Here is a 55,496-nt window from a genome sequence, read left to right as displayed (position 1 = left end):
TACGGATTTCAACACGGCGCGCCTGACGCCCAGCGGAAACGTGCACGGCATGCCGGTCGCCTGCCTGTGCGGCTTCGGGCCGGACGCGCTCGTGAACCTGGGCGGCGCGGGCCCCGCGCTGCGGACCCGCGACCTGCGCATGATCGGCATCCGCAGCGTGGACCGCGAGGAGCGCCTGTTCGTCCACGAGCAGGGCCTGGACGTCTACGACATGCGCATGATCGACGAGATCGGGATGCGGGCGGTGATGCAGGCGGCGCTGGCGGACCTGCCGCGGGACGCCCACGTCCACGTCAGCTTCGACGTGGATTTCCTCGACCCGTCCTACGCGCCCGGCGTGGGCACCACGGTGCAGGGCGGCCCCACCTGGCGCGAGGCCCAGCTGTGCATGGAGATGCTGGCCGACACCGGCCAGGTCGCCTCGCTGGACATCGTCGAGCTGAATCCGGCGCTGGACGTGCGCAACGGCACCGCCGAGGCGGCGGTGCAGATGGTCGAAAGCCTGTTCGGCAAGAGCACCCTGGTGCGGGAGAAGCCGCCGACATCCTGATCCCGCCCGCGGGGCGCACGGCCGCCCCGCGGGCCTTCTTCCATGCCTTTTCATCCCCTTCCATAAAAAAGACAGGAGACATACCCATGAAGAACCTGAAGACGCTGGCCGCGGCGCTGATGCTGGCCTGCGGCCTGGGGGCCGGCGGCCCGGCGCAGGCCGAAACCCTGCGCGTCGGCCTGGAGGCCGCCTATCCGCCCTTCAGCGCGCCCAGCGCCAAGGGCGGCTACGTCGGCTTCGACATCGACATCGCCAACGCCCTGTGCAGGCAGATGCAGGTCGAATGCGAGTTCATCGCGCAGGACTGGGACGGCATCATCCCGGCCCTGATGGCGCGCAAGTTCGACGCCATCATCTCGTCCATGGCGGTCACGAAGGAGCGCGCCGAGCAGGTCGATTTCACCGGCCGCTACTACCGCACCTCGATGTCGGTGGCCGTGCCGCGCGATGCCGAGGCCGGCAGCCTGGATGCGGCGGCCTTCAAGGGCAAGGTGGTCGGGGCCCAGTCCTCCAGCACCCCCGGCATGTACGCCGAGGACGTCTACGGCAAGGCCGGCGCCGAAGTGCGCCTGTACCCGACGGCCGACGAGGCGGGCAGCGACCTGGCCAGCGGCCGCCTGGACGCGCTGGTGCACGACAAGTATCCCCTGATCGAATGGATGCGCAAGCGCAGCCATGACTGCTGCAGGCTGCTGGGCGATCTGCCGGGCACCATGGACGACATCGCCATCGCGGTGCGCAAGGGCGACGACGCCCTGCGCACCCGCCTGGACGAGGCCATCCTGGCGATCCGCGCCGACGGCTCCTATCAGCGGATCTCGCAGCGCTACTTCGGCCTCGACATCTACTGACCCCCCGGCAGGCGGCGCGCGCCGCCTTTTGCATGATCCACACGGAGCGGCCCGGCCAGGGCCGATGCTTCCATGCTCGATTTATTGCAATTGCTGTCCTGGGGCGAGAGCGGATGGGGCGACGCCCTGCTGGCCGGCACCCTGGTCACGATCCTGCTGGCGCTGTGCTGCGTGCCCTTCGGCTTCCCGCTGGGCCTGCTGGTGGCGCTGGGCAGCCAGTCGCGGCATGCCGCCGCGCGCCTGTCGGCCACGGTGTTCTCGACCGTGTTCCGCGGCCTGCCCGAACTGCTGACGCTGTTCCTGGTGTACTACGGCAGCCAGATCGCAGCCGAAAGGCTGATGCGCCATTTCGGCTACGAGGGCGGCATCGTCGTCAACGCCTTCGTCGCCGGCGTGGTGGCCTTCAGCCTGGTGCTGGCCGCCTTTTCCAGCGAAGTCTGGCTGGGCGCTTTCAAGGCCATTCCGGCGGGCCAGGGCGAGGCGGCGCGGGCGCTGGGCCTGTCGCGCTGGACCACGCTGCGGCGGGTGACGTTTCCCCAGCTGATGCGGGTGGCCTTGCCGGGCCTGACCAACAACTGGCTCACCCTGCTGAAGGACACTTCGCTGGTCTCGACCATCTCGCTGGCGGACATCATGCGCCAGACCAGCCAGGCCGTCACGGCGACGCGCGAGCCCGTGCTGTTCTACAGCGCGGCCTGCGTGCTCTACCTGATCCTCTCGGCGGCCTCGGGCCTGCTCTTCTCCCGCGCCGAGCACCACTTCTCGCGCCACCTGCACAGGGCCTGACCGCCATGGAATCCGTCACGAGCCTCCTACCCCGTCTCCTCGATCCCGCCCTGCTGGAAACCTACGGCGCGCGCATGCTCGGGGGTTTCTGGATCACGCTCAAGCTGGTGGCGCTGTCCTTCGCGCTGGGGTGGCTGCTGGGCTGGCTGCTGGTGCTGGGGCGGCTGTCGCGCCATCGCCTGGTCCGCGGACTGAGCCGCGGCTACGTCTATTTCTTCCGCGGTTCGCCGCTGCTCGCGCAACTGTTCCTGCTGTACTACGGCATGAGCGCCTTTCGCGGCTTCTGGCAGGCGATCGACCTGTGGTGGTTCTTCCGCGATCCCTGGTGGTGCGCGCTGCTGGCCTTCAGCCTGAACACGGCGGCCTATCAGGCCGAGATCTTCCGCGGCAGCCTGCTGGCCATTCCCGCGGGGCAGAAGGAAGCCTGCCGGGCGCTCGGCCTGGGGCCCGCGCAGTCCTTCCTGCGCGTGATCCTGCCGCAGTCCATGCGCATCGCCATCGGGCCGCTGGGCAACGAAATGATCCTGCTGGTCAAGGCCAGCGCGATCGCCTCCCTGGTCACCGTCTACGACGTGATGGGCGTCACCAAGCTGGCCTATTCCAGGACCTTCGATTTCGAGATCTATCTCTGGGCCGCGGCGCTGTACCTGCTCATCGTCGAGGTGTTGCGGCGCACGCTGCGGATCATGGAGGGACGCCTGTCCCGCCACCTGGGCCGCTGAGCCCCGACTAAGGACCGAATCGCCATGAATGCTCCCCTCCAGCACCGCTATCTGCAACATCCCCGGGCCGAGGACGCGCCCGCCGTCATCGACGCCCCCCGGGCCGAGGACGCGCCCGCCGTCATCGACATCCGGGGCCTGAACAAATGGTACGGCGACTACCACGCCCTGCGGGACATCGACCTGCGCGTCCGCCAGGGCGACCGGGTCGTCCTGTGCGGGCCCTCGGGCTCGGGCAAGTCCTCGCTGATCCGCTGCATCAACCGGCTGGAAGAAGCCCAGCACGGCCGCATCGAGGTCCTGGGCGCCGACATCATGGGGGCCGCGTCCCAGGCGGCGCCGGTCCTGCGGGACGTCGGCATGGTGTTCCAGCACTTCAATCTGTTCCCCCACCTGACGGTGATGGACAACTGCACCCTGGCACCCCTGTCGGTGCGCGGACTGCGGCGCCGGGAGGCGCAGGAGCGCGCCTGCCATTTCCTGGACAAGGTCGGCATGCGGGCGCACCTGCACAAGTACCCGGCCCAGCTTTCCGGCGGCCAGCAGCAGCGCGTGGCGATCGCCCGCGCGCTGTGCATGGAGCCGAAGATCATCCTGTTCGACGAGCCCACGGCCGCCCTCGATCCCGAGATGGTGAAGGAGGTGCTGGACGTGATGGTGCAGCTGGCCGACAGCGGCGTGACGATGCTGTGCGTGACGCACGAGATGGGCTTCGCGCGCCAGGTGGCCGGCCGCGTGCTGTTCCTGGACGAGGGCCGCATCGTCGAGGACGGCGATCCGGCCGCGTTCTTCACCCGCCCGCGCAGCGATCGGGCGCGGGCCTTCCTGCGGCAGATCCTGGCGTGAGGGCCCGCGCCATGAAAAAAGCTCCCGAAGGAGCTTTTTTCATGGGTGGGGGACGACCATCCGATGCGTCATCAGTACACCCCTTGGGCCAGCATGGCGTCGGCCACCTTCACGAAGCCGGCGATGTTGGCGCCGTTCAGGTAGTTGACGGACTTGTCCTGGCTGCCGTAGCGCACGCAGTTTTCGTGGATGTCGCGCATGATGGCGTGCAGCTTGGCGTCGACTTCCTCGCGGGTCCAGTGCAGGCGCTGGGCGTTCTGGCTCATTTCCAGGCCCGACACGGCCACGCCGCCGGCATTGCTCGCCTTGCCGGGCGCGTACAGCACGCCGGCCGCGATGAAGGCTTCGGCCGCCTCGATGGTGGAGGGCATGTTGGCGCCTTCGGCCACGCAGCGCACGCCGTTGGCGATCAGGGTGCGGGCGTCTTCGATCTCGAGTTCGTTCTGCGTCGCGCAGGGCAGGGCCACGTCCACGGGCACGTGCCAGGGGCGCTTGCCGGCTTCGTAGGTCAGGCCGAACTGCCGGGCGTATTCCTCGACGCGGCCGCGCTTTTCGTTCTTCAGCTCGATCAGGGCCGCCAGCTTTTCCGCCGTGAAGCCCGCCGGATCCACCACGCAGCCGTGGGAGTCGGACACCGTGACGACCTTGGCGCCCAGCTGCAGGCATTTCTCGATGGTGTATTGCGCCACGTTGCCCGAGCCCGAGACCGAGACCGTGTAGCCTTCGAGCGACTGGCCGGCGTGCCGGAGCATTTCTTCCGCGAAATAGACCGTGCCGTAGCCGGTGGCCTCGGGGCGGATCAGGCTGCCGCCGAAGGTCAGGCCCTTGCCGGTGAAGACGCAGCCGCTCTGGTTGGACAGCTTCTTCATCATGCCGGCCATGAAGCCGACCTCGCGCGCGCCCACGCCGATGTCGCCGGCCGGCACGTCCGTGTCCGGACCCAGGTGGCGGTGCAGCTCGATCATCAGGGCCTGGCAGAAGCGCATGACCTCGGCGTCGGACTTGCCCTTGGGATCGAAGTCGGAGCCGCCCTTGCCGCCGCCCATGGGCAGGGTGGTCAGCGCGTTCTTGAAGGTCTGCTCGAAGGCCAGGAACTTCAGGATGGAGAGATTCACCGACGGGTGGAACCGCATGCCGCCCTTGTAGGGGCCGATGGCCGAACTGTGCTGGATGCGGAAGCCCCGGTTGACCTGGATCCGGCCGGCGTCGTCCATCCAGCTGATGCGGAACTGCAGGGCGCGCTCGGGTTCGACGAGCCGCTCGAGCAGGGCCTGGCTGGCGTAGCGCGGATTCTGCTGGATGAAGGGCCACAGGCTGTGCATGACTTCTTTCACGGCCTGCATGAATTCGGGTTGGTGCGGGTCCCGTGACTGGACCCGGGTTAGGAACTGATCGACGGAAGGAAGTGTCATCAAAAGTGCTCGCTTGTGCTTATTTCTTCATCATGTCAAAAAATTCGGCGTTGTTTTTGGTGGCCCGGATTTTGTCCAGGATGAATTCCATGGCGTCAACGTCATCCATGTCGTGGATGAACTTGCGCAGTACCCAGATCTTCTGTAGAAGCTCGGGCTTGATCAGGAGCTCTTCGCGACGCGTGCCGGATTTGTTCAGGTTGATGGCCGGGTAGATGCGTTTCTCGGCCAGTCGGCGCTCCAGGTGCACCTCGGAATTGCCGGTGCCCTTGAATTCTTCGTAGATCACCTCGTCCATGCGGCTGCCGGTTTCGATCAGGGCCGTGCCGATGATCGTCAGGGAGCCGCCTTCCTCCAGGTTGCGCGCCGCGCCGAAGAAGCGCTTGGGGCGCTGCAGGGCGTTGGCGTCCACCCCGCCGGTCAGGACCTTGCCGGAGGCCGGCACCACGGTGTTGTAGGCGCGCGCCAGGCGGGTGATCGAATCCAGCAGGATGACCACGTCCTTCTTCATTTCGACCAGGCGCTTGGCCTTTTCGATGACCATTTCGGCGACCTGGACGTGGCGCGTGGCCGGCTCGTCGAAGGTGGAGGCCACGACCTCGCCGCGCACGGTGCGCTGCATTTCGGTGACTTCCTCGGGGCGCTCGTCCACCAGCAGCACGATCATCACGGCGTCGGGGTAGTTGTCCGTGATGGCATGCGCGATGTGCTGCATGATCACGGTCTTGCCGGACTTCGGGCTGGCGACGATCAGCGCGCGCTGGCCCTTGCCGATGGGCGCGAAGATGTCCATGATGCGCCCGGTGATGTTTTCCTTGCTCTTGATGTCGCGCTCGAGCACCAGCGGCTCGTCGGGGTGCAGCGGCGTCAGGTTCTCGAACATGATCCGGTGCTTGATGGCTTCCGGGACCGTGCCGTTGACCTTGTCCACCTTGACCAGGGCGAAGTAGCGTTCGCCGTCCTTGGGCGTGCGGACTTCGCCTTCGATGGAGTCGCCGGTGTGCAGGTTGAAGCGCCGGATCTGCGAGGGCGAGATGTAGATGTCGTCGGTGCTGGCCAGATAGGACGTTTCCGGCGAGCGCAGGAAACCGAAGCCGTCGGGCAGGACTTCCAGGACCCCGTCGCCGAAGATCTGCTCGCCCTGCTTGGCCCGCCGTTTCATGATCGCAAACATCAGTTCCTGTTTGCGCAGCCGATTGGCGTTTTCGATCTCGAGACCGGCGGCCATTTCGAGCAGCTGCGAAACGTGCAGCGCTTTGAGTTCGTTCAGGTGCATGGGAAAGAGGGGAGAGGGAAGGAAAGTGGAGGTCGTCGGATGGCTGGCGAACCCGGGACCGGGTTCGCGCGCGGAATCAAAGCGGATGGAGGGGGAAGGTCAGAGGGCTTCGTCGAGGAATGCCTGGAGCTGCGCGCGGGACAGGGCGCCGACCTTGGTGGCGGCGACCTTGCCGTCCTTGAACAGCATCAGGGTGGGGATGCCGCGGATGCCGTACTTGGCCGCGCTGTCGGGGTTTTCGTCGACGTTCAGCTTGGCGATGGTGACGCGGCCCTTGTACTGGGCGGCGGCTTCGTCGAGCAGGGGGGCGACCATTTTGCAGGGGCCACACCATTCGGCCCAGTAGTCGACCAGAACGGGCAGGCTGGATTGGAGCACGTCGCCCGAAAAGGACGCGTCGCTGACGTGCTTGATGGAGTCACTCATGTCGTGTGCGCGGATGCGAGGATAAGAGAAGACGGCGGACCGGAATGAAACCGCCCGGAGGAAGGGCGCGTCGGTCCAATGGCGATAAGCATACCATTAATTCTCCGTAAAATAGGCGTCTTTTGAACCACACAGACGGACGGAAAACATTGAGCACCGCACGCTACGACGAGTCGTCGATCCGCGTCCTCAAGGGCCTGGAGCCCGTGCGCCAGCGGCCCGGGATGTACACGCGCACCGACAATCCGCTGCACATCGTCCAGGAAGTCGTGGACAACGCCGCCGACGAGGCGCTGGCCGGGTACGCCCGCGAAATCGCCGTCGTGCTGCACGCCGACGGCAGCCTGACGGTCGAGGACGACGGGCGCGGCATTCCGGTGGGCGAGCACCCCGAGGAACACGCGCCCGTGGTCGAGCTGGTCTTCACCCGGCTGCACGCGGGCGGCAAGTTCAGCAAGGCCGACGGCGGCGCCTACGCCTTTTCCGGCGGCCTGCACGGCGTGGGGGTGTCGGTCACCAACGCCCTGTCCACGCGGCTGGAAGTCACCGTCTGGCGCGACGGCGGCGAATGGCGCATCGTCTTCGCCGACGGGAACGTGATCGAGCCGCTCGCCCGAGTGGGCAGCGTCGGGCGGCGGCGCTCCGGCACCCGCGTGCGGGTCTGGCCGGATGCGCGCTACTTCGACCAGGCCCAGGTGCCGCTGGGCGACCTGGAGCACGCGCTGCGCAGCAAGGCGGTGCTGCTGCCGGGCACGCGGGTGACGCTGACGCTGGAAAAATCCGGCCAGCGGCGCGAATGGCATTACGAATCGGGCCTGCGCGGCTACCTGGGCGAAGCCCTGGGCGGCGCGCCGACCCTGGCGCCGCCCTTCGAGGGCGCGCAGTACGCGGGGCCGGACGACGAGCAGTACGCGCCGGGCGAGGGCGCCCAGTGGGTCGTGGCCTGGACCGAGGACGGCCCGGTGGTGCGTGAGTCCTACGTCAACCTGATCGCCACGCCGGCCGGCGGCACCCACGAATCGGGCCTGCGCGAAGGCCTGTTCAACGCCGTCAAGTCCTTCGCCGAGCTGCACAACCTGCTGCCCAAGGGCATCCGCCTGCTGCCCGAGGACGTGTACGCGCGCGCCAGCTTCATCCTGTCGGCCAAGATCCTGGATCCGCAGTTCCAGGGCCAGATCAAGGAGCGCCTGAACAGCCGCGACGCGGTGCGCCTGGTGGGCGGGTTCCTGCGCAACGCGCTGGAGCTCTGGCTGCACGCCAATGTGGAATACGGCCGCAGGATCGCCGAGCTGGCCATCGGCCAGGCGCAGGCCCGTTCACGCGCCGCGCGCAAGGTCGAGAAGCGCAAGGGTTCGGGGGTGGCCGTGCTGCCGGGCAAGCTCACCGACTGCGAATCGACGGACGTGAACCGCACCGAGGTCTTCCTGGTCGAGGGCGATTCGGCGGGCGGCTCGGCCAAGATGGGCCGCGACAAGGAATTCCAGGCCATCCTGCCGCTGCGCGGCAAGATCCTGAACGCCTGGGAAGTCGAGCGCGACCGGCTGTTCGCCAACCAGGAGATCCACGACATCTCCGTGGCCATCGGCGTCGATCCGCATGGGCCCGGCCAGGAGGCCGACCTCTCGGGCCTGCGCTACGGCCGCATCTGCATCCTGTCGGACGCGGACGTGGACGGCGCGCACATCCAGGTGCTGCTGCTGACCCTGTTCCTGCGCCATTTCCCGCGCCTGATCGAGGCCGGGCACGTCTACATCGCCCGTCCGCCGCTGTTTCGCGTGGACGTGCCGGCGGCCGGCAAGCGCCCGGCGCGCAAGCTCTACTGCCTGGACCAGGCGGAGCTGGACGCGGTGCTGGACAAGCTGCGCGGCGAGGGCCTGCGCGAAGGCGGCTGGCGCATCAGCCGCTTCAAGGGCCTGGGCGAGATGAACGCCGAGCAGCTCTGGGACACGACGCTGAACCCGGATACCCGCCGCCTGGCGCGGGTGCGCCACGGCGACGAGGGCCTGACCGCCTCGGCGCGCATGTTCGACATGCTGATGGCGCGCGGCGAGGCCGCGCAGCGGCGCGGCTGGCTGGAAGAAAAAGGCAATCTGGCCGACGTGGACGTTTGAGGAACGGGAATGGATCTGGATCTGAATCGGAGTGAATCGAACGGCGGGGACGACGACGGCCTGGTGCTGGCGTGCTACGCCGAGCAGGCCTACCTGGACTACGCCGTGTCGGTGGTGCGCGGCCGCGCGCTGCCGGAGGTGTCCGACGGCCAGAAGCCGGTGCAGCGGCGCATCCTGTACGCCATGGACGCCATGGGCCTGGGGCCGCAGGCGCGGCCCGTGAAGTCCGCCCGCGTGGTGGGCGACGTGCTGGGCAAATACCATCCGCACGGCGACCAGGCGGCCTACGACGCCATGGTGCGCATGGCGCAGGACTTCGCCCTGCGCTATCCGCTGATCGACGGGCAGGGCAACTTCGGCTCGCGCGACGGCGACAACGCCGCCGCCATGCGCTACACCGAGGCCCGCCTGACGCCGTTCTCCCGGCTGCTGCTCGACGAGCTGGACGAGGGCACGGTCGATTTCGCGGCCAACTACGACGGCAGCCAGCAGGAGCCCGTGTGCCTGCCGGCGCGCCTGCCCGTCGTGCTGCTGAACGGCGCCTCGGGCATCGCGGTGGGCATGGCCACGGAGATCCCCTCGCACAACCTGCGCGAGGTCGCCGACGCCTGCGTGGCCCTGCTGCGCAAGCCGGGCCTGCCCGACGAAGACCTGTACGCCCGCGTGCCGGGGCCGGACTTTCCCGGCGGCGGCCAGATCATCACGCCGCCCGGGGACATCGCCCAGATCTACGCCAGCGGCCGCGGCACGCTGAAGGCCCGCGCGCGCTGGCACTTCGAGGACATGGCGCGCGGCCAGTGGCAGCTGGTGGTCACCGAACTGCCGCCCGGCGCCTCGGCCCAGAAGATCCTGGAGACCATCGAGGACCTGACCAATCCCAAGCCGCGCGCCGGCAAGAAGTCCCTGTCGGCCGAGCAGCAGCAGACCAAGGCGCTGGTGCTGGGCATGCTGGATTCGGTACGCGACGAATCCGGCAAGCAGGACCCCGTGCGGCTGGTCTTCGAGCCCAAGACCAGCCGCATCGACCGCGACGAGTTCGTCAACATGCTGCTGGTGCGCACCGGCCTGGAAGGCAACGTGCCGGTGAACCTGGTGTGCATCGACACCGACGGGCGCCCGGGCCAGCGCAGCCTGCGCCAGATCCTGGAGTCCTGGCTGGCCTTCCGCGCCGGGACGGTCACGCGGCGCACCCGCCACCGCCTGGACAAGGTGCTGGACCGCATCCACATCCTGGAAGGCCGCAGCATCGTCTACCTGAACGTGGACGAGGTCATCCGCACCATCCGCGAGGCGGACGATCCCCGCGCGGCGCTGATGGAGCGCTTCCGCCTCACCGAGCGCCAGGCCGACGACATCCTGGAAATGCGCCTGCGCCAGCTGGCCCGGCTGGAAGGCATCCGCATCGAGCAGGAACTGGCGCAGAAGCGCGCGGACCAACTGGCGCTGCAGGAGCTGCTGGACGATCCCGCCGCCTTCAAGCGCCTGATGATCCGCGAGATCGAGGCCGACGCCAAGCAGTACGGCGACGACCGCCGCACGCTGATCGAGCCGGCCGAGCGCGCCGTCCTGGAAACCCAGGTGGTGGACGAACCCGTCACGGTGGTGGTGTCCCAGAAGGGCTGGCTGCGCGCCCGTCAGGGGCACGGCCACGATCCGGCGCAGTTCGGCTTCAAGACCGGCGATTCGCTCTACGACGCCATCGAATGCCGCAGCACGCACGAGCTCATGGCCCTGTCCAGCACCGGCCGCTCCTACAGCATCGCGGTGGCCAGCCTGCCGTCGGCGCGCGGCGACGGGCAGCCGGTGACCTCGATGATCGGCCTGGAGCCGGGCAGCCGCATCGTCCACATGCTGGCGGGCGCGCCCGACCGGCGGGTGCTGCTGGGCGCGGCGTCCGGCTACGGCTTCCTGGCGCGGATCGGCGACCTGTCCACCCGCCAGCACGCCGGCAAGCAGTTCATCACGCTGGACAAGGGCGACACGCTGCTCAAGCCGCTGCTGTTGCGTCCGGACGACACGGCCGTGGCCCTGCTCAGCCGCAAGGGCAAGTTCCTGGTGGTGGCGCTCGACGAGCTCAAGACCCTGGCGAGCGGCGGGCGCGGCACCATCCTGATGGGACTGGACGAGGACGACCGCATCGCCCAGTGGGCCGGCGTGGGCGCCTCGGGCGTGGTGCTGCGCGGCATCTACCGGGCGCGCGACACGGAGCTGGTCCTGACGCCCGAGGAACTCGCCCAGTACGCCGGCCGGCGGGCGCGCAAGGGCCGCCTGCTGGACGTCAAGATCAAGCAGCCCAGCCTCTGGCCGGGAGCGGGGGGCGGGGCGGGGGACTAGAATAGGGTTCCTGCACTGCAACACGCCGATGGAATCCACATCATGAGCTTCAAGGTCACGGTGCTGCCGGCCAACCGGGCATTCACGGTCGAGCCGGGGCAGACGGTCCTGGATGCCGCCCTGGCGGCCGGCATCGTCCTGCCCTACAGCTGCCGCAACGGCACCTGCTCCACCTGCGAGGGGCGGGTGGTCTCGGGCGAATACGACGCGGGGCCGGCGCCGGCCCGCATCCTGGACGCGGCCGACCTGGCCCGGGGGCATACCCTGCTGTGCCAGGCGCGCCCGTCCTCCGACCTGGTGATCGAGGCCCGCGAGGTCCGCATGGCCGACGACATCGTGGTGCGCAAGATGCCCGTGCGGGTGCTGTCCCTGGAGCCCCTGGCGCCCGACGTGATGGAGATCACCCTGCAGCTGCCCTCGGCCGAGGCCTTCCGCTTCCAGCCCGGCCAGTACCTGGAATTCATCCTCAAGGACGGCAGCCGGCGCAGCTATTCCATGGCCTGCGCCCGGGCCGACGACCACCGGGTGCGCCTGCACGTGCGCCACATGCCCGGCGGCCTGTTCACCAGCCGGGTCTTCGGCGCGGGCGCCGAGCCGCTCAAGCCGCGCGAGATCCTGCGCATCGAAGGCCCGCTGGGTTCGTTCTTCCTGGATCCCGACGACCCGCGGCCGATCGTCTTCCTCGCCAGCGGCACGGGCTTCGCCCCCATCCAGGCCATGATCGAAGGCATGCTGGAGCGCGGCGACACGCGCCCGGCGACGCTGTACTGGGGCGGACGCCGCCCCGCCGACCTGTACCGGCGGGACCTGGCGCTCGCATGGCGCGAGCGCCTGCCGGGCTTCCGCTTCGTGCCGGTCCTGTCCGAGGCCGCGCCCGGCGACGGCTGGACGGGGCGCACGGGCTGGGTGCACCAGGCGGTCATGGACGACCTGCCCGACCTGTCCGGCCACCAGGTCTATGCCTGCGGCGCGCCCGCCATGGTCGAGGCCGCGCGCCGCGATTTCGTGCAGCAGTGCGGGCTGCCGCCCGAGGCCTTCCACGCCGACGCCTTCACCTCGGCGGCGGACCTGGCGAGGGTCGAAGCATGAGGGGCGCCTTTCATCCTGGAGCGGTCCTGCGATGAAAAATACCCCCCACGCTGCGCCTGCGGCTTGCTGTCCACCTCGTGGCCTGCATGCCGCTCGGATTCGCCAGGCGCAGGACAGTCCTCAAGGACTGCCCTGTGTCCGGGCTCATCCCCCCAGGGGGGGCGCCTTTCATCTTGGAGCGGTCCTGCGATGAAAGTCGCCGTCTTCGGCGCGGGCATCATCGGGGTGTCCAGCGCGTGGTGGCTGGCGCGCGCCGGCCACGAGGTCGAGGTCGTCGAGCGCCGGCCGGGCGCGGCCCTGGAGACCAGCCGGGCCAACGGCGGGCAGATCTCCGTCTGCTACGCCGAGCCCTGGGCCAGCGCGCACACGCTGCGCAAGGTGCTGCGCTGGCTCGGGCGCGCCGACGCGCCGCTGCGCGTGTCGCCGCGCCTCGATCCGCGCCAGTGGCTGTGGTGCGCGCGCTTCCTCAACGAATGCCGCGGGCCGCGCTTCGCGGCGAACCTGCGCGCCATGGTGGCCCTGGCGCAGTACAGCCGCGCCACGCTGCGCGGACTGCGCGCGGAACTGGGCATCGAATACGACCACCTCGAACGCGGCATCCTCGCCTTCTACCGCGATCCGCGCGAATTCGAGTACGCCCGCGCCAGCGCCGCGCGCATGCGCGAACTGGGCGTGGACCGGCGCATCGTCGACGCGGCCGAGGTCCTGCGCATCGAACCGGCCCTGGCGGCGTCGCGGGATCCGATCGTCGGCGGCGACTTCACGGCGGACGACGAGTCGGGCGACGTGCACCTGTTCACCCGCGCCCTGGCCGAACGGGCGCGGGACGCGGGCGTCGTCTTCCGCTACGGCACCCGGGTGAACCGGCTGGTGCCCGTGGACGGGCGCATCTCCGTGGCCGAACTGATCGAGCCCGACGGCTATTTCCGGCCCCTGCAGGCCGACGCCTACGTGCTGGCCCTGGGCAGCTTCACGCCCGAGCTGACGGCGCCGCTGGGCCTGTCCTGCCCGGTCTGGCCGGCCAAGGGCTATTCCGCGACCTTCCGCCTGCGCGACCCGGCGGCCGCACCCATGGTGAGCCTGGTCGACCAGGAAGCCAAGATCGTCTTCTCGCGCCTGGGCGACCGTCTGCGCATGGCGGGCACGGCCGAGATCGGCGGCTATTCCCGCGCCCTCGATACCGGACGTTGCAATCGGCTGGTCGAGCACGCCCGCGCCCTGTTCCCAAGCGCCCTCGATTTTGCTAATGTTCAGTTCTGGTCCGGCCTGCGGCCCACGACGCCTTCCAACGTCCCCCTCATCGGCCGTACCCGCATACGCAATCTCTACCTGAACACGGGCCATGGCAGCCTCGGCTGGACCATGGGGGCGGGTTCCGGCAGGGTGCTGGCCGACCTGGTGTCCGGCAGGACGCCGGATATCGACTTTCCCTTTTTGGATTGAAACATCATGAATTTTCCTTCCGGCTCCGGCATCTTGCGCCCGGGGATGCGCGCTGTCTGGCTGCTCGCGGCCGCTGTTGCGACCGCGCCCGCCTGGGCGGCGACCGAAGTGCCGGTCTGGCACACCCTCAAGGGCCACAACGCCGAGACCTTCCAGGATCTGGTCAAGGCCTACAACCGCAGCCAGTCCGACGTGAAGGTCGTGGTGCGCGCCTTCGACACGCCCGAGGCGCTCGACCAGGCGCTGGGCGCCGCCGCCCAGTCCAAGAGCCTGCCCGCCCTGGCGCAGATCGGCGACAGCCACACGCTGGAAGACATCGCCCAGCGCAGCTACGTGCAGCCGTTCCACGCGCTGCAGAAGTCCTCGGCGCTGAAGAACACGCGCTGGTTCGTGTCCCCGGACAACGCCTTCATCCATGACGCCAAGGGGCAGCTCATGGCCTTCCCGTACATGCTGGAAATCCCCGTCATGTACTACAACCAGGACGCCTTCAAGAAGGCCAAGCTGACGCCCGCCGTGCCGCAGCGCACCTGGATGGAGCTGCAGGGCCAGCTCGTCACCCTGGCCAACAACGGCTCGCGCAAGTGCCCGCTCACCTCCGACCTGCCGGTGTCGATCAACCTGGAAAACCTGGCGGCGGTCAACAACCAGCTCTACGCCAGCGCCGACAACGGCCTGAAGGCCAAGGGCCTGCCCAGCTTCTCCTTCGATTCCACCTACGTGCGCCACCTGGCGCTGATGATCAGCTGGGTGCGCTCCGAGATCATGGTGCGCCCGGACGCCGGCATGCGCTCCGTCAGCCGCTTCGCCCAGGGCGAATGCGCCGTGCTGATGTCCAGCTCCGGCCACATCGGCGAATTCCTCGGCCAGCGCAAGCTGCGTTACGCGGTGTCCGGCCTGCCGTACTACCCCGAAGTCACGCGCACCCCCGGCAACCCCTTCGTCAGCGGCGCGGGCCTGTGGGTCATGAAGACCGCCAAGCCCGTCACCGATGCCACGGCCGCCTTCCTGGGCTGGCTGTCGCAGCCCGAGCAGGCGGCGCGCTGGTACCAGCAGACCGGCTTCCTGCCGCTGACCCAGGCCGCGTTCGACGCCACGCCCGCCAGCTACTACGCCAACCTCGGCCAGTGGCGCGATCTGGTGGCCGTCTACAGCGGCAAGTCCGTCCTGACGGCCCAGGGCTTCCGCATCCACAACTATCCGGCCATCCGTTCGCGCTTCCAGCAGATCCTGGATTCCGCCCTGAGCGGCCAGCAGCCTGCCGTCACCGCCCTGAAGACGGCGGCGCTGGAGGCCAACAACCTGGTGCGCCAGCGCTGATCGCGGCGCCGGCGCGGGGCCTGGCTTCGGCGTGATCGCCGGGGCCGGTCCGGGCCCGGCTCCGGCCTTCGGCTCCGGTTTCGATTCTGGTTCCGGCTTCGGCGATCCCGGCTCCGGCATGACTGCCGGGGCCGCCGAAGTTCCCGCTTTCTGACGTCCTCCGCCCCCGGAGGCCGCGCCGATTTCACGGCACGGTCCCGGGGGCGGACCTTTTCGTCCGTTCGTATTTCCCAGTCTGGCGGCCCGCGTCGGAGCACGCCACCATGGACACCGTGATTCACGACCGCGGTGTCGCCGGAGGGAAACCATGATCAGGATGAGGCGTGTCAGGATGGGGCGTGCGGGGCTGCTGCTGGCGGGGCTGGCCGGGCTGGGGGGCTGCGCCGCCCCGGCGGACGGCGCCTGGTGGCGCGATCTGGCGGGGCTGGCGAATCCGCCCGGCGTCTACCGCTTCGACTGGCGCATCGCGGGCGATCCGGCGCTTGCACCGCTGCAGGTCTTCGACGACGGGCGCGAGACCTGGCTGCAGTATCCGGCGGACCAGCCGGCCCCCGCCGTGTTCGAGCGCACCGCCCGGGGCGACCGGCTGCTGCGGCCCCGGCGCGAGCGGGACTACCTGGTCCTGAGCGGCGTGCCCGAGCGCATCGTGCTGCGCGGTGGCCTGTCGTGGGCCGAGGCCTGGCGCGGCGCGGGGGCGGCGCCGGAGGCCGCTCCGGCCGTGTCCGCGCCAGAGGGCGCCTCGTCCATGCCCGCGCCGGTGGGCTCCGAGCCGGTTTTCGCGGCGCATGCCGGCGGCGCGGGAACGGACCGGATACGGGGCTCGGTGCAGGATCCGATGCCGGGTTCGATGCCGGGCTCGATGAAGGAGCGGACACGCGAGCAGGCGCCGGACCGGATGCAGGCGCAGATACGGGACCCGATGCGGGGCCGGACGGCCGGGTCGCCGGTGGCGCATCTGCCGATGCCCACGCCGCGCCCCGCGCCGCCGCCATTCCCGCTGCCGCCCGTGCCGCCCGTGCCGCCGAATCCGCCCGCGCCGCCCGCGCCGCCTGCGGGGCCGGTCCTGGCCGGGGGTGCCTCGTCCGGGGACGCGGGCGCCGCGCCGGCCGTGGCCGCATCCGCCGCCCGGGCGCCGGCCAGGGGGTCCGCCGTGTCTTTCGAGGTCACGCCGGCCGACGGCAACGTCCGGCGGGCGCTGGGGCGCTGGGCGCATGCCGCGGGCTGGACCTTCGAGCCGGAGCACTGGGACGTCGATGCCGACATTCCCCTGGCGGGCTCCGCCGTCTTTGGCGATTCGTTCCGCGCGGCCGTGCGCGGCCTGCTGTCCGCCACCGAGCTCGGCGACCGCCCGGTCCAGCCCTGCTTCTACGCCAACCGGGTCCTGCGCGTGGTGCCGCTGGCGCAGCGCTGCGACCGCACGCGGGCGCCGGGAGCCGAGTCATGACGACATCCCGCCGGTTCGGGCCGGCCCTCCTGTGCCTGTGCCTGGGGCTGTCCGGCTGCGCCTTCTCCGAACGCCTGCGCCAGGCGGCGGACGATTTCCGCCAGGCGGGCGACACCGCGTCCGGGGAACATGGCCGGTTTTCCCGCGCCGCCGTCGATGCCGACGCGCGCCGCGCCGCCCAGGACATCGAGCGGCCCTGGGTGGCCGGGCGGGCGCAGCCGCTGGCCCGCGAGCTGACGCTGCCCGCGCCCCTGCGCGCCCGCGTGCGCACCACCCTGCTGTTCGCCGACGGCACCGACGACCTGCGCCGCATCGCGCGGCGCATCGCCGCCGTCACCGGCATCCCGGTCCACGTGCGTCCCGACGCCCTGCTGCCGTCCGGGTTCTTCCTGCCGCGGCTGGCGGGCGAGGCGGGGCAGGGCGCCGCGGCCGCCGATCCGCCCGAGCCCTTCGATCTGGCCGACGGCCCGGCGCCCCTGCCGCAGACCCTGGATCGCCTGTGCGCGCATCTGGGGGTGCGCTGGCGCTACGAGCGGGACCGCATCGAATTCTTCCGCACCGACACCCGCGTCTTCGACGTCCAGGCGCTCACGCTCGACGCGCGCGTGCAGGCCTCGCTGGGGCAGGGGCGGGATGCGTCCGAAGGCGGCTTCGTCAGCGCCTCGGGCACCCGCCTGAGCGGCGGCGACCAGGACGTGATGAAGACCATCCGCGCACGGATCGAGCCGTTCCTGTCCCGGGCCGGCGTGCTGGTGGCCGAGCCGGGCGCCGGGGCGTCCGTCGTGGTCACCGACACGCCCGACGTGCTGGACCGCATCGCCCGCTACCTGGATCGGGAAAACCGGGCCCTGACGCGGCGCGTGCGCCTGATCTTCGAGGAGCTGACCGTGGCCCTGAGCGAGCAGGCCCAGGCCGGCATCGACTGGAACCTGGTCTTCTCCGGCGCCCGCCTGGCCGCCGGGCTGGCGGTGCCGGCCCTGGGCGGCGGCACCGGCGGACAGCTGGGGGTGGACATCGTCCGGGGGCCGTTTTCGGGCAGCGAAGCCGTCATCCGCGCCCTGGGCGAATCCGTCCAGCTCGTGCGGCGCAGCAGCGTGCCCATCCTGGGCCTGAACCGGCGGCCGGTCTCGCACGCCGTGCGGACGACGTTCTCGTACATCGACCGCATCGAGACCACGCCGGTCTCCGGCGCCACCGGCCTGGCGGTGCCGGCCGTGTCCGTCAACCAGAAGGCCGAGACCGTCGGCTCCCTGCTGACCCTGGTGCCCGACGCCCAGGAAGACGGCCGGATCCTGCTGTCGCTGGCCTACGACAACACCGTGGCCCAGCCCCTCAAGACCGTCACCTTTGGCGACAAGGACCATCCCTTGCATCTGCAGCAGCTCACCATCGAAGGCAACGGCACGGTGCAGCAGCTGGCCTTGCAGCCGGGCCAGCCGCTGGTGGTGTCGGGCTTCGACCGGCAGACCGCCGAATCCGCCGAACGCCGCCTGAATCCGGGCGTGCCGGCGCTGCTCGGCGGCGGCAACCAGCTCAGCACCCAGCGGCTGACCACGGTGCTGATCATCACCGCCCAGGTCGAGGAAGGACTCTGACATGGCGCGCACCGCTCGTCTCGTCTGGGTGGACCGGGTGCCGCTGGCCTTCGGGCTGGACTGGGTGCCGCTGCTGGGCGATCCGGAGGCCGCCCGCGCGCAGGCGCGCCGCCAGGGGGCTTCCCACCGGGTGGTGTCGGGCGATCCGCCCGCCGCGCTGGGCCTGGCGCGCGGCCTGCCCGCCGGCCTGGCCTGCTGGTCGGCGGCGGACCTGTTGGCGCGCCGCCATCCGCGCGGCACCGTGGCCTGCGTGCTGCCGCTCGACGACGGCACCTGCCACGTGCTGGCCGCGCACGAGGGCGTCGCCCTGGCGCGGGCCGACCGCGCCTATCCCGACGCGGATCTGGCCGGCGAGGCGATCGAGGCCCTGCGCCAGGCGCATCCGAAACTGCAACTGCTCGCGGCGCATGCCGGCGCGGGCGCGGGGGCGCCCGGGCTGCTGGAGGCGCTGGCGGGCGAAGCGGCGGGCCGGCGTCCCCTGGAACCGGTGCGGCGGCGCGGCCGGCGGCTGGCGCTGCTCGTCCTGGCGGCGGGCCTGGGAGCGGCCGGCTGGCTGCGCTGGGGCGGCCCCGCGGATGCGGCCGCGGCGCCCGATCCCGATGCGCGGGCCGACTGGCACGCGGCGCTGGAGCGCACGCTGGCCAGCCGCCCGCTCCATGGCGAGGCCGGCACCCGGGCGCTGCTGGACGCCCTGTACCGCCAGCCGGCGCGGCTCGGCGGCTGGTCCCTGCACGAACTGCGCTGTCAGCCCCGGCCGGACGGCGCGCTCTGGCAGTGCGTGGGCGAATACCGCCGCCAGGGGCGCCTGGCCGACAACCGCGCCCTGCTGCGGGCCGCTCCCGCCGACTGGCGGCTGGATTTCCCCTCGCTGGACATCGCCCGCGCCGCCTGGACCCTGTCCCTGCCGGGCCGGCGCCCCGAACCGCGCAGCCTGCCGCGCGCCGGCCTGCTGGCGCGCGACTGGGCCAGCGCCCTCCAGGCGGTGCTGCCGGCCTTCCCCGTGCTGCGGCTGGACGCGGGCCGCCCGCTGACGGTGCCGGCGCCACGCGACGCCCAGGGCCGGGAGCCGCCCCTGCCCGAGGATTTCCCCCGGCTGTCCGTGCGCGCCTTGCGGGTCGAAGGCCCCTTGCGTTCGGGCGCGCTGCTGGTGCCGCTGGCCCGGGCCGTTTCCTGGCACAAGGCCGCCCTGACTCTGGCGCCCGGTGCCCGGCCCGACGTGCGCGCCAGCCGTCTGATGCTGCATCTCGAAGGAACCGTCTATGAAAACCGGTCGTGAATTCGCGCGCGGGATGAGCAGGTCCCGAACGGGGCCGTACCGGGCGGCCGTGGGGCTGTGGCTGGCGCTGGCATGGGGCATGCCGCCGCCGGCCGGAGCGCAGCCGCTGGCGGGCGCGGGGCCGGCCGCCGAACCGTCCGTGGCCGATCCCGCGCCGGAGGACCCCCAGTCCCGCTGGGAAACCCAGTCGGTGCGCGAACTGATGCAGCAGGACTTGCGGGATGCGCTGCGCGCCGCCTCCGGCGCCGCCGCGGGGCGGCCGGACGGCGGCGCCGGCCCGGACCCGGGCGCGGGCGTGCGGCCCGTGCTGGAACCCCGCCTGGTGGCCCTGTACGGGGTCGGCCAGGCCCTGATGGCCGAAGTCCAGGTGGGCCGCCGGGCCTATCTCTACGTGCGCGGCCAGGCCTGGCCGGCCGGCCATGTCGGGGATCGCGGCGTCTACCAGCTGCGCGGCATGAACGGTGCCTGCGTCCAGCTCGAACGCGGCGAGGACCGCCATTCCCTGTGTCTGCGCATGCTGCTGGGCGAGGTGCGGCCATGAAGCCCTGGTCCTCCGCCCTGGCGCTGGCCGAGCCCCAGCCGCCCTTCGATCCGGCCCGTGCCGGCGTGATCGACCACCCCGGCCAGCTGTCGATGCTGCGGCCGGCGCTGCGGCGCGTGCTGGCGCGCGACCTGGGCGTCCAGGCGCTCGCGGACCGCATCTGCCCGGTGGAGCGGGCCGACGGCAGCGTCACCTTGCTGGCGCGGGCGGAATACGTCGGCAGCGACCAGGCCGATGCGCTGGAGCGGCGCCTGCGGGCGGCCGGGCGCCTCCTGTCCGAGCCGGCCCGCTATGTGCTGCCGGCGGCCCTGCTGCTGGCCCTGTCGCGCGAGGGCGGCGCGGCGGCGCTGGCGCAGGGCGGAGACCGCACGCCGACCGCCCTGGCCGGGGTATTCCAGGATCTGGTCGAATGGGGCGTGCGCCAGGGGGCGACGGACCTGCACCTGAACATCCACCGCGACGCGGCGGAATCCGAAGTCCGCTATACCGTGGCCGGCCGCTACGTCGCGCCGGAGCGCTTCCGCCACATGCCCACCGGGCTGCTGCGCGACGTGCTGGCCGTGGCCTGGATGGACATCCAGGGCGGCAACGGCGCGGTCTTCGATCCGCTGCTGGAGCAGCAGGGCAGCCTGCTGCGCCGCGTGGACGGCCGGGCCTACACCTTGCGCTGGGCCTCGCTGGCCGCCGACCGCGGCCCCAGCGTCTGCCTGCGTTTCCTGTCGCGCGACGCCGGGCCCGGCCCCGCCACGCTGGCCGCGCTCGGCTACCGGGCCGACCAGGTGGCCTGCTTCGAGCGGGTGCTGAAATCCGAAGGCGGGGCGCTGGTGTTCGCGGGTACCGTGGGCTCGGGCAAATCGACCACGCTGGCGACCCTGATCCGCGGCCTGCCGGCGCACCGCAAGATCATCACCCTGGAGGAGCCGGTGGAATACCGGATCGACCGCGCGGTGCAGAACACCATCGGCCGCGACCTGGACCAGCAGGCGCATGGCCGCTACGCCGCCAAGCTGCGCACCCTGAAGCGTTCGGCCATGACCGACGTGCTGCTCGGCGAGATCCGCGATGCCGAGAGCGGCCTGGCCTTCATGGACCTGGCGGGCTCCGGCGTCAACGTCTACACCACCGTGCACGCGCCCTCGGCGCGCGCCATCGTCGACCGCCTGGCTTCCGATTTCATCGCCGTGCCGCGCGATTTCCTCGCCATGCCCGGCATCCTGAAACTGCTCGTCTACCAGGCGCTGCTGCCGCGGCTGTGCGCGGACTGCGCGGTGCCGGCCGGCGCGGCCGAACTCGTGCGGCAGGAGCCGGGCGGCGACGCCGCGTACTGGCGCCGCTGGCTCGGCTGGATCGGGCTGGCCTGGGACGTCGATCCCGCGGCGCTGCGCCTGCGCAACCCGGACGGCTGCGCGCGCTGCCGCCGCGCCGCGCTGCCGGAGCTCTTCGGCTACGAAGGCCGGACCGTGGCCGCCGAATGCCTGGAGCCCGGCCTGCCGGGCGCCGCCGGCGGCAGCGGCCACGTGCCCGATCCGCACGCCAGCGCCATGGCGCACGCCATGGAAAAGGCCGCCGCCGGCCTGGTGGATCCGCGCGACGTCGAAGTGCGCTTCATGGCCTTCGAGACCCTGCTGCTGCGCCAGGGGCGGCTGCCGGCCGGCTGCGCCGCGCCGCCCCGGCCGGGAGCGCGCCGATGATGCGGGTGCGGGCGATGCTGGCGCGGCTGCGCCTGCGGCTGGATGCCTGGCGCTTCGCCGGCGGACGCGCGGATTATTTCGACTACCTCCAGGCGGTGCTGCTGGGTGCCCAGGGCCGCCTGACGGTGCGCGAACTCTTCGACCGGGATGCCGCGCGCCATGGCCCCGGCACGGTGCGCGGGCGCCTGTCGCGCACCTGGGCGCGGGCCTGCGAGGCGAGCGGCGGCGATCTGCACGCCACCTGGCTGGGCTGCTTCCCCGCGGACGAACTGGCCCTGGTGCGGACGGCCCAGGCCTATGGCAATGCGCGGCTGCTGGCGTGCTTCCAGGCCCTGGCCGGCCACCTGGCGCTGCTGATCCAGGCGCGGCGCATGCTCTGGGCCACGCTGGGCTCGGCCGCCGCGGCCCTGCTGACGGCCAGCCTGCTGCTGCTCGCCTTGCCGCGCTGGACGGTGCCGGCCCTGCGGCAGGCCTTCCAGGGCCTGCCGCCCGCCTACCTGGGCGACTGGTCGCGCGCGCTGTTCGCCGGCGCGGACTGGCTGCGCACCTGGGGCGGCTGGCTGCCGGCCGCGCTCTGCGTGCTGCTGGCGGCGGCCCTGTATTCCCTGCCGCGCTGGCGCGGGCCGCTGCGCCGCCGCCTGGACCGCCACGGGCCCTGGCGCCTGTACCGCCAGGTCCAGGCGCTGCGCCTGCTGGCGCTGATTTCGATCCTGCTTCAGCCCGGCGCGGGCGGTTCGACCCAGCTGCGGCCGGTGGTCCTGCTGTTCCTGGAAGACGCCGGCCCCTGGCTGGGCGCGCATCTGGCGCGCATCGCCGACCGCATCGACCAGGGGCTGGCCGGCGCGGCGGCCTTCGACACCGGGCTGCTGGACCGCGACCTGTACTGGTATCTGGAGGACATGGCCGCCGCGCGCGGGCTGCAGTCCGCATTGCAGGCCGCCCATGGGCGCATGGCCGGCCGCTGGCTGGACCGCGTGCGCACCCAGGCCCTGGCGCTGCGCTGGACGGCGCTGCTGCTCGGGGTGGCGGTCGTGCTGGGCATCGGCCTGTGGCACTACGCCGCGCTCGACGAGCTGCGGCGCGGCTGGATGATGTTTCATGCCGGCTCCTGAGGGCCGGCCCGTTTCACCCGGCTCCGGGAGCGGGTTTTTTTCCATCCGGCTCCGAGGGCCGGTTCTTTCCACCCGGCTCCCAAGAGCCGGTTCTTTCCATCCGGCTCCCGAGAGCCGGGTCATTCAAAAGCCGGACGTCCGGCAAAGGGGGGCTTCATGCATACATTGGCACATGGGCGCGCCGCGCGCCGGCGCGGGGAACAGGCGGGGTTCTCCCTGGTGGAGGTCTCGATCGTCACCGCCATCGTGCTGCTGATCGCGGTCATCGGCATTCCCGCGATCGGCGGCTACGTGATGGAGAACAAGGTGCCCAAGGTCGGCCAGGAACTGGCGCGCTTCATCATGCACGTGCGCGTCAATGCCGGCACCTCGGGCGATGCGCCCTACGAGGACATCGGCACGGCCAACCTGGCGGCCATGGCGGCCGATTCCTCCGTGCTGACCGTGGCGAGCGACGGCACGGTGCTGCACGGCCTGGGCGGCGGCGGCGCGGTCGAGATCGAATCGGCGGATGCCGGCGCGGCGTTCCTGCTGCGCCTGAAGCAGGTCAACCACGTGGCCTGCCCTTCGATCGCGTCGGTGCTGCAGCGCGTGGCCGACCGCATCACGGTGGAAGCCGGCGGCGGCACCGCCCGCACGGTCAAGGACGAGACCACGGCCTATAACGCATTGACGGCGGAGTCGGCCTGCGCCAAGGGGGACGTCAACCAGTTCGTGTTCCATGTCAGCTGACGGAGCGCGCGGGGGCGGGGGCCGCGCCCGGGCGATCGTCTGGCCGTTCGTCTGGCCGATTGCCCGGTCGATCGCCAGGCAGATCACCTGGCAGATCACCTGGCAGATCACCTGGCAGATCACCTGGCCGGCCGCCTGGAGGCGCCGCCGGTTCCCCGCCCGGTTGCATGCCGGATTGCGCCCCCGCGTGCGCGCCCACCCCCAGCGGGGTTCGCTGCTGCTGGAATTCATGGCCGTCGCGGCCCTGAGCCTGGTGCTGGCGCTCTGGGCCAGCCACGAATGGGCGCAGCGCGCCCGGACGCTGCAGGCCCGCTCCCTGGCCGTCTGGATGGAAGCCGCCCGCGGCGCGGCCGAGTCCTTCCTGGCGCGCCACGCGGCCGAGCTGGCAGATGCCGGCACCGTCGACGCCCTGGCCGGCCAGGGCTACGCCGACTGGACGGCGCCGCGCTGGGACGAATTGCGCTCGGCCGGGCTGCTGGCCGCGGGCTGGCAGGCCGCGGGACCCTTGCGCCGGACCCTGGGGCTGCGGGTGCTGCGCGAAGGCGCGTGCCCGGGCGCCTCCTGCCGGGTGTGGGCGCTGGTGCATGCGCGGCCCGCCCTGCGGACTTCCGCCGGCGGGGTGGACGAGGCGCTGGTGGCCGAGTGGCTGCAGGCCGCCGAAGGCCGCGGGCTGGTGGTCTGGCCGCGCCGGCCGGGATTCCTGAGCGGCGCCGGGCAGCGCATCCCGGTCCCGGAAGAGGGCGCCGCCGACTGGGGGCCGGGCGTCGTGGCGCTGGCGGCCCGGCCTCCGTCCGGGCAGGCGGGCGGGGCCGGCAGCGGAGGCGGGGAGGGTGGCGCGGGCGACGACGCGGCCTACCTCCGGGTGCGGGACGCGCGCGATCCCGACTTCCAGGGCGACGCCACGGTCCAGGGCGTGGTGCGCAGCGGCACGCGCCTGGCCGCGCGCGACAGCCTGCACCTGGAACGGGGCTGGAAGGTCGGGGACGCCTGCGCGCCGGAGGGCGCGCTGGGCCGCGCCGTGGACGGCGTGGGCATCCTGGCCTGCCGCCAGGGACACTGGACCCTGGTGGCGCGGCCGACCGGCGGCGGCTACATGGTCCACAGCCGCCGCGGCTGCGCCAACGTCCTGGGCGTCTCCACGGCCAATCCCGTCACCGGGGTGTGCGCCTGCCCGACCGGCTATGCCGCGGCGCAGGTGGCCGAAAGCGGGACGCCCGCGGCGCCGGAGGGCCTGACCATGGGCTACCTGTGCCTGCTGCAGAAATGAACCGGCCGCGCGTGGACGTGCGCCCCCTCGTCGGGCAATGGGCCGTCCCGGCCCGGCAAGGCGCCGTGCGGATCGCGCGTCCGGCGCGTGCGGGCGTTGCGTGCGGCGTCTCGCCGGACGGGACGGGGGGCGCAGTAGAATGGCTGCCCGGCCCGCGCCAGCGGGCCGCCCGGGTGCGCGGCGCCGGCGATCGGTCCGCGTCGACGTGCGTGCGCCGCGCCCCGCGCGCGAACCGGGGCCCGCACCGATGCCCGTACCGGGGCCCGCACCGATTCCGGAGATGCCCGCAGAAATGTCCTTGATGAGCGATTCCTTCGATCCCGCCGGGCCGATCCTGGCCACCTACATGCGCGGCGGCACCAGCAAGGGCGTGTTCTTCACGCCCGACGACCTGCCGCCGGCCGCGCGCGTGCCCGGCGCGACGCGCGACGGGCTGCTGCTGCGCGTGATCGGCAGTCCCGACCCCTACGGCCAGCAGATCGACGGCATGGGCGGCGGCACGTCCAGCACCAGCAAGGTGGTGCTGGTGTCGCGCAGCACGCGTCCCGACTGCGACGTCGATTACCTGTACGGCGCGGTGTCCATCGGCACGCCGGTGATCGACTGGAGCGGCAATTGCGGCAACCTGACCGCCGCCGTCGGCCCCTTCGCCCTGGCCCGGGGCCTGGTGGATGCGCCGGCGGACGGCATCGTCGCGGTGCGCATCTGGCAGGCCAACATCGGCAGGAAGATCGTCGCCCACGTGCCCGTGTCGCGCGGCCGGGTCGTGGAGGCCGGCGCCTTCGTGCTGGACGGGGTGACCTTCCCGGGCGCGGAAATCCGGCTCGAATTCCTCGATCCCGGCGCGGGCGACGCGCTGCTGCCCACCGGGCGTGTCGTGGACGAACTGGACGTGCCGGGCGTCGGCCGGATCGAGGCCACGCTGATCGATTCGGGCATTCCCTCGATCTTCGTCGCGGCCGCCCGCCTGGGGCTGCGCGGCGACGAGACCCAGGCCGAGGTCAATGCCGACGCCGGCCTGCTGGCCCGGCTGGAGGCCGTCCGGGCGCAGGGCGCGGTGGCCATGGGCCTGGCGGCCGATGTCCGGGAAGCCACGCGCGCGCGGCCCCACACGCCCAAGCTGGCCTTTCTCGCGCCGCCCGCGGATTTCACGGCGGCGGACGGCCGGCGGATCGCCGCCGGCGAGATCGACCTGCTGGCCCGGATCCTGTCGATGGGCAGGCTGCATCACGCCATGACCGGGACCGGCGCGGTCGCCATCGCCTCGGCCGCCGCGATTCCCGGCACCCTGGTGGCGCGGCTGCGGCGCCCCGGCGCGCAGGGCCCCGTCCGCATCGGGCACGCCTCGGGCATCCTGGCGGTCGGTGCCGAGGCGGAACGCGCCGCCGCCGGCGGCTGGCGGATCTCGAAGGTCGTCGTCAGCCGCAGCGCGCGGCGCCTGATGACGGGCGTGGTGCACCCGGCGCCGCTGCCGGACGCGGGCTGAGGTCGCCCGTCCGGGCGCCTCAGGCCTCCGCGTCAGGCGTCCCGGTCCAGGACGTACGCCGCCAGGTCGGCGATGGAAAGCACGGCGCGTTTCCCGTCAGCGGGCAGCGGGACGGTCCGCACCGCGCCGCGCCGCGCCCCTTACTGCCCGTTCCAGGCGGCGATCAGCGCGCGTTCCTCGTCCGTCATCTGCGTCAGGTTGGCCAGCGGCATGTACTTGCTGGCGACGACCTGCTTGATCTGGGCGGCGTGCTGCAGCGTCTGCTCGTTGGTGTCCAGCATGATCCCGGCCGGCGCGGCGGCGAAGCCGGGCTGCGTGGGCTTGGCCGAGTGGCATTCCGTGCAGCGGGCGGTCATGATGCCGTGGACCTGTGCCACCGTGACGGCCGCCTGCGCGCCCGCGCCGCCGGCCTGGCCGGTCTGGGCGGATGAAGCCGCAGCCGGCGCGGGCGACGGGGCGGCGATCCAGCCGATGATCGCCAGCATCGCGATGCCGGCCAGCGGGTAGCGCAGGTCGTTCTTGCCGGTGTGGCGCAGCACGAAGTACTGGCGGATCACCGCGCCGGCGAAGATGAACAGGCTCATGATGACCCAGGCGTATTCGTTCGTATAGGTGAACGAATAGTGGTTGCTGAGCATCAGGAAGATCACCGGCAGGGTGAAATAGGTGTTGTGCACCGAGCGCTGCTTGCCCCAGGCGCCGTCCAGCGGGTTCGGCTTCTCGCCGGCCTTCAGGGCCCTGACCATGCGGCGCTGGCCGGGAATGATCCAGAAGAACACGTTGGCCGACATGCAGGTCGCCATCAGGGCGCCGGTGATCAGGAACGCGGCGCGCCCCGGGAAGATCTGCATCGTCAGCCAGGACACGATCACCATCATCACGCCCACGGCCGCGCTCAGCAGCCCGTCGCGCTCGACGGTGGGGCTGATGATGCGGCACAGGCGCGAATAGATGTTGTAGCCCACCACCAGGAACGCCACGGCCAGGATGCCGGCCTCGGTGCCGTTCATGTTGCGCGCCCATTCCCAGGGGCTGGACGGGTTGACCAGGTAGATGTCGGCGCGCAGCAGGTACATCAGCATGAACAGGCCGAAGCCCGACAGCCAGGTGGTGTAGGCCTTCCAGAACGACCAGTGCAGGTCGTCGGGCAGTTCGGCCGGGTTGGTCAGGTACTTCTGGTTGTGGTAGAAGCCGCCGCCGTGCACGGCCCACATTTCGCCGTGCACGCCCAGTTTCTTGCTGTGCTCGCCCTTGGGCGCGTGCAGGCTCAGGTCGAGCATGACGAAGTAGATCGATTCGCCGATCCAGGCGATGGCGGCGATGACGTGCAGCCAGCGCAGCAGCAGATTGCCGTACTCAAGGAAAAAGCCTTCCATGAGAGTCTCCTCTTGGTTTCTTCGTTCGTGGGGATTGCCGGGATGAGCGTGGCGCTCAGCTGCCGCGATAGGTGGACCAGGTCCACGGCGTCACGACCAGGGGGACGTGATAGTTCTCGTCCGGATTGGCCACGCCGAAGCGCAGCACGACCTGGTCGACGAAACGGGGTTCGGGCAGCGGCACTCCCTTGCGGGCGAAGTAGTCACCGGCATGGAAGACCAGCTCGTAGACGCCCCGGGTCAGCGCGGGACCGCTGAGCAGGGGCGCGTCACAGCGGCCGTCCTGGTTGGTGGCCGTCCGTGCGAGCAGGGTGCGGGAATCACCTTCGAGGCGATAGAGTTCGAGGGCGACGCCCTGGGCTGGCACACCGTGCACGGTGTCCAGGACATGGGTGGAGAGTTTTCCCATGGGATTTCAAGCCGGTCAGTATCCTGCCAATAGGCCCCCGGTATGGCCGGACCCGGCGAATGGTTCGCCGGTTCGCGAAGCGCCGGAACGGGCCGGCGGACTTCGGTGCAGGACGGATTCAAATTATTGTGAACAATTTGTGTTGACGATTCTGGCCGGGTACACAATAATTGTCAACAATTTTCGTTGCCAATCGACCCTGTCGTTTTCACCTATGGCCATGCTCCACCTGAAGCCCGCCCGCGCCCCCCAGGACCCGAAGGCGCCCCGCGCCTCGTCCTTGCGCGATCCCAAGCCGGCCGGCGAGCCGTCCGACGTCGAGCGCGTCTACGGGGAAATCTTCGACGCCGCCATGGACCGCCGGCTGCTGCCGGGCGCCAAGCTGACCGAATCCGCGCTGTGCGCGGCCTTCGACTGCTCGCGCGGCACGGTGCGCGCCGCGCTGGCGCGGCTGGCCCACGACAAGATCGTGGCCATCGAGCCCAACCGCGGCGCCACCGTCTGGCAGGCCTCGCCCAAGGAGGTGCGCGACGTGTTCGCCATGCGCCGCGCCCTGGAATGCATCGTCATCGACATGCTGACGGCGCTGGACGACGTGGCCGGGCGGCTGGCGCCCCTGCGCGAAATGGTGGAACGCGAGCAGCGCGCCTTCGAGCAGGGCGACCGCATCAGCTGGCTGCGCCTGTCCAACGCCTTCCACGTGGAGCTGGCCCGCCTGCTGGACAACCAGGTGCTGACGGAAATGCTGGCCGGCCTGTGCGCCCGCACCACGCTGATCATCGCCCTGGGGGATGCCTCCGAGGACAGCACCTGCTCGTACCTGGAACACCGGGACATCCTCGACTGCATCGCGCGGCGCGACGCCGCGGGCGCGCGCACCGCGATGGACCACCACCTCAAGGACTGCGAACAGCGGATGGACGCCGCGCCCGGCGCCGATCCCTGGACCGCGCTCCGGCGCCACTCCCTGACCCCCACGCTCTGACCCTCATTCACCAGGAGACACGTTCATGGCAGACCCGCACTATCCCCGCGACCTCGCCGGCTACGGCCGCACCCCGCCGCACGCCAACTGGCCCGGCCAGGCCCGCGTGGCCGTGCAATTCGTCGTCAACTACGAGGAAGGGGGCGAGAACTGCGTGCTGCACGGCGACCCGGGATCGGAGCAGTTCCTGTCCGAGATCATCGGCGCGGCGGCCTATCCCGCCCGCCACCTGTCGATGGAATCCATCTACGAGTACGGCTCGCGCGCCGGCGTCTGGCGCATCCTGCGCGAATTCGAGCGCCGCGGCCTGCCGCTGACGGTCTTCGGCGTGGGCATGGCGCTGGAGCGCAACCCCGAAGTGGCGCGCGCCTTCGTCGAACTGGGCCATGAAGTCGCCTGCCACGGCTACCGCTGGATCCACTACCAGGACGTGCCCGAGGCCGTCGAGCGCGAGCACTTCCAGCGCTGTGTGGAAGTCGTCACGAAGCTGCTCGGCCGCCACCCCGAAGGCTGGTACACCGGACGCGACAGCCCCAACACCCTGCGCATCGTCGCCGAGGAAGGCCAATTCCTGTACGACGCCGACTACTACGGCGACGACCTGCCGTTCTGGACCGAGGTGGACCTGGGCCACGGCAAGGTCCATCCCCAGCTCATCGTGCCCTACACCCTGGACACGAACGACATGCGCTTCGCCTCGCCGCAGGGCTTCAACACCGCCGATCATTTCTTCAGCTACCTGCGCGACGCCTTCGACGTGCTCTACGCCGAAGGCGAGACCGTGCCGAAGATGATGTCGGTCGGCCTGCACTGCCGCCTGATCGGCCGGCCGGGCCGGTTCGCGGGCCTGCAGCGCTTCCTGGACCACATCCAGAAGCACGACCGCGTCTGGATCGCCACCCGCGCGGACATCGCCCGCCACTGGGTGAAGGAACACCCCTACAAGCCCGCCTGATCCGGCGCGGGCCTGTCCAACCTCCGACCGGGCGCCGCGCCCGGCCTCTCCCGCCGGACGGCTTCGGGCCGGGCCGGCGGGTTTCACCGCCTCTTTGGAGCATATCCCATGGCTTCTCCCAATCTGCCCGTCGGCACCGTCATCGACGCCCCCGCGGTCGACCTGCCCGCCTTCGCCTCCCGCCACCCGAACCTCGCCAGCGAAAGCCTGGGCGCCCGGGTGCTGTCCTGCTCGGACGAGTTCTTCGCCGCCGCGCAGCGCATGCTGCAGGATTCCGAGCCCGTCTTCATCGTCGGCAAGTTCGACGACCACGGCAAGTGGATGGACGGCTGGGAGACCCGCCGCCGGCGCAACGGCGGCCACGACCACGCCATCGTCAAGCTGGGCCTGCCGGGCACGATCAAGGGCCTGGACATCAACACCAGCCACTTCACCGGCAATTTCCCGCCCGCCGCGTCCGTCCAGGCCGCGTCCTGCGAAGGCGAGCCCGACGCCGCGACCGAATGGGTCGAGCTCGTCGCGGCCAGGTCGCTGCAGGGCAATTCCCACCACTTCGTCGAGATCGGCGACGGCCGCGTCTGGACCCACCTGCGCCTGAACATCTTCCCCGACGGCGGCGTGGCGCGCCTGCGCGTCTACGGCCAGCCGGCCTGCGACTGGGACCGCCGCGACCCGGACGCCCTGGTCGAAGTCTCCGCCCTGGCCAGCGGCGGGCGCGTCGTCGCCTACAGCGACGCCCACTTCGGCATGCCCACCAGCGTGATCAAGGCGGGCCGCGGCGTCAACATGGGCGACGGCTGGGAGACCCGCCGCCGCCGCGAGCCGGGCAACGACTGGCTGATCCTGGAACTGGGCCACCCGGCCGTGGTGGAAAAGATCGAGATCGACACGGCGCACTTCAAGGGCAACTACCCCGACCGCGTTTCGCTGCAGGGCGCGCTGGTGGCCGAGTCGACCGACCAGTCCCTGGTGACCCAGGCCATGTTCTGGCCCGAACTGCTGGGCGAGCAGAAGACCGAGATGGACAAGCAGCACTTCTACGAGGGCGAGGCCATCCAGAAGGTCGGGCCGGTCTCGCACGTGCGCGTGAACATGTTCCCCGACGGCGGCATCAGCCGCGTGCGCATCTGGGGCCGCCTGGCCCGCTGACCATGGAAAGGACCCTGCACGCCGCCCTGCACGCCTGGGTGGACGCCCATTTCGACGAGCAGGTGGCGCTGCTGCGGCGCCTGGTGGCCGTGCCCACCGACACGCCGCCGGGCGACAACGCCCCGCACGCCGAGGCCGTGGCCGCCCTCCTCGAAGGCTGGGGCTGGGAGGTCGAGCGCCACCGCGTGCCCGAGGAGGAAACGCGCGCCTACGGCATGCGCAGCATCACCAACCTGATCGTGCGCCGCCGCTACGGCGCGGGCGGTCCCGTGCTGGCGCTCAACGCCCACGGCGACGTGGTGCCGCCGGGCGAGGGCTGGACCCGCGACCCCTACGGCGGCGAAGTCGTGGACGGGCGCCTCTACGGCCGCGCCTCGGCCGTGTCCAAGAGCGACTTCACCACCTACCTGCACGCCGTGCGCGCCCTGGAGGCCAGCGGTGCGCCCCTGAAGGGCGCCGTGGAGCTGCATTTCACCTACGACGAGGAATTCGGCGGGCTCAAGGGGCCGGGCTGGCTGCTGGAGCGCGGCCTGACGAAGCCGGACTACGCGGTCTGCGCCAGCTTCAGCCATGCCGTGGTCACGGCGCACAACGGCTGCCTGCAGTTCGAGATCACCGTCCACGGCAAGGCCACGCACGGTTCCGCGCCCAAGACCGGGCACGACGCCCTGCGGGCCGCCAGCCGCATCCTGGACGAGATCTACCGCCAGGCCGACGCGCTCGACGGCATCGAATCCGGGATCGACGGCATCACCCACCCCACCATGATCGTGGGCCGCATCGACGGCGGCACCAATACCAATGTGGTGCCGGGCAAGGTCGTGCTGAAGATGGACCGCCGCCTGATCCCCGAGGAAGATCCCGCAACCGTCGAGGCCGAAGTGCGCGCCTTCGTCGCCGCCGCCGTGGCCGGCCTGCCGGGGATCACGGTCGAGGTGCGCCGCATCCTGCTGGCGCGGGCGCTGCGCCCGCTGCCCGGCCACGAGAAGCTCGTCGCCAGCCTGCAGCGGCATGCGCGCGCGGTGTTCGGCGAGGACATCCCGGCCGTGGGCACGCCGCTGTACGCCGACGCGCGCCTGTACGCGGAGCACGGCGTACCGACCGTCATGTACGGGGCCGGGCCGCGCACCGTCATGGAATCGCGCGCCAAGCAGGCCGACGAACACGTTATGCTGGAGGACCTGCGCGGCGCCACCCGGGTCGTGGCCAGCCTGCTGGCCGACTTCCTGGGACCCGCCGCCTGAATCCTGGAATTCCGCCAGGGCACCGGATAGGACGAGAAACATGAACGAAGCCGACATCGACCCCGCCGCGCTGGAGAAGCGCCTGGTGGACCTGGAGGTCAAGGCGGCCTACGCCGACGATCTGCTGGATCGGCTGAATCACACCGTCTTTCGCCAGCAACAGCAGATCGAGTCCCTGGCGCGCGAACTGCTGGCCCTGCGCCAGCAGCTCGCGGCCGGCAGCGCGCCCGGCCCGGCCGGGGGCCTCGACGAGCGCCCGCCGCACTACTGAGCCATTGTCGAGCCCCCGCTGCGCGGGAGGCTCAGGACCGCTTGGCGATGAGCCCGTACACGCCCAGCACGATCAGCGCGCCGACGATGGAGCCGATCCATCCGGCGCCCTGGCCGGCCTCGTAGATGCCCAGCGCCGCGCCCAGGTAGCCGGCCACGATCGAGCCGACGATCCCCAGGACCGTGGTCAGGATCCAGCCCAGCTTCTGGTCGCCGGGCATGATCGCCCGCGCGATCAGGCCGACGATGAACCCGACGACAATCATGCCGATGATGCCCATGCGCTTCTCCTTTGAAGGTTCAATGGTTCGCGCCCATCATAGGGCCGGGCGCGGGCGTTCGTCCAGCGCGCATGCGCCGGACCGCGGCGCGCCGGCTGCGGCCCGCCCGCGCGGTCCATGGGCGGCCCGTGGGCGGTTCGCGGGCGGTTCACAGCGCCGGCCGATGCTGGTAACGTAGACGCTTTTGCCGCCGGGCGAACGCGTCCCGCCGGGGCGGCCCACCAGGAGCATGCAGCATGAGTCAGACGTCCGAATACCAGCCGCCCAGGGTCTGGACCTGGGACCAGCCCAGCGGCGGCCGGTTCGCCAACATCAACCGCCCCGTGTCGGGGCCGACGCACGAGCGCGCGCTGCCGGTCGGCAAGCATCCGCTGCAGATCTATTCGCAGGCCACGCCCAACGGCGTCAAGGTCACGATCCTGCTGGAAGAGCTGCTGGCGCAGGGGCATGCGGGGGCGGAATACGACGCCTGGCTGATCCGCATCGGCGAGGGCGACCAGTTCGGCAGCGGCTTCGTCGGCGTCAATCCCAATTCCAAGATTCCCGCGCTGGTGGACCGCAGCGGCCCGGCGCCCATCCGGGTCTTCGAGTCCGGGGCCATCCTGACCCACCTGGCGGAAAAGTTCGGCGCCTTCCTGCCGACCGAGCCCGCGGCCCGCGCCGAATGCCTGTCCTGGCTGTTCTGGCAGGTCGGCAGCGCGCCGTACGTGGGCGGCGGCTTCGGCCATTTCTACGCCTACGCCCCCGTGAAGATCGAATACGCCATCAACCGCTTCGCCATGGAGGCCAAGCGGCAGCTGGACGTGCTCGACCAGCGCCTGGCCGCGCATGAATTCGTGGCGGGGAACGACTACACCATCGCCGACATGGCGATCTGGCCCTGGTACGGCGGGCTGGTCCTGAATCAGGTCTATGGAGCGGCGGAATTCCTGTCGGCCGAAGACTACCGCCACGTGCTGCGCTGGGCCCGGGCCATCGGCGAGCGTCCGGCGGTGCGGCGCGGGCGCATGGTGAACCGCACCTCGGGCGACCCGTCCGAACAGCTCTGGGAACGCCACGACGCCTCGGACTTCGACACGCGGACCCAGGACAAGATCGCCTGATCCTGGCACCCCCGGTGCCGGAGATCCGATTCAGGCGGCTTGATCCGGGCCGCCTGGTTCAGCGGCCGGTCCGATCGGTCCGGCTCAGGCCGCCTGGCCGCGGGCGCCCGGGGCGCCCGTCCGGGCATGCCGCCGCTCGACCTCCAGCGACAGCCCCAGGATCGCCAGGCCGGCCAGCGCCAGGCCGCTGCCGACCCAGCCCGGCGAGGTCCAGCCGTGGCCGTGCGCGATGGCCAGGCCGCCCAGCAGGGGGCCTAGGGCGTTGGCGAAGTTGAAGGCGGAATGGTTCAGCGCGGCGGCCAGGCCCTGCGCGTGCCGGGCCACGTCCATCAGCCGGGTCTGCAGGATCGTGCCCAGCGCGCCGCCGAAGCCGATGAAGAACACGTCGATCGACAGCGCCCAGACGTTGCCGGCCGCCAGGGGGAACAGCGCGGTCATGGCCGCGCTCCAGAGCAGCAGCCCCGCCGCCGTCGGCATCGGAGCGCGGTCGGCCAGCCAGGGCACGAGAATGTTGCCCACGGTCAGGCCGACGCCGAAGACCGCCAGCACCAGCGGCACCCCCGTGGGGGATACGCCCGTGACTTCCAGCAGCACGTCGGCCAGGTAGGTGTAGACGGCGAACAGGCCGCCGAAGCCGATGGCACCGACCGCCAGCGTCAGCCAGACCTGTGGCTGGCGCAGGGCGCCCAGTTCGCGCCAGGGGCTGGCGCCCGGCGCGGGCGGGCCAAGGGGCGCCAGCCAGGCGACCAGCCCCATGGTCAGCAGGCCCGACAGGCTCACCAGCCCGAAGCCCCAGCGCCAGTCCAGCGCGTGCCCCAGCCAGTTGGCGAAGGGCACGCCGAGGATGGTGGCCACCGTCAGCCCCAGGAACATCCGGCCCACCGCCTGGTTGCGCCGCGCATGCGGCACCAGCGACACGGCCATCAGCGCGCCGATGCCGAAGTAGGCGCCGTGGGGCAGGCCGCTCAGGAAGCGCAGCGCCAGCAGCCATTCGTAGCTCGGGGCGAAGGCGCACAGGCCGTTGAACAGGGCGAACAGGCCCATCAGCCACACCAGCAGGGTGCGCCTTGCCATGCGCGCGGCCAGCACGGTCAGCAGCGGGGCGCCCACCACCACGCCCAGGGCGTAGGCGCTGATGACGCGGCCCGCCGTGGGCGCGTCGATCCCCAGGTCGCGCGCGAAGTAGGGCAGCAGGCTCATGGTGGCGAATTCCGTCGTGCCGATGGCGAACGCGCCGATCGCCAGGGCGAAGATCACCGCCCCCGCGGACGCCCGCCCGCCGCTGGAACCAAATGCCGATACCGATGCCGGCGCCGGGGGAGATGCCGGCGCCGATGCCCGGAAAGATGATTGAGGCATGAAGGATTTGGCCGAGGGAGAAACCCGATATTGTACTCAGGGAAAACCCTGATTAAAACTTTGATCGAGAAACTTTCCCAGCAGCGTCGGGGGCCGTCCCGGGGCGGATCAAAGCCGCATGCCGCCCGAGGCCTCGATCCGCTGGCCGTTGATCCAGGCGCTGCCGGGCGCCAGCAGCGCCGCGACGGCCCCGCCGATGTCGTCCGCTTCGCCGACGCGGCCCAGGGCCGTGCAGCCGGCGATGGCGGCGTGGACCTGCGGATCGTCGCGCACCACGCCGCCGCCGAAATCGGTGGCGATGGCGCCGGGCGCCAGGACATTGACGCGGATGCCGCGCGGCCCCAGTTCCTGGGCGAGGTAGCGCGTCAGCACCTCGATGCCGCCCTTCATCATGGCGTAGGCCGCCTTGCCGGGAAACGTGAACCGGGTCAGGCCGCTGGAGACGTTGAGGATGCGGGCGCCGTCCGCCAGCAGCGGCACCAGCGCCTGGGTCAGGAAGAACACGCCTTTCAGGTGCACGGCCATCATCTGGTCGAATTGCGCTTCGGTGGTCTCCAGGAAGGCGGCGTCGATGCCGGTGCCGGCATTGTTCACCAGCGCGTCCAGGCGGTCGCGGCCGAAGGTGCCGCGCAACAGCGCCGGCAGCGAGGCGGCCAGGGCGGGAAAGGCCGCCGTCCGGGCGGTGTCCAGGGGCAGGGCGAGCGCGGTGCGGCCCAGCGCCTGGATGTCCGCGACGGCCGCCCGGGCCAGGTCGTCGCGGGATTGGTAGGTCAGGACGATGTCCCATCCCGCCCGCGCCAGGTGCAGGGCGGCGGCGCGCCCCAGGCCGCGGCTGCCGCCGGTGATGAGGGCGATGGGGGGCGCTGCGGGCGCGGCAGCGGGATGGGGTGTGTGAGCGGTGGGCGTGGTCATGGCGAAACTCCGGTGGCGGGGATGTCGGATGCGGGTGGATGAGGCTTGCGCGCGCCGCCCGCACGTCGCCGGACTTGCGGTCCGGACGGGGACACTATATTGTTTTCGTAATAATGGATAAATGGTATTGATTCAACATTACATGTCGAAAAATTCGATCAATCCAGACGCCCGGAGTGCAGAAGCCCGGGGCGGTGCGGCCGCTGCGGCCGGTGCGCACGCCGGTGGCGGCCAGGACACGTCGGTCTACACGCCCTCGGCCGAAGACCTGCGGATCTTCATCCGGGTCGCCCTCCTGGGCAGCTTCACCCAGGCGGCGGAACAGCTCCGGCTGCCGCGCGCGACCGTGTCCACGGCCGTCCTGCGCCTGGAAAAGCGTCTGGGCGCGCGGCTGCTCCAGCGGACCACGCGGCGGGTCGGACTGACCGGGGACGGCCGGGCCTTCCTGGACCGGTGCGCGCCCGTACTGGACGACCTGGAGGATCTCGGCGGCTTCTTCCAGCGCCCGGACGGGCCGCTGGACGGCCGCCTGCGGGTCGGCGCGCCGCTGGGCATGGCGGCGGGCCCGCTGATGGCCCGGCTGCCCGAGTTCCTGGCGCGCCACCCGGCCTTGCGGATGGAGGTCTCCAGTTCCGACCGGCGCGCCGACATGATCGGCGAAGGGCTCGACTGCGTCATCCGGGTCGGCGCGGTGGCCGACGAATCGCTCGCCTGCCGCCCGCTGGGCGTGCTGCCCCTGGGCAATTTCGCCAGCCGCGGCTATCTGCGCGTCCATGGCCGGCCCCGTGGCCCCGGCGACCTGGCGCGCCATTGGCTGGTGGACTACCGCCCCAATCCCTCGGACGGGCCGGCGGCGTTCGAGTACCGGGACGCCGCCGGCCGCGTCGTCCGGGTCCCGATGCAATCCCGGGTCACCGTGGACAACAGCGCGGCCTATGACGCCGCCTGCCGCGCGGGCCTGGGGCTGATCCAGGCGCCGCTGGCCAGCGCCGCGCGCGCGCCGGCGCTGGTCGGCATCCTGCCGGATTGTCCGCCGCCCCCGATGCCGGTTAATCTCTTGTTTCCCCATCACCGCCATCTGCCCCGGCGCGTGCGCGTCTTCGCGGACTGGGTGGCCGGCGTCCTGAACCCCTAGGCGCCGGCGGGCCGCGGGCGCGGCGAGGGGCCTTCTTTCCATTGCCAGGCGGGTACTCCATGCAATTCACCACCATCGGCGCGGCCGTCGTCGACATCGTCGTGTCCCGCGTCCAGCCCATGCGCGGCGCCAAGCAGGACGTGGAGCACATCGGCCTGTACGCCGGCGGCGGCGCGGTGAACGCCGCGCTGAACGTGGCTGCGCGCGGCGCCCACGTCACCGTCCACGCCTGCGTGGGCAGCGACCTGGAAGGCGACCTGCTGCGCGACATCCTCCGGCGCCACGGCATCCAGGCCGCCATCCCCGACCATCCCCTGCCCACCGGCAAGGCCGTGGTGATGGTGGACGAGAGCGGCTCGGCGCGCGCCTATGCGCAGCGCGGCGCCAGCGCCTGGGTCGGCGAGCAGGGCTTCCCCGGCCTGGAGGCGGCCGACGTCGTCTACGTGACGGGCCTGTCGCTGGAGTCCCAGGCCTGGCTGGAGCGCTCCCTGGCGCGCATGGCCGCGTCGCGCCACAGGCTGGCGGTGACGCCCGGCGCGCGGCAGCTGGCCAATCCGCAGGCCCTGCTCGGCCTGTGGGAGCGGGCCGACCTGCTGTGCGTCAACGCGCGCGAGGCCGCCTGGCTGTGCGGCGACGCGGAACTGGACACCGACGCGCCTGCGCTGGACACGGCCCGCGACCTCGCGCGCCGGCTGGTGCGCCGGCCCGGCCAGTCCATCCTGGTGACGCTGGGGCAGGGCGGCGCCCTGTTCTATGACAGTGCACAGGGCCATGACGGCGAGCAGGGCCATTTCCATCCCGCCCGGACCGTCGTGCCGGTGTCCACCATCGGCGCGGGCGATGCCTTCGCCTCCGCCTTCGTCCACGCCTGGGCCGGCGGCGCCGCGCCGCTGGAGGCGCTTGCCGCCGCCACCGACAGCGCCGCCCGGGTGATCCAGGTGATCCCCGCCAACCTGGCGGGCCCCTTGCGGACCTGAGGCCGGGGGCGGGCGCGGCGGCCGGCCGGACGGCCAAGCGGGACAATCAAGCGGAACAACCAAGCGGAACAGCCAGGCGGAACAGCCAAGCCGCACGGCCGATATAACTTCAGGTTTTGAAGGTATCGCCAGCCGTGCGATCGAATCTGGGAGAATGAGAAATTGCTTTCTTATTCCTCAAAGGCATCCTCATGAAACTCCTGTCCGCCCGCCTGGGCGCGCTCCTTCTCGCGCTCGGCGCTTCCTCGGCCGCCTGGGCGGCCCAGCCGCTGCTCACGCCGGCCGAACTGGACGCCGCCCGGCAGCAGCCGTCGGTGCGCGTCATCGACATCCGGCCGCCGGACGCCTACGCCGCCGGCCACATTCCCGGCGCCGTCTCGGCGCCCTACGCGCAGTGGCGCGGCCCGGCGAACAATCCCGGCCAGCTCCCGCCGCTGGACAAGCTGACGCAACTGGTGCGCGGCCTGGGCGTCGACCGGGGCACGCACGCGGTGGTGGTTTCCTCCGGCGCCGACGGCACCGACTTCGGCGCCTCGGCGCGGGTGTACTGGACACTGAAATACCTGGGCCTGAAGGATCTGTCCGTGCTGAACGGCGGGCTGAAGGCCTGGGCCGACGCCGGCCTGCCGCAGGATCAGGCGGCCCCCCCGGTGGCCGCCACGGCCTTCGAGCCCACGCTGGACGAATCCATCATCGCCACCACCGAGCAGGTGGCCGCGCAGGTCGGCAACCCGCAGGTCCGGCTGGTGGACGCCCGCCCGCTGGACTTCTACCTGGGCAAGGTCAAGGCGCCGACGGCGCAGGTGCCCGGCACGATCCAGGGCGCGGTCAACGTGGAGAACGGCCGCTGGTTCAAGCCCGGCACCTCGATCTTCGTCTCGGCGGACGAGGCCCGCAAGATCGCCGCCGAACTCCTGCCCGATGCCAAGTCGGAAACCATCTCCTTCTGCAACACCGGCCACTGGGCGGCAACCGACTGGTTCGCGCTGTCGGAGGTCGTGGGCCAGAAGAACGTGCGGCTGTATCCCGAGTCCATGGCCGAATGGTCCCAGGATCCGAACCGGCCGATGGAGCACGTGCCCGGCCGCGGCAGCCAGATTCTCGACAAGCTGAAGGGCGTGTTCGGCTGAGGGCGGCGGATTCATGAAACGGCTTCCCCTTGCGATCCTCGTCGCCGCCTTCTGCATCTTCCTGGCCTGGTCGGTGGCCCTGCGCCAGGCGCTGCTGTTCCTGGTCGGCATCGGCCTGGGCGCGGTGCTGGCGGGCGCGCGCTTCGGCTTCACCACCGGCTGGCGGCGGCTCATCGAGCAGCGCGACCCGTCCGGCGTGCTGGCGCAGCTGGTGCTGCTGGCGATCGCGGCGGCGGTGTCCATGCCCCTGCTGGCGGCCTATCCCACCGACCTGGGCGCCGCGCTCGGGCCTCCCAGCATCAGCCTGCTGGTGGGCGCCTTCGTGTTCGGCGCCTGCATGCAGGTGGCCGACGGCTGCGGCTCGGGCACCCTGTACAAGGCCGGCCTGGGCATTCCGCTGAACATGGCGATCCTGCCGCTGTTCGCCCTCGGCAGCTTCCTGGGCTCGGCCACGCTGGACCGCTGGCTGGCCCTCGGGGCCTTGCCGCCCTACGGCCTGGTGGCGCATTTCGGCGCGCCCGCCGCGCTGCTGCTGACGCTGGCGGGCCTGGCCCTGGTCGGTTTCGGCGTGGTGCGCTGGGCCGGGCGCGCGGCGCCGCTGTGGAACCGCAAGCTGCTGTGGGGCGCCGTGCTGCTGGCGGTCCTGGCGGCGCTGAACCTGGTGATCGCCGGCCAGCCCTGGGGCATCGTCTACGGCTTCGGCCTGTGGGCGGCCAAGCTCGCCACGGCCGCGCATCTGTTCGATCCCTCGGCCAACGCCTTCTGGAGCGAGCCGGTCAACGCGGCGACGCTGGCGCAATCGGTCTTCCTCGACGTCACCTCGATCACCAACATCGGCATCCTGGCGGGCGCCCTGTGGATCGCCGCGGGCAAGCCGGCCGCCGCCGCCAAGCCCATGAACGCGACGCAATGGACGGTGGGCCTGATCGCCGGCCTGCTGCTGGGCTACAGCTCGCGGCTGGCCTTCGGCTGCAACATCGGCGCCATGGTCAGCGGGATCTCCACCGGCAGCCTGCACGGCTGGATCTGGGTGCCCATGGCCTTCCTGGGATCCCTCATCGGCGTGCGGGTGCGCCGCCGCTACGCTTTCTGAAGGAGCCGCCATGCATTTCCGATTTCTGGCCGCCGCCTTCTGGATCGTGCTCGTGGGCTTCTTCGCCTGGGACTGGACGCACAGCGCGCCGATCAACGTGCGCGCCGAGCCGCCGCTGATCGCGGCGGGCTCGGGCGTCGCGCCCAGCGGCGGGCATTGCGCCTCGACCTTCTAGCGCAGGGCGTTCCCGAGACCTAAACCGGGGGGGCGTCCCGGCGCAGGGCGCCCAGGTAGCGGGCCTCGAATCTTTTCTTGGCCCAGTGAAGCAGCCGCGTCCTGGGCAGCATCCACGACCGGCGCGCTCCGCGGTAGACCAGCGTGCCGGCATCCAGGGTGTCGATCACGCACAGGAGCTCCGGCCGGGGCCGCGCGCGCGGCGGGCGGCCGGCCAGCTCGTCGAGCAGGTTGCGCGCGGCCGCGTCGGCCTGCAATTCCGCCATGTGGGCCTGCTTGGGCAGCCAGTCGGGGCCCGGATGGCTGCCGGCATCCCCCGCGACGTAGACGCGCTGCGCGCCCTCGACGCGGCAATGGGCGTCCGCCCGGAAGAAGCCGCCCGGCGACAGGGGCAGCCCGCTGGCGGCGGCCCAGTCGGGCCCTTCGAGCCCGGGCATGAACAGGATCATGTCGGCGGGGATCGACCCCTCGGCGGTGACCACGCCTTCGGCCGTGAAGGACCGGGGCGGCTCGCCCAGCCGCGTGCGGATGCCGCGCGCGGCCATGTCGGCCAGGATGGCCGGGACCGCGCGCGCCCCGAGCCGCTCGCCCGGCCGCTCGCTGGCGTGGAAGAAGGTCAGCTCGAAACGGTCGCGCCGGCGCGTGCGCCGCAGCCAGGTCTCGATGCCGAACAGCAGCTCGAAGATGGGCCCGCCGCGCATGGCGCCGGGCTCGCGCGGGTTGGTGCCGAAGCCGAACGCCAGGCGGCCGGCGTCCATCCGGACGAGGCGCTCGCGGATCGCGCATGCCGCGTCCGGCCCCTCGCACAGGATGTGGGCATGCTCGATGCCGGGCAGCGCGCGCAGGAAGCGGCCGCCCGTGGCGATCAGCAGCGCGTCGTTGGCGATCTCGCCCTGGGAGGTCAGGACGCGGCGCCCGCCGTCGGCCAGACCGGTGGCCCGCGCCGCCACGAACTCGGCCCGGTGCCGGTCGAGGAAGCCGCGCAGCGGGACGCGCAGGTCGCCCGCGTCGCGCAGGCCGGTGGGTATCCAGATGAGGCTGGGCAGGTAGGTGAACACCGGTTCGGGCGCGATCAGCGTGATCCGGGCCTGCGGCGCCTGGCGGCGGAGCCGGCGCACGGCGGCCAGGGCGGCGAAGCCGGCGCCGAGGATGGCGATGTGCGGCGGGTGCCGGCGGGCGGCGCCGGCCCGTCCGGCGGGATCGGGGTGCGGGGGATGGGGCATCGGGAGGATCTCCGGAGATGGAAAGGTTCGTCAGGCCGGTTCCCGGCGCGGGCGGGCCAGCCAGCCGGCCGCGGCATAGGCGGCGAGCGTGGCGTAGAGCATCCCGGCCAGGAAGATGAGCACGACCAGCAGCCAGTCCACCGGCCCGCCGGCGTCGGTGAAGCCCGACGAGGACACCGCCGCCATCAGGGCCAGCGCGCCGGCCCCGCCGAGCAGCCCGACCGCCTGCGCGCCCACCAGGCGGCGCGCCACCAGGCGGCGTTCGCGCGCCACGAGCAGGCCGAAGGCGAGCGGCACCAGGACGGCGGCCGCCAGCAGCACCCACAGCAGCGGGCCGAGCATTTCCAGGAAGATGGCCGTCAGGACCATGGGATCGAAGGTATTCATGGCGCGCTCTCCTTTCAGACGTGTCCGTGCAGCATGCTGATGTAGGTGGGCTTCAGGGCCATGGTCTTCATGACCCAGGTGACCCAGAGTTCCTCCAGCGGGGCCACCACGCCCGGGAACGAGGGCACGAGGTTGTTGCGGTAGTCGAACTCGACCAGCATGGCCCGGCCCAGGCGGGTGATCAGGGGGCACGAGGTGTAGCCGTCGTAGGACAGCGGGCTTTCCGTGCCGCGCAGCGCCGCCACCAGGTGGTCCACCGCCACGGGCGCCTGCCACTTGACGCTGGCGGCGGTCTTGCCCTTGGGGACGCCGGCCACGTCGCCCACGGCGAAGATTTCCGGGTAGCGGACGTGGCGCAGGCTGTGGGGATCGACCTGGATCCAGCCGTCGGCGGCGTAGGGGCCTTCGCGCCAGGGCAGGGGGCTCTGGCGGACCAGGCCGGGCGCGCGCATCGGCGGGATCACGTTGATGAAGTCGTAGCCCAGCTGCGCCGGCCCGTCCGGCGTCGAGAAGGTGGCGATGCGCCGCCCCGGGTCGATGGCCGTGAGGATGCGGTCGTAATGGACTTCGATGCCCCGGTCCTCGAAGAGCATGCGCACCTTCTCCGAGACGATGGGCACGCTGAACAGGACCTTGTTGTTGGCGTTGTAGATCAGCTCGGCCTTGCCGCGCAGGCCCCGCCGCCGCAGGTGGTCGTCCGTGATGAAGGCGTATTTCAGCGGCGCGCCCGCGCACTTCATTTCCGTGCCCGGGCGCAGGAAGACGCCCACGCCGCCGGTGTCCGCGAAGCGCGACAGCAGCGCCCAGGTGGCCGAGGCCTTCTCGGGGCTGTGGTAGATGCTGCCCAGGCCGTCCTGGCCGATGCGGGCCTCGTCCATGCCGTCGATCGCGGCGTAGTCCAGTTCCAGCCCGCAGGCCACGATCAGGAAGTCGTAGGGCAGGATCCGGCCCGCCCGGGTGGTGACGTGGCGGGCCTCGGGGTCGATTTCGGCGGCGGCCTCGGCCACCCATTCCACGCCGGCGGGCACGTGTTCGCGGGTGGTCGAGACGGGGTAGCCGGCCGGCTTGATGCCGCCGGCCACCAGCGTGTAGCCGGGCTGGTAGTAATGGGCCTGGCGGGCGTCGACCAGGGTGATGCGGGCGCCTTCCAGGCGCCGCGCCAGCAGCGACGCACAGGTCAGGCCAGCGGCGCCGGCGCCGACGATGACGATGCGCGCCGGGGTGCGCTCGCGCGCGCCGGCCGCCGCCGTGTCGGCCGCCAGGGCCGGGGGCAGCAGCAGCGCCCCCAGGCCGCCGGCGCAGCCCTTGAGGAAGTCCCGGCGCGGCAGCGGCGCCGGCGCGCGGGAAAGGGGAGGGGCCTGTTTCATGGGGAGTCTCCTCGTCATGGTCGCGTACTGCGGGTGCGGGTGGGGGAAGGTTCGGGCCCGAGGGCCTGGTTGATCGATTCGAGGGCGGCTTCGTCGAGCGCGCCGGCCAGCGCCCGCAGCCGCAGGCGGTCCAGGGCGAGCGCCGCCAGCGCCCGGTCCAGCGCCAGGCCGGCCTGGGCGTATTCCCGTTCGGCGTCGAGCCGGTCGAGCGTGGTGCGCTCGCCTTCCTCGACGCCCAGGCGGGTGGCGTCGCGCCGCGCGGCGCTGGCCTCCAGCGCCTGGCGCAGGGCCTGGATGCGCGCCGCGCCCGCGTCCAGCCGCAGCCAGGCGGCGCGCGTCAGCAGGGCGGCGCGCTGGCGGTCGGCCGCGGCGCGGTGCCGCGCGCCGTCGCGCTCGGCCAGCGCCTCGCGGTAGCGCGCGTCGCTCACGCCGCCCGAATACAGGGGGATGCGCAATTCCAGCCCCACCGTCCATTGATTGGCCGTCTGCGACGCCTCGCCGAAGGCGCCGGAGCCGGTCAGGCGGGACCGGCCCGCCTCGCCCACCAGGTCGAGGCTCGGCCGCATCGCCGCCCGCGCCCGGTCGGCCTGCCGCTGCGCCATCGCGGCGGCTTCCAGGCTTTCCAGCACCGCGGGCCCGGCGCGTTCGACCCGCGCCAGCCAGTCGGCCAGGGGCTCGTCGGGCGCGGCCGTCAGGACGGGCGCGTCCCGGCGCAGCGGCGCCAGCGCCTCGGCGGGCAGGCCGGTGACGTCCTGGAAGGCGGCCCGGGCGATCTCCAGCTGCGTGTCGGCGTCGCGGACCAGGGCCTCGACCTGCCCCAGGCGCGCCTGCGCCTCGTGGGTGTCCAGGATAGACCCGTCGCCGATCCGGTAGCGCGCCCGCGCCTGGCCCAGCAGCCGCGCGACGGCCTGGCGCTGGACCTCCAGCGCCGCGCGCTCCCGCTCGCCGAGCAGCACGTCGAAATAGCGTTCCGCGACCTGCAGCGCGGCCTGCTGGCGGGCGGCCGTCCAGGCGGCCTCGGCGCGGGCGGCCGCGTGGCGCAGCCGCCCCGCCTCGGCGTCGCGCCCCGGATCGATCAGCGGCTGGCGCAGGCGGATGCCGTATTCCGTGCGGGTGCCACCGGTGATGGACGTATCGAAATCCGCCTCCTGCATGCTGCCCAGGCCCGGCGCCGCGAAGCGCGCGCCCCGGATCCAGGTCTCCTGGGTCGCCCGGCCCGCCGAGGCGCGCGCCTCCAGGGTCGGGCGCCACAGCCCGTCGGCCTGCTCGGCGCGGGCCTGGCCCGCGGCGCGGTCGGCCCGGGCCGCGGCCAGCGCGGGATCGCGCGCCTGGGCCGCCTCCCAGGCCTGCAGCAGATCGGCCGCGCCGGCGGCCGGTGCCGCCAGCGCCAGGGACAGCGCCAGGCCGAGGGCGGACAGGGCGGTACGGACCGTGCTCATGGCCGTCTCCGGTCTAATCGCCGCGCCGCGCGCCCAGCCGGTGCAGCAGCGTTTCCAGGAAGCACCATTTCGTCAGCCCGCTCTGCAGCAGGTTCAGGCCGACGAACACGGTGAAGGCCAGCCACCATTGGCTGTGGAACCAGGGGCTGGCGGGCGCGCCCAGCAGCAGCGAGAGCAGGATGAAGCCGCCGGCGAAGAGGCGGACCAGTTGCCAGGAAGTCATGGCGAGTCTCCTTGGTGGATGAGGGAACGGGGACGCTTGCGGTAGGCGCCGAAGACCATCAGCGGGATGACGACGAGCGTCAGCGCGGTGGACACGGCGATGCCGAAGATCAGGGAAATGGCCAGGCCGTTGAAGATCGGATCGTCCAGGATGAAGAGCGCGCCCAGGATGGCGGCCAGCCCCGTCAGCAGGATGGGCTGGGCGCGCACGGCGGCCGATTCGGCCACGGCGCGGGCGAAGTCCGTGCCTTCGCGCAGGCGCAGCAGGATGAAGTCCACCAGCAGGATGGAATTGCGCACGATGATTCCGGCCAGGGCGATCATGCCGATCATGCTGGTGGCGGTGAACTGCTTGCCCAGCAGCGCGTGGCCCGGCATCACGCCGATCAGCGTCAGCGGGATCGGCGCCATGATGATCAGCGGCATCAGGTAGGATCCGAAATGCGCGACCACCAGGAGGTAGATCAGCATCAGGCCGACGGCGTAGGCCAGGCCCATGTCGCGGAAGGTCTCGTAGGTGATCTGCCATTCGCCGTCCCACTTGATCGAGTAGCCGCGCCACCCGTCCTCGGGCGGGCCGGTGAAGTATTCCGCCAGCGGGCCGCCGTCGGGGGCCGTGAGTTCGCGCAGCGCGGCGCGGGCGGCGAACATGCCGTAGAGCGGGCTGTCCACCGCGCCGGCCATGTCCGCCGTGACGTAGTGCACCGGCAGCAGGTCCTTGCGATGGATCGGCTGCTCGCGCTGCGCGCGGACCTCGCGCACCAGTTCGCCGACCGGGACGGCCGCGCCGCCGGCGCCGCGGACCGGCAGCTGGAGCAGGGCGCCGGGATCGCCCTGGCGCTCCGGCGGCAGGCGCAGCACGATGGCGGTCGGGCGGGTCAGCCCGTCGCGCAGGTAGCCCACGGCGGCGCCGTCCAGGCCCGCCCGCAGCGTCTGGACGATGGCCGCCTGGGAGACGCCGGCCTGCGCCGCGCGCTCGCGGTCCACGGCCAGCACGATCCGCGGCGCCGGCTCGATGCCGCTGTCGTCCACGTCCACCATGCCCGGCGTCCGTTCAAATACGCCGCGCACCGCGCGCGCCAGCGCCTGGCGCCCGGCCGGGTCCGGGCCGTGGATTTCCGCCACGATGGGCGCCAGCACCGGCGGGCCGGGCGGCACCTCGACCACCTGGATGGCGGCGCCGTGGCGCGCGGCGATCGCCTGCAGCGCCGGACGCAGCCGCATGGCGATGGCGTGGCTCTGGGCGTCGCGCGCGTCCTTGTCCACCAGGTTCACCTGGAGGTCGCCCAGCGCCGGGTCGCGCCGCTGGTCGTACTGGCGCACCAGCCCGTTGAAATTGACCGGCGAGGCGGTGCCGGCGTAGGTCTGGACGTCGCGGACCTCGGGCTGGGCGAGCAGGTGGTCGCCCAGCGCCTGCAGCACGGCGTCGGTGCGTTCCACCGGCGTGCCCGAGGGCAGCTTGACCACCACCTGGAATTCGGACTTGTTGTCGAAGGGCAGCATCTTGAGTTCGACCAGCCCCGCGACCGGCATCAGGGCCGAGCCCAGCACCAGCAGCAGGACCGCCAGGCCCAGCAGCCCGCGGTTGCGGCCGGCCCGCGGGCCTTCCAGGAACGGCGGCAGCAGCCGGCGGAACAGCGCCGCGGCGCGGCCCGTGCCGGCGCCGTGGGCCGCGGCCGCGCCGGCCGCCGGGCGCGGGCCGATGCGCAGCGCCAGCCAGGGGGTCAGCGTCAGGGCGATCAGCAGGGAAATCAGCATGCCCATGCTGGCATTGACCGGGATGGGGCTCATGTACGGGCCCATCAGTCCGCTGACGAAGGCCATCGGCAGCAGGGCGGCGATCACCGTGAACGTCGCCAGGATGGTGGGGCCGCCCACCTCGTCCACGGCGGCCGGGTTGCGCAGCCGCGCCGCCGTGTCCGGCGCCAGGCCGGCGTGGCGGTGGATGTTTTCCACCACCACGATGGCGTCGTCCACCAGGATGCCGATGGAGAAGATCAGGGCGAACAGCGACACCCGGTTCAGCGTGAAGCCCCAGGCCCAGGAGGCGAACAGCGTCGCCGCCAGCGTCAGGCCCACCGCGATGCCGACGATGGCGGCCTCGCGGCGGCCCAGCGCGAACATCACCAGCAGCACCACCGACAGCGTGGCGAAGGCCAGCTTGTGGATCAGCGCCTGCGCCTTGGCGTCGGCCGTGGCGCCGTAGTTGCGCGTTTCCGTGACCTCGACGCCGGCGGGGATGACCGTGCCGCGCAGCGCCTCGACGCGCCGCGCCAGCGCGTCGGCGACGGCGATGGCGTTCTCGCCGGGCTTCTTGGTGATGGCCAGGGTGACGGCGGGCTGGGGATCGCCGCCGGCCTGGCCGGCCGCGCGGTGGCTCACGTAGTCGCGGGCGGGCGGCGGGCCGTCGTCGACGCCGGCCAGCTCGCGCAGCCGCACCGGGCGCCCGCCGCGCTGCGCCACGATCAGTTCGGCCACGTCCCGCGCCGTGGACAGGAAGGGGCCCGCGTCCACCACCAGGGCGTGCCCGCCGGACACCAGCTCGCCGGCGCGCACGCCCTGGTTCGCGTCGGCGAGCGCCTGGGCCACATCCTGCACGGTGACGCCCGCGGCCGCCATGCGCGCCGGATCCAGGTCCACGCGCACCGTGTGCGCGGCCCCGCCGATGATCCACACGTCGCGCGTGCCCGCCACCCGCTTCAGGTCCGATTCGATGCCGCGCGCGACCAGCGCCAGGTCGTGCGGACTGGCGTCGGGGGCATGCAGGGTGAGCGCGACGATGGGCACGTCGTCCACGCCCCGGGTGCGCACGACCGGCGGCTGCACCCCCAGGTCGGGCGGCAGCCAGTCGGCCTGGGTGCGCAGGGTGTCGTGCAGCCGCACCAGGGCCTGGGCGTGCGGCACGCCGACGCGGAACTGCACCGTCAGCAGCGCCAGCCCCGGCGCGGACATCGAGGTGACGTGCTCGGTGCCTTCCATGCGGGCGAGCATCCGTTCGGCCGGCAGGGCGATCGTCTGCTCGACGTCGTGCGCCGACGCGCCCGGCCACGCCAGGGCCACGGTCGCCATGGTGACGTCGATCTGGGGTTCTTCCTCGCGCGGGGTGGCCCATATGGCGAACAGGCCGGCGAGCAGCAGGGCCAGCGCCAGCAGCGGCGTCAGGCGGCTGTCCTGGAACAGGGCGGCGAGCCGCCCGGCGATGCCGAGTCTCGTGTCCATGGCGCGCTCACTCGGCGGGGCGGATGCGCCCGGGATCGAGCACGACCCGCTCGCCGGCGTCCAGTCCGGCCAGGATCTCGGTCGCGTCGCCGGCCTCGGGGCCGGGCCGCACCTGGCGCAGGCGCGCCGCGCCGTCGGCGCCGAGGACGTAGACCCCGGCCACGCCCGTGCGCCGCACGATCGCCCGGGTGGGGACCCACAGGCGCGTGCGCGCCGTGTCGCGCAGCTCGAACGCGATGCGCACGGGCGTGCCGGGCGCCGGGCCGCGCGCGCCCGGCGGCAGGGCCAGGCGCACGGTGCCGGTCAGGCTGGCGGCGTCGCGCGCCGGCAGGACCTGCACCGGCAGCCCCTCGGGCGGCGCCGGGACGTCGGCCGGCCCCGCCGCCCGGGCGCGCGGCGCCAGGCGGCCGATGAAGCGCTGCGGGACTTCGGCGCGGATGCGCAGGGCGCCGGGGTCGAACAGCACCGCCAGCGGCTGGCCGGGCATGACCATGTCTCCCAGGTGCGCGTCCAGCCGCCCGAGCAGCCCGTCGTGCGGGGCGAGCACGGTGAAGTGCCCGCTGCGCGCCTCGGCGGCGCGCGCCTGGGCTTCGCGCGCGTCGGCCTGGGCGCGCGCCGCCGCCAGCCGGGCGCGGGCCTGGTCGTAGGCGGCCCGGCTGACGTAGCGCTGCTCGTACAGCGCCTTGCGGCGCGCGTATTCGGCCTGGGCCAGGGCCAGTTCCGCGCGCGCCTCGCCGGCCAGGGCGCGGGCCGCCTCGCGCGCCTGGCCGGCGTCGGCGCCGTCCAGCCGCAGCAGCACCTGGCCGGCGCGCACCGCGTCGCCCGCCTGGACCTCGACGGCGGTGACGGCGCCGGCGACCTGCGCGGCGATCGTCGCCTGGCGCACGGCCTCGACGACGCCGTCGATCTCCAGCCGGTCGGGGGATTCGACGGCCAGCACCGGCGCGGTGGGCGGGGCTTCGCCGGCCCGGGCCGCAGGCAGGGGTCCCGTCAGCAGCAGTCCGGCCAGCAGTCCGGCCGCGAGAAAGGAGGAATCGCTACGCATGGCAAGGTGGTCATGAGGATCGTTCGGTGCTATTATTTAACTAATCACGCAAATAGTCAATTTGCTAATTGATTGCTTGCGTCAACCATCAGCGATACACTATGCGCCATTCCATAGCCTGCGAATTCATCGAGATGGGACGCCTGCCCCCCGAAGTGCTGGAACCGGTCGCCGCCTATTTCCGGGCCCTGTCCGAGCCTACCCGGCTGCACATCCTCAGTCTGCTGCGCCAGCAGGAACACAACGTGGGCGAGCTCGCCCAGCTGTGCGACTACACCGCGGCCAACATCTCCCGCCACCTCTCCGTGCTGAAGAAGCACGGCCTGGTCGCGCGCGAGGCGCGCGGCAACAGCGTCTACTACCGGATCGCCGACCCCTCGGTCAATGCCCTGTGCGATCTCGTCTGCGGCAGCATCCTGCGGCAGATCGAGCAATCCGCCGCGCAGCGGGCGGCCTTCGCCGCGCTGCGCGAGGACCTGCCAGAACCTCTCCCCGACTTTTCCCGAAAGGAGTCCTCATGAAAGTCAATATCGGCACGATCGACCGCGTCCTGCGCCTGATCCTCGGCCTCGTCCTCGTCGTGCTCGCGGCCAACGGCACGATCGGCTGGTGGGGCTGGCTGGGCCTGGTGGCGGTGGCCACGGCCCTGTTCCGCTTCTGCCCGCTGTACACGCTGCTGGGCATCAACACCTGCCCGCTGAAGTCGCGCGAATGACGTCCCGCGGCTGATCTCCCGCGGCGCGGCTCAGCCGCGCCGCCGGATCAGCACGGCGCCCCAGGCCAGTCCCAGGATCGCGGCCGCCAGCGAGCCCAGCAGCACGCCCAGCTTCGCAGCGGCGAGCAGGCTCTCGTCGGCGAAGGCCAGCATGGCGATGAAGATCGACATCGTGAAGCCGATCCCGGCCAGCAGGCCGACCAGGCACACGCCGCCCCAGCCCACCCCGGGCGGCAGGCGGCACCAGCCCAGGCGCACCACCAGCCAGCTCGCGCCGATCACCCCCGCCGCCTTGCCGGCCACCAGCGCCACGGCCACGCCGATCATCACCCATTGCGGTCCCGCCAGGGACAGGTCCACGCCGCCGAAGGCGACCCCGGCATTGGCCAGCGCGAACAGCGGCATGATCCCGAAGGCCACCCACGGATGCAGCGCCGCCTGCACCCGCACCACCGGCGGACGCATTTCCCGCTGCGCCAGGCGCAGCCGCCGCAGCGGCCCGGCCAGATCCGCGGCATCCGGCTCCCCGGCGCCCGCCGCCGCCCCGGTCTTGCGCCCGAGCAGCTCGCCCACCGCGCGCGACAGCGCGTCCAGCGGCCGTTCGCGCATGGGAATCGAGCGCACCGGCGTCATCAGGCCCAGGACCACGCCGGCCAGGGTGGGGTGGGCGCCGGTGATCAGCAGCCCGCTCCAGACGACCGCCCCCGGGATCACGTAGGCCAGGGCCGAGCCCGCGCCGATGCGCTGCAGGCCGACGACCATCAGGATTCCCAGGATCGCCACCAGGAAGCCGCCGTACTGCAGGCCGCCGGAGTAGAAGAAGGCGATGATCAGCACCGCGGCGATGTCGTCGATGATGGCCAGCGCCAGCAGGAACACGCGCACGTTGGCCGGGATCGAGCGGCCCAGCAGCGCCAGCACGCCGACGGCGAAGGCGATGTCGGTGGCGGTCGGGACCGCCCAGCCGGCGCGGCTGGCGGGATCGGCGTTGAGCGCGGCGTAGATCAGCGCCGGGACGGCCACGCCCCCCAGGGCCGCGGCCAGGGGCAGCCCCGCCTGGCGCAGGCCGCTGAGCGCGCCTTCGTGGATCTCGCGGCGGATTTCCATGCCGACGACCAGGAAGAACACCGTCATCAGGGCGTCGTTGATCCAGAAGTGCAGGGATTGCGAAAAGACGAAGCCGCCCAGCCCGACGGACAGCGGCGTGTGCCAGAGCGCGTGGTAGCTGGAGGCGAGCGGGGAATTGGCCCAGATCAGGGCGCCGGCGGCCGCCAGCAGGAGAATGGCGCCGCCGATGGCTTCGACGTGGAGAAAGCGTTCGAGCGTGGCGAAGGCGCGTTGGGCAAGCAGTTGCGCGCGCGGGATGTCGCGCGACGGGATCCTGGACATGGTCGTGGGCTTCCTGCGCGGCGGCCCGACCTGCGCGTTGTCCTGTCCCGCCGCACGATGCGGCTAACACCCGAAACGGCATCATTCTACATGATGTCGCGCCGGGCCCCGCGGCCCGGCCCTACAGGCTTCCCAGCCGCGACCGCTGCGCCCTGACCTTTTCCAGGGTCTCGCCGAACTGGGCCATGCGGGCCTTTTCCTGCTCGACCACCGCCGCCGGGGCGCGCTCGACGAAGCTGGCGTTCGACAGCTTGCCGGAGGCCTTGGCGATCTCCTTTTCCAGCCGGTCGATTTCCTTGTCCAGGCGCGCGCGCTCGGCGTCCAGGTCGATCTCCACGTGCAGCATCAGCTGCGTGGCGCCCACCACCTGGACGGGGGCGCCCAGGTCCGGCAGGCGGTCCACGGCCTGGACGCTTTCCAGGCGCGCCAGCGCCACCAGGTAGGGCGCCAGTTCGTCGAGGCCGGATTCCGCGCCCTGGACCAGCAGCGGCACGCGCTGGCCCGGCGCCAGGCCCATTTCCCCGCGCAGGGCGCGGATCGCGTCGGTGAGCGACTTCAGCGCCGCCATGCGCCCGGCCGCCGCCGCGTCGCGCAGGTCGTCGCGGGCCGTCGGCCAGGGCTGGACGCTGACGCTGGCGGGCGCGTCGGCGGCGCGCACGCCGGCCGCCACCGAGACCTTCTGCCAGAGTTCCTCGGTGATGAAGGGCATGATCGGGTGGACCAGGCGCAGCAGGGTTTCCAGCACGTGGATCAGGGTGCGGCGCGTGGCCGCCTGCTGCACGGCGTCGCCCGTCTGCAGGCGGACCTTGGCCAGCTCCACGTACCAGTCGCAGTATTCGTCCCAGATGAAGTGGTACAGGCGGTCGGCGACCTGGTCGAAGCGGTATTGCGCGAAGCCGGCGTCCACCTCGTCGATCAGCCGCTGCAGGCCGTCGATGATCCAGCGGTCGGCGAAGGACAGGTCGCCCGCGCGCGGCTGGCCCAGGTCGTGGCCTTCGACGTTCATCAGCACGAAGCGCGTGGCGTTCCAGAGCTTGTTGCAGAAATTGCGGTAGCCCTCGCAGCGCTTCAGGTCGAAGTTGATGTTGCGCCCCAGCGTGGCGTAGGCCGCCATGGTGAAGCGCAAGGCGTCCGCGCCGTAGGCCGGGATGCCCTCGGGGTAGTCCTTGCGGGTGCGCTTGCGGATCGCGTCGGCCTGCTTCGGGTTCATCAGGCCGGCGGTGCGCTTGGCGATCAGCGGCTCCAGGGCGATGCCGTCGATCAGGTCCACCGGGTCGATGGTGTTGCCCTTGGACTTGGACATCTTCTTGCCTTCCATGTCGCAGACCAGGCCATGGACGTAGACCGTGCGGAAGGGCACCTCGCCGGTGTGGTGCATGCTCATCATGATCATGCGCGCCACCCAGAAGAAGATGATGTCGAAGCCCGTGACCAGCACGCCCGACGGCAGGTAGCGCGCCAGGTCGGGGGTCTGCTCGGGCCAGCCCAGGTCGGTGAAGGGCACCAGGGCGGACGAGAACCAGGTGTCGAGCACGTCCGGGTCGCGCGTAAGCGGGCCCTGCACGCCGGCGGCGCGCGCCTGGCGTTCGGCGTCCTCGGCCGAGCGGGCGACGAAGATGCGGCCGTCGGGCGCGTGCCAGGCGGGGATCTGGTGGCCCCACCAGAGCTGGCGGGAAATGCACCAGTCCTGGATCTTCTCCAGCCACTGGTTGTAGGTGACGGTCCAGTTTTCCGGGACGAACTTCACGCGGCCGTCGGCCACCACCTCCAGGGCCACCTGGGTGATGCTCTTGCCGGGATGCAGGCTGCCCTCGGGCGCGGGCTTGCTCATCGCCACGAACCACTGGTCGGTGAGCATCGGCTCGATCACGCTGTTGGTGCGGTCGCCGCGCGGCACCATGAGCTTGTGGGCGCGCACCTGCTGCAGCAGGCCCTGGGCTTCCAGGTCGGCGACGACGCGCTTGCGCGCCGCGAAGCGGTCCAGGCCGCGGTAGGCCTCGGGGGCCGCGTCGCCGATCTTCGCGTCCAGGGTCAGCACGCTGATCATGTCCAGGCCGTGGCGCTGGCCGACGGCGTAGTCGTTGAAATCGTGCGCGGGGGTGACCTTGACCACGCCGGTGCCGAACTCGCGGTCGACGTAGTCGTCGGCGATGACGGGGATCGCGCGCCCGACCAGGGGCAGGACGACGCTGCGGCCGATCAGATGGGCATAGCGCCCGTCCTCGGGGTGCACCATCACGGCGACGTCGCCCAGCATGGTTTCCGGGCGCGTGGTGGCGACCACCAGATGGGTCAGCCCGTCCACGGGCTCGGCCAGCGGATAGCGGATCTCCCACATGTGGCCGTCTTCCTCGGTGCTGACGACCTCCAGGTCGGACACCGCCGTGCCCAGCACCGGGTCCCAGTTCACCAGGCGCTTGCCGCGGTAGATCAGGCCCTGCTCGTACAGGCGCACGAAGACCTCCACCACGCCGCGCGACAGGCGTTCGTCCATGGTGAAGTATTCGCGCGACCAGTCGCAGGACGAGCCCAGGCGGCGGAACTGGCCGGTGATGGTGCTGCCGGATTGTTCCTTCCAGGCCCAGACGCGCTCCAGGAACTTGTCGCGGCCCAGGTCGTGGCGCGACACGCCCTCGGCGTCGAGCTGGCGCTCGACCACGATCTGGGTGGCGATCCCGGCGTGGTCCGTGCCGGGGATGAAGACCGTGTCGTCGCCGCGCATGCGGTGGTGGCGGATCAGGCCGTCCATGATGGTCTGGTTGAAGGCGTGCCCCATGTGCAGGGTGCCGGTGACGTTGGGCGGCGGGAACTGGATGGCGAAGGATTCCGGCGTCCGGCCCGCGGCGGGCTCGGCGTGCCGGCCTCCCGCGAACAGGCCGCGGCGATTCCACTCGTCGTACCAGCGGGACTCGATGTCCTGGGGTTCAAAGCTCTTGGGCAGGGAGGGGGAGGCGGAATCGCTCATGGGGTTCTTCTGGGGCTCGGGAGGGGCCGGCGGCGAAGAGGGCCGGCGGCAAAAAAACGATCATTTTAGGCGCATGGGGGGAAAACTGCGCATGGTAAAATGCGCGGTTGACCAAGAGGGAGCCCCCAGCCGCTTGCCCGGAGGCCTCCCAGCCCTGTCGCCGGCCCGGTCTTCGGGGCGGCCGCGGCGTCGTCATTCTACATTTACACCGGAAAACCCCGTTTTCCATTCCTACCGGAAACTTCCATGGCTATTGAACGTACCCTTTCCATCATCAAGCCCGATGCCGTCGCCAAGAACGTCATCGGCGAGATCGTCGCCCGCTTCGAGAAGGCCGGCCTGACCGTCGTGGCCGCCCAGCTGCGCCAGCTCTCGCGCGGCGAGGCCGAGCGCTTCTACGCCGTGCACAAGGAACGCCCCTTCTTCAAGGACCTGGTCGATTTCATGGTGTCGGGTCCGGTGTTCGTCCAGGTGCTGGAAGGCGAATCCGCCATCTCCAGGAACCGCGACCTGATGGGCGCGACCGATCCCAAGAAGGCCGCGCCGGGCACGATCCGCGCCGACTTCGCCGAGAGCATCGACGCCAACGCGGTGCACGGCTCCGACGCCCCGGAAACGGCGGCCGTCGAGATCGCCTTCTTCTTCCCCGAAAGCAACATCCAC

Annotated in this window: 51 protein-coding genes (2 of these 51 only partly in view); 34 read left to right on the top strand and 17 right to left on the bottom strand. The window is 71.8% G+C overall.

Translation table 11 applies throughout. The features are described from left to right. The 5 genes from rocF to HNR28_RS09820 form a co-directional block, all read left to right on the top strand. Window positions 1-550, top strand: the 3' portion of a protein-coding gene (gene rocF, locus HNR28_RS09840; RefSeq protein WP_409360329.1) for an arginase. Its footprint begins 386 nt before the window's first position; only the last 550 of its 936 coding nucleotides appear in the window; the start codon falls outside the window, past its left edge; its stop codon occupies window positions 548-550. A gap of 86 nt (window positions 551-636) precedes the next feature. Continuing rightward, the gene (locus HNR28_RS09835; protein WP_151023806.1) at window positions 637-1,401 is read left to right on the top strand and encodes a transporter substrate-binding domain-containing protein; all 765 of its coding nucleotides are present in this window, start codon (window positions 637-639) and stop codon (window positions 1,399-1,401) included. Window positions 1,402-1,473: 72 nt separating this feature from the next. Next, window positions 1,474-2,187: an ABC transporter permease gene (locus tag HNR28_RS09830; protein ID WP_043681811.1), complete on the top strand. Its 714-nt coding sequence runs from the start codon at window positions 1,474-1,476 to the stop codon at window positions 2,185-2,187. 5 nt (window positions 2,188-2,192) lie between these two features. Beyond that, complete coding sequence (locus tag HNR28_RS09825; protein ID WP_043681814.1) at window positions 2,193-2,909, top strand: ABC transporter permease; 717 nt, start codon at window positions 2,193-2,195, stop codon at window positions 2,907-2,909. 24 nt (window positions 2,910-2,933) lie between these two features. Then, window positions 2,934-3,755 carry an amino acid ABC transporter ATP-binding protein gene (locus HNR28_RS09820; protein ID WP_151023807.1) on the top strand — a complete coding sequence of 274 codons (822 nt, stop codon included), beginning with the start codon at window positions 2,934-2,936 and terminating at the stop codon, window positions 3,753-3,755. Window positions 3,756-3,826: 71 nt separating this feature from the next. Here the strand turns inward: HNR28_RS09820 and gdhA are convergent, their stop codons facing one another. From gdhA to trxA, 3 genes are all read right to left on the bottom strand, one after another. Next, window positions 3,827-5,167, bottom strand: coding sequence for an NADP-specific glutamate dehydrogenase (gdhA, locus tag HNR28_RS09815; RefSeq protein WP_043681817.1), 1,341 nt, complete (start codon window positions 5,165-5,167; stop codon window positions 3,827-3,829). Between the two features lie 19 nt (window positions 5,168-5,186). After that, the gene (gene rho, locus HNR28_RS09810; protein ID WP_043681821.1) at window positions 5,187-6,443 is read right to left on the bottom strand and encodes a transcription termination factor Rho; all 1,257 of its coding nucleotides are present in this window, start codon (window positions 6,441-6,443) and stop codon (window positions 5,187-5,189) included. A 99-nt stretch (window positions 6,444-6,542) separates the two neighbouring features. Then, on the bottom strand, window positions 6,543-6,869 hold the full coding sequence (trxA, locus tag HNR28_RS09805; protein WP_043681826.1) for a thioredoxin TrxA: 327 nt from the start codon (window positions 6,867-6,869) through the stop codon (window positions 6,543-6,545). 149 nt (window positions 6,870-7,018) lie between these two features. On the opposite strand from trxA, the gene HNR28_RS09800 reads away from it, so the two are divergent. The 14 genes from HNR28_RS09800 (at window position 7,019) to prpF (ending at window position 26,310) form a co-directional block, all read left to right on the top strand. Then, the gene (locus tag HNR28_RS09800; protein ID WP_276808435.1) at window positions 7,019-8,980 is read left to right on the top strand and encodes a DNA topoisomerase IV subunit B; all 1,962 of its coding nucleotides are present in this window, start codon (window positions 7,019-7,021) and stop codon (window positions 8,978-8,980) included. A gap of 9 nt (window positions 8,981-8,989) precedes the next feature. After that, window positions 8,990-11,314: a DNA topoisomerase IV subunit A gene (parC, locus tag HNR28_RS09795; protein ID WP_151023808.1), complete on the top strand. Its 2,325-nt coding sequence runs from the start codon at window positions 8,990-8,992 to the stop codon at window positions 11,312-11,314. A 42-nt stretch (window positions 11,315-11,356) separates the two neighbouring features. Further along, window positions 11,357-12,403, top strand: a complete 1,047-nt coding sequence (locus HNR28_RS09790; RefSeq protein WP_151023809.1) for a CDP-6-deoxy-delta-3,4-glucoseen reductase — start codon at window positions 11,357-11,359, stop codon at window positions 12,401-12,403. A gap of 189 nt (window positions 12,404-12,592) precedes the next feature. Then, a complete protein-coding gene (locus HNR28_RS09785; RefSeq protein ID WP_043681837.1) occupies window positions 12,593-13,846 on the top strand; it encodes a D-amino acid dehydrogenase in 1,254 nt (417 codons plus the stop codon). A 6-nt stretch (window positions 13,847-13,852) separates the two neighbouring features. Next, window positions 13,853-15,166: an extracellular solute-binding protein gene (locus HNR28_RS09780; RefSeq protein WP_043681839.1), complete on the top strand. Its 1,314-nt coding sequence runs from the start codon at window positions 13,853-13,855 to the stop codon at window positions 15,164-15,166. Between the two features lie 307 nt (window positions 15,167-15,473). Then, window positions 15,474-16,610, top strand: coding sequence for a TrbG/VirB9 family P-type conjugative transfer protein (locus tag HNR28_RS18850; RefSeq protein ID WP_409364708.1), 1,137 nt, complete (start codon window positions 15,474-15,476; stop codon window positions 16,608-16,610). Next, window positions 16,607-18,205, top strand: a complete 1,599-nt coding sequence (locus HNR28_RS09765) for a hypothetical protein (protein ID WP_151025654.1) — start codon at window positions 16,607-16,609, stop codon at window positions 18,203-18,205. The genes HNR28_RS18850 and HNR28_RS09765 overlap by 4 nt, the downstream gene beginning before the upstream one ends. 1 nt (window position 18,206) lies before the next feature. Further along, window positions 18,207-19,481: a hypothetical protein gene (locus tag HNR28_RS09760; protein WP_184142826.1), complete on the top strand. Its 1,275-nt coding sequence runs from the start codon at window positions 18,207-18,209 to the stop codon at window positions 19,479-19,481. Window positions 19,482-19,494: 13 nt separating this feature from the next. After that, on the top strand, window positions 19,495-20,022 hold the full coding sequence (locus HNR28_RS09755; protein ID WP_184142823.1) for a hypothetical protein: 528 nt from the start codon (window positions 19,495-19,497) through the stop codon (window positions 20,020-20,022). Further along, window positions 20,019-21,713: an ATPase, T2SS/T4P/T4SS family gene (locus HNR28_RS09750; protein WP_043681848.1), complete on the top strand. Its 1,695-nt coding sequence runs from the start codon at window positions 20,019-20,021 to the stop codon at window positions 21,711-21,713. Before HNR28_RS09755 ends, HNR28_RS09750 begins: the two co-directional genes overlap by 4 nt. Then, window positions 21,710-22,825: a hypothetical protein gene (locus HNR28_RS09745; protein ID WP_151024661.1), complete on the top strand. Its 1,116-nt coding sequence runs from the start codon at window positions 21,710-21,712 to the stop codon at window positions 22,823-22,825. Before HNR28_RS09750 ends, HNR28_RS09745 begins: the two co-directional genes overlap by 4 nt. A gap of 156 nt (window positions 22,826-22,981) precedes the next feature. Then, complete coding sequence (locus tag HNR28_RS09740; protein WP_043681850.1) at window positions 22,982-23,557, top strand: type II secretion system protein; 576 nt, start codon at window positions 22,982-22,984, stop codon at window positions 23,555-23,557. Then, on the top strand, window positions 23,547-24,824 hold the full coding sequence (locus tag HNR28_RS09735; RefSeq protein ID WP_151024662.1) for a hypothetical protein: 1,278 nt from the start codon (window positions 23,547-23,549) through the stop codon (window positions 24,822-24,824). The genes HNR28_RS09740 and HNR28_RS09735 overlap by 11 nt, the downstream gene beginning before the upstream one ends. A 301-nt stretch (window positions 24,825-25,125) precedes the next feature. Beyond that, entirely contained in the window at window positions 25,126-26,310 is a 1,185-nt protein-coding gene (gene prpF / locus HNR28_RS09730) for a 2-methylaconitate cis-trans isomerase PrpF (RefSeq protein WP_151024663.1), read from the top strand. 140 nt (window positions 26,311-26,450) lie between these two features. Here prpF and HNR28_RS09725 read toward each other — a convergent pair whose 3' ends face one another. Next, window positions 26,451-27,686, bottom strand: coding sequence for a urate hydroxylase PuuD (locus HNR28_RS09725; RefSeq protein ID WP_151024664.1), 1,236 nt, complete (start codon window positions 27,684-27,686; stop codon window positions 26,451-26,453). A gap of 55 nt (window positions 27,687-27,741) precedes the next feature. Further along, entirely contained in the window at window positions 27,742-28,095 is a 354-nt protein-coding gene (uraH, locus tag HNR28_RS09720; RefSeq protein WP_043681858.1) for a hydroxyisourate hydrolase, read from the bottom strand. Between the two features lie 214 nt (window positions 28,096-28,309). Here uraH and HNR28_RS09715 point away from each other — a divergent pair, with 214 nt between their 5' ends. The 5 genes from HNR28_RS09715 to HNR28_RS09695 all read left to right on the top strand — a co-directional run bounded on the left by HNR28_RS09715 (window position 28,310) and on the right by HNR28_RS09695 (window position 32,699). Beyond that, a complete protein-coding gene (locus HNR28_RS09715) occupies window positions 28,310-29,080 on the top strand; it encodes a GntR family transcriptional regulator (protein WP_244978259.1) in 771 nt (256 codons plus the stop codon). Window positions 29,081-29,105: 25 nt separating this feature from the next. Then, on the top strand, window positions 29,106-30,035 hold the full coding sequence (gene puuE, locus HNR28_RS09710; RefSeq protein ID WP_151024665.1) for an allantoinase PuuE: 930 nt from the start codon (window positions 29,106-29,108) through the stop codon (window positions 30,033-30,035). Window positions 30,036-30,143: 108 nt separating this feature from the next. Further along, a complete protein-coding gene (gene alc / locus HNR28_RS09705; protein WP_151024666.1) occupies window positions 30,144-31,184 on the top strand; it encodes an allantoicase in 1,041 nt (346 codons plus the stop codon). A 2-nt stretch (window positions 31,185-31,186) separates the two neighbouring features. Further along, complete coding sequence (locus tag HNR28_RS09700; RefSeq protein WP_151024667.1) at window positions 31,187-32,428, top strand: M20/M25/M40 family metallo-hydrolase; 1,242 nt, start codon at window positions 31,187-31,189, stop codon at window positions 32,426-32,428. A gap of 40 nt (window positions 32,429-32,468) precedes the next feature. Then, on the top strand, window positions 32,469-32,699 hold the full coding sequence (locus HNR28_RS09695) for a SlyX family protein (protein WP_151024668.1): 231 nt from the start codon (window positions 32,469-32,471) through the stop codon (window positions 32,697-32,699). A gap of 31 nt (window positions 32,700-32,730) precedes the next feature. Here the strand turns inward: HNR28_RS09695 and HNR28_RS09690 are convergent, their stop codons facing one another. Further along, window positions 32,731-32,979, bottom strand: coding sequence for a GlsB/YeaQ/YmgE family stress response membrane protein (locus HNR28_RS09690; RefSeq protein ID WP_151024669.1), 249 nt, complete (start codon window positions 32,977-32,979; stop codon window positions 32,731-32,733). Window positions 32,980-33,215: 236 nt separating this feature from the next. On the opposite strand from HNR28_RS09690, the gene yghU reads away from it, so the two are divergent. Then, window positions 33,216-34,082, top strand: a complete 867-nt coding sequence (gene yghU / locus HNR28_RS09685) for a glutathione-dependent disulfide-bond oxidoreductase (RefSeq protein ID WP_151024670.1) — start codon at window positions 33,216-33,218, stop codon at window positions 34,080-34,082. An 84-nt stretch (window positions 34,083-34,166) separates the two neighbouring features. Here yghU and HNR28_RS09680 read toward each other — a convergent pair whose 3' ends face one another. Then, entirely contained in the window at window positions 34,167-35,282 is a 1,116-nt protein-coding gene (locus HNR28_RS09680; RefSeq protein ID WP_244978258.1) for an MFS transporter, read from the bottom strand. On the opposite strand from HNR28_RS09680, the gene HNR28_RS18455 reads away from it, so the two are divergent. Then, entirely contained in the window at window positions 35,281-35,436 is a 156-nt protein-coding gene (locus HNR28_RS18455; protein ID WP_244978257.1) for a hypothetical protein, read from the top strand. The genes HNR28_RS09680 and HNR28_RS18455 overlap by 2 nt on opposite strands. Window positions 35,437-35,549: 113 nt before the next feature. Here the strand turns inward: HNR28_RS18455 and HNR28_RS09675 are convergent, their stop codons facing one another. Beyond that, entirely contained in the window at window positions 35,550-36,353 is an 804-nt protein-coding gene (locus tag HNR28_RS09675; protein ID WP_151024672.1) for an SDR family NAD(P)-dependent oxidoreductase, read from the bottom strand. A 142-nt stretch (window positions 36,354-36,495) separates the two neighbouring features. Between HNR28_RS09675 and HNR28_RS09670 the strand changes: the two genes are divergently transcribed. The 5 genes from HNR28_RS09670 to HNR28_RS09650 all read left to right on the top strand — a co-directional run bounded on the left by HNR28_RS09670 (window position 36,496) and on the right by HNR28_RS09650 (window position 40,863). Continuing rightward, window positions 36,496-37,488, top strand: coding sequence for a LysR family transcriptional regulator (locus tag HNR28_RS09670; RefSeq protein ID WP_151024673.1), 993 nt, complete (start codon window positions 36,496-36,498; stop codon window positions 37,486-37,488). A 59-nt stretch (window positions 37,489-37,547) separates the two neighbouring features. Beyond that, window positions 37,548-38,465, top strand: a complete 918-nt coding sequence (locus HNR28_RS09665; protein WP_151024674.1) for a carbohydrate kinase family protein — start codon at window positions 37,548-37,550, stop codon at window positions 38,463-38,465. Between the two features lie 191 nt (window positions 38,466-38,656). Then, the gene (locus tag HNR28_RS09660) at window positions 38,657-39,595 is read left to right on the top strand and encodes a sulfurtransferase (RefSeq protein ID WP_151024675.1); all 939 of its coding nucleotides are present in this window, start codon (window positions 38,657-38,659) and stop codon (window positions 39,593-39,595) included. 13 nt (window positions 39,596-39,608) lie between these two features. Then, window positions 39,609-40,688: a YeeE/YedE thiosulfate transporter family protein gene (locus tag HNR28_RS09655; protein WP_151024676.1), complete on the top strand. Its 1,080-nt coding sequence runs from the start codon at window positions 39,609-39,611 to the stop codon at window positions 40,686-40,688. 10 nt (window positions 40,689-40,698) lie between these two features. Beyond that, the gene (locus tag HNR28_RS09650) at window positions 40,699-40,863 is read left to right on the top strand and encodes a hypothetical protein (protein WP_170288463.1); all 165 of its coding nucleotides are present in this window, start codon (window positions 40,699-40,701) and stop codon (window positions 40,861-40,863) included. Between the two features lie 19 nt (window positions 40,864-40,882). On the opposite strand, the gene HNR28_RS09645 is transcribed toward HNR28_RS09650, so the two are convergent. From HNR28_RS09645 to HNR28_RS09615, 7 genes are read right to left on the bottom strand one after another with little or no spacing between them, the layout of a single operon-like run. Continuing rightward, complete coding sequence (locus HNR28_RS09645) at window positions 40,883-42,085, bottom strand: NAD(P)/FAD-dependent oxidoreductase (protein WP_151024677.1); 1,203 nt, start codon at window positions 42,083-42,085, stop codon at window positions 40,883-40,885. 30 nt (window positions 42,086-42,115) lie between these two features. Continuing rightward, the gene (locus tag HNR28_RS09640) at window positions 42,116-42,472 is read right to left on the bottom strand and encodes a DUF5368 family protein (RefSeq protein ID WP_043681886.1); all 357 of its coding nucleotides are present in this window, start codon (window positions 42,470-42,472) and stop codon (window positions 42,116-42,118) included. Between the two features lie 14 nt (window positions 42,473-42,486). Then, complete coding sequence (locus tag HNR28_RS09635; protein WP_184142819.1) at window positions 42,487-43,839, bottom strand: NAD(P)/FAD-dependent oxidoreductase; 1,353 nt, start codon at window positions 43,837-43,839, stop codon at window positions 42,487-42,489. 14 nt (window positions 43,840-43,853) lie between these two features. Further along, entirely contained in the window at window positions 43,854-45,278 is a 1,425-nt protein-coding gene (locus HNR28_RS09630; protein ID WP_184142816.1) for a TolC family protein, read from the bottom strand. Between the two features lie 13 nt (window positions 45,279-45,291). Then, window positions 45,292-45,501, bottom strand: a complete 210-nt coding sequence (locus HNR28_RS09625) for a YgaP family membrane protein (RefSeq protein ID WP_043681892.1) — start codon at window positions 45,499-45,501, stop codon at window positions 45,292-45,294. Continuing rightward, window positions 45,498-48,719, bottom strand: coding sequence for an efflux RND transporter permease subunit (locus HNR28_RS09620; RefSeq protein ID WP_184142813.1), 3,222 nt, complete (start codon window positions 48,717-48,719; stop codon window positions 45,498-45,500). Before HNR28_RS09620 ends, HNR28_RS09625 begins: the two co-directional genes overlap by 4 nt. A gap of 7 nt (window positions 48,720-48,726) precedes the next feature. After that, entirely contained in the window at window positions 48,727-49,764 is a 1,038-nt protein-coding gene (locus HNR28_RS09615) for an efflux RND transporter periplasmic adaptor subunit (RefSeq protein ID WP_184142810.1), read from the bottom strand. A gap of 134 nt (window positions 49,765-49,898) precedes the next feature. Between HNR28_RS09615 and HNR28_RS09610 the strand changes: the two genes are divergently transcribed. Together HNR28_RS09610 and HNR28_RS09605 are read left to right on the top strand one after the other, a co-directional pair. Further along, window positions 49,899-50,285, top strand: a complete 387-nt coding sequence (locus tag HNR28_RS09610; protein ID WP_052356058.1) for an ArsR/SmtB family transcription factor — start codon at window positions 49,899-49,901, stop codon at window positions 50,283-50,285. Further along, window positions 50,282-50,479 carry a YgaP family membrane protein gene (locus tag HNR28_RS09605; protein ID WP_151024698.1) on the top strand — a complete coding sequence of 66 codons (198 nt, stop codon included), beginning with the start codon at window positions 50,282-50,284 and terminating at the stop codon, window positions 50,477-50,479. Before HNR28_RS09610 ends, HNR28_RS09605 begins: the two co-directional genes overlap by 4 nt. Window positions 50,480-50,509: 30 nt before the next feature. Here HNR28_RS09605 and nhaA read toward each other — a convergent pair whose 3' ends face one another. Continuing rightward, complete coding sequence (gene nhaA / locus HNR28_RS09600) at window positions 50,510-51,868, bottom strand: Na+/H+ antiporter NhaA (RefSeq protein ID WP_211369310.1); 1,359 nt, start codon at window positions 51,866-51,868, stop codon at window positions 50,510-50,512. Between the two features lie 121 nt (window positions 51,869-51,989). Next, entirely contained in the window at window positions 51,990-54,833 is a 2,844-nt protein-coding gene (locus tag HNR28_RS09595) for a valine--tRNA ligase (RefSeq protein ID WP_151024697.1), read from the bottom strand. 246 nt (window positions 54,834-55,079) lie between these two features. On the opposite strand from HNR28_RS09595, the gene ndk reads away from it, so the two are divergent. Then, a protein-coding gene (gene ndk / locus HNR28_RS09590) for a nucleoside-diphosphate kinase (protein ID WP_151024696.1) crosses the window boundary here: on the top strand, window positions 55,080-55,496 show its 5' portion. It continues 9 nt past the right edge of the window; the window shows 417 of its 426 coding nt (coding positions 1-417); the start codon lies at window positions 55,080-55,082; its stop codon lies beyond the right edge, outside the window.

Origin of the sequence: Castellaniella defragrans, assembly GCF_014203015.1 — a bacterium.
GTDB classification, from domain to species: domain Bacteria; phylum Pseudomonadota; class Gammaproteobacteria; order Burkholderiales; family Burkholderiaceae_B; genus Castellaniella; species Castellaniella defragrans.
This window is presented reverse-complemented; position numbering and strand designations above follow the sequence as displayed.

What these genes read in the sequence shown, in the direction of transcription:
- HNR28_RS09620 (WP_184142813.1), bottom strand. Translation starts at nt 48,719, where the DNA reads ATGGACACGAGACTCGGCATCGCCGGGCGGCTCGCCGCCCTGTTCCAG.
- HNR28_RS09835 (WP_151023806.1), top strand. Translation starts at nt 637, where the DNA reads ATGAAGAACCTGAAGACGCTGGCCGCGGCGCTGATGCTGGCCTGCGGC.
- HNR28_RS09625 (WP_043681892.1), bottom strand. Translation starts at nt 45,501, where the DNA reads ATGACTTCCTGGCAACTGGTCCGCCTCTTCGCCGGCGGCTTCATCCTG.
- HNR28_RS09690 (WP_151024669.1), bottom strand. Translation starts at nt 32,979, where the DNA reads ATGGGCATCATCGGCATGATTGTCGTCGGGTTCATCGTCGGCCTGATC.
- HNR28_RS09700 (WP_151024667.1), top strand. Translation starts at nt 31,187, where the DNA reads ATGGAAAGGACCCTGCACGCCGCCCTGCACGCCTGGGTGGACGCCCAT.
- HNR28_RS09755 (WP_184142823.1), top strand. Translation starts at nt 19,495, where the DNA reads ATGAGCAGGTCCCGAACGGGGCCGTACCGGGCGGCCGTGGGGCTGTGG.
- HNR28_RS09785 (WP_043681837.1), top strand. Translation starts at nt 12,593, where the DNA reads ATGAAAGTCGCCGTCTTCGGCGCGGGCATCATCGGGGTGTCCAGCGCG.
- parC (WP_151023808.1), top strand. Translation starts at nt 8,990, where the DNA reads ATGGATCTGGATCTGAATCGGAGTGAATCGAACGGCGGGGACGACGAC.
- prpF (WP_151024663.1), top strand. Translation starts at nt 25,126, where the DNA reads ATGAGCGATTCCTTCGATCCCGCCGGGCCGATCCTGGCCACCTACATG.
- puuE (WP_151024665.1), top strand. Translation starts at nt 29,106, where the DNA reads ATGGCAGACCCGCACTATCCCCGCGACCTCGCCGGCTACGGCCGCACC.
- HNR28_RS09650 (WP_170288463.1), top strand. Translation starts at nt 40,699, where the DNA reads ATGCATTTCCGATTTCTGGCCGCCGCCTTCTGGATCGTGCTCGTGGGC.
- HNR28_RS09680 (WP_244978258.1), bottom strand. Translation starts at nt 35,282, where the DNA reads ATGAGCCTGCTGCCCTACTTCGCGCGCGACCTGGGGATCGACGCGCCC.
- HNR28_RS18455 (WP_244978257.1), top strand. Translation starts at nt 35,281, where the DNA reads ATGGTGGCGAATTCCGTCGTGCCGATGGCGAACGCGCCGATCGCCAGG.
- HNR28_RS09825 (WP_043681814.1), top strand. Translation starts at nt 2,193, where the DNA reads ATGGAATCCGTCACGAGCCTCCTACCCCGTCTCCTCGATCCCGCCCTG.
- trxA (WP_043681826.1), bottom strand. Translation starts at nt 6,869, where the DNA reads ATGAGTGACTCCATCAAGCACGTCAGCGACGCGTCCTTTTCGGGCGAC.
- gdhA (WP_043681817.1), bottom strand. Translation starts at nt 5,167, where the DNA reads ATGACACTTCCTTCCGTCGATCAGTTCCTAACCCGGGTCCAGTCACGG.
- HNR28_RS09725 (WP_151024664.1), bottom strand. Translation starts at nt 27,686, where the DNA reads ATGGAAGGCTTTTTCCTTGAGTACGGCAATCTGCTGCTGCGCTGGCTG.
- HNR28_RS09630 (WP_184142816.1), bottom strand. Translation starts at nt 45,278, where the DNA reads ATGAGCACGGTCCGTACCGCCCTGTCCGCCCTCGGCCTGGCGCTGTCC.
- HNR28_RS09745 (WP_151024661.1), top strand. Translation starts at nt 21,710, where the DNA reads ATGATGCGGGTGCGGGCGATGCTGGCGCGGCTGCGCCTGCGGCTGGAT.
- HNR28_RS09635 (WP_184142819.1), bottom strand. Translation starts at nt 43,839, where the DNA reads ATGAAACAGGCCCCTCCCCTTTCCCGCGCGCCGGCGCCGCTGCCGCGC.
- nhaA (WP_211369310.1), bottom strand. Translation starts at nt 51,868, where the DNA reads ATGTCCAGGATCCCGTCGCGCGACATCCCGCGCGCGCAACTGCTTGCC.
- HNR28_RS09780 (WP_043681839.1), top strand. Translation starts at nt 13,853, where the DNA reads ATGAATTTTCCTTCCGGCTCCGGCATCTTGCGCCCGGGGATGCGCGCT.
- alc (WP_151024666.1), top strand. Translation starts at nt 30,144, where the DNA reads ATGGCTTCTCCCAATCTGCCCGTCGGCACCGTCATCGACGCCCCCGCG.
- HNR28_RS09820 (WP_151023807.1), top strand. Translation starts at nt 2,934, where the DNA reads ATGAATGCTCCCCTCCAGCACCGCTATCTGCAACATCCCCGGGCCGAG.
- HNR28_RS09740 (WP_043681850.1), top strand. Translation starts at nt 22,982, where the DNA reads ATGCATACATTGGCACATGGGCGCGCCGCGCGCCGGCGCGGGGAACAG.
- uraH (WP_043681858.1), bottom strand. Translation starts at nt 28,095, where the DNA reads ATGGGAAAACTCTCCACCCATGTCCTGGACACCGTGCACGGTGTGCCA.
- HNR28_RS09715 (WP_244978259.1), top strand. Translation starts at nt 28,310, where the DNA reads ATGGCCATGCTCCACCTGAAGCCCGCCCGCGCCCCCCAGGACCCGAAG.
- HNR28_RS09750 (WP_043681848.1), top strand. Translation starts at nt 20,019, where the DNA reads ATGAAGCCCTGGTCCTCCGCCCTGGCGCTGGCCGAGCCCCAGCCGCCC.
- HNR28_RS09645 (WP_151024677.1), bottom strand. Translation starts at nt 42,085, where the DNA reads ATGCCCCATCCCCCGCACCCCGATCCCGCCGGACGGGCCGGCGCCGCC.
- HNR28_RS09765 (WP_151025654.1), top strand. Translation starts at nt 16,607, where the DNA reads ATGACGACATCCCGCCGGTTCGGGCCGGCCCTCCTGTGCCTGTGCCTG.
- HNR28_RS09655 (WP_151024676.1), top strand. Translation starts at nt 39,609, where the DNA reads ATGAAACGGCTTCCCCTTGCGATCCTCGTCGCCGCCTTCTGCATCTTC.
- HNR28_RS09695 (WP_151024668.1), top strand. Translation starts at nt 32,469, where the DNA reads ATGAACGAAGCCGACATCGACCCCGCCGCGCTGGAGAAGCGCCTGGTG.
- HNR28_RS09610 (WP_052356058.1), top strand. Translation starts at nt 49,899, where the DNA reads ATGGGACGCCTGCCCCCCGAAGTGCTGGAACCGGTCGCCGCCTATTTC.
- HNR28_RS09615 (WP_184142810.1), bottom strand. Translation starts at nt 49,764, where the DNA reads ATGCGTAGCGATTCCTCCTTTCTCGCGGCCGGACTGCTGGCCGGACTG.
- HNR28_RS09640 (WP_043681886.1), bottom strand. Translation starts at nt 42,472, where the DNA reads ATGAATACCTTCGATCCCATGGTCCTGACGGCCATCTTCCTGGAAATG.
- HNR28_RS09605 (WP_151024698.1), top strand. Translation starts at nt 50,282, where the DNA reads ATGAAAGTCAATATCGGCACGATCGACCGCGTCCTGCGCCTGATCCTC.
- HNR28_RS09670 (WP_151024673.1), top strand. Translation starts at nt 36,496, where the DNA reads ATGTCGAAAAATTCGATCAATCCAGACGCCCGGAGTGCAGAAGCCCGG.
- HNR28_RS09675 (WP_151024672.1), bottom strand. Translation starts at nt 36,353, where the DNA reads ATGACCACGCCCACCGCTCACACACCCCATCCCGCTGCCGCGCCCGCA.
- HNR28_RS18850 (WP_409364708.1), top strand. Translation starts at nt 15,474, where the DNA reads ATGATCAGGATGAGGCGTGTCAGGATGGGGCGTGCGGGGCTGCTGCTG.
- HNR28_RS09665 (WP_151024674.1), top strand. Translation starts at nt 37,548, where the DNA reads ATGCAATTCACCACCATCGGCGCGGCCGTCGTCGACATCGTCGTGTCC.
- HNR28_RS09660 (WP_151024675.1), top strand. Translation starts at nt 38,657, where the DNA reads ATGAAACTCCTGTCCGCCCGCCTGGGCGCGCTCCTTCTCGCGCTCGGC.
- HNR28_RS09790 (WP_151023809.1), top strand. Translation starts at nt 11,357, where the DNA reads ATGAGCTTCAAGGTCACGGTGCTGCCGGCCAACCGGGCATTCACGGTC.
- rho (WP_043681821.1), bottom strand. Translation starts at nt 6,443, where the DNA reads ATGCACCTGAACGAACTCAAAGCGCTGCACGTTTCGCAGCTGCTCGAA.
- HNR28_RS09830 (WP_043681811.1), top strand. Translation starts at nt 1,474, where the DNA reads ATGCTCGATTTATTGCAATTGCTGTCCTGGGGCGAGAGCGGATGGGGC.
- yghU (WP_151024670.1), top strand. Translation starts at nt 33,216, where the DNA reads ATGAGTCAGACGTCCGAATACCAGCCGCCCAGGGTCTGGACCTGGGAC.
- HNR28_RS09595 (WP_151024697.1), bottom strand. Translation starts at nt 54,833, where the DNA reads ATGAGCGATTCCGCCTCCCCCTCCCTGCCCAAGAGCTTTGAACCCCAG.
- HNR28_RS09760 (WP_184142826.1), top strand. Translation starts at nt 18,207, where the DNA reads ATGGCGCGCACCGCTCGTCTCGTCTGGGTGGACCGGGTGCCGCTGGCC.
- HNR28_RS09735 (WP_151024662.1), top strand. Translation starts at nt 23,547, where the DNA reads ATGTCAGCTGACGGAGCGCGCGGGGGCGGGGGCCGCGCCCGGGCGATC.